Annotated in this window: 49 protein-coding genes and 1 pseudogene (1 of these 50 only partly in view); 16 read left to right on the top strand and 34 right to left on the bottom strand. The window is 65.4% G+C overall.

From position 1 onward, the window contains the following. Nucleotides 1-383: 383 nt before the first annotated feature. The 7 genes and pseudogenes from BN60_RS17235 to BN60_RS17205 all read right to left on the bottom strand — a co-directional run bounded on the left by BN60_RS17235 (nt 384) and on the right by BN60_RS17205 (nt 8,383). Nucleotides 384-1,584: pseudogene (locus BN60_RS17235) on the bottom strand (IS110 family RNA-guided transposase). 647 nt (nt 1,585-2,231) lie between these two features. After that, nucleotides 2,232-3,026 carry an ABC transporter permease gene (locus BN60_RS17225; protein WP_020697352.1) on the bottom strand — a complete coding sequence of 265 codons (795 nt, stop codon included), beginning with the start codon at nt 3,024-3,026 and terminating at the stop codon, nt 2,232-2,234. 39 nt (nt 3,027-3,065) lie between these two features. Beyond that, entirely contained in the window at nt 3,066-4,256 is a 1,191-nt protein-coding gene (locus BN60_RS29865; RefSeq protein WP_083856156.1) for an HAD-IIIA family hydrolase, read from the bottom strand. 76 nt (nt 4,257-4,332) lie between these two features. Next, nucleotides 4,333-5,424 carry a GHMP family kinase ATP-binding protein gene (locus tag BN60_RS17220; RefSeq protein WP_020697351.1) on the bottom strand — a complete coding sequence of 364 codons (1,092 nt, stop codon included), beginning with the start codon at nt 5,422-5,424 and terminating at the stop codon, nt 4,333-4,335. A gap of 56 nt (nt 5,425-5,480) precedes the next feature. Continuing rightward, nucleotides 5,481-6,059 carry a D-sedoheptulose-7-phosphate isomerase gene (locus tag BN60_RS17215; protein ID WP_020697350.1) on the bottom strand — a complete coding sequence of 193 codons (579 nt, stop codon included), beginning with the start codon at nt 6,057-6,059 and terminating at the stop codon, nt 5,481-5,483. A gap of 84 nt (nt 6,060-6,143) precedes the next feature. After that, nucleotides 6,144-7,556: a glycosyltransferase family 4 protein gene (locus tag BN60_RS17210; protein WP_020697349.1), complete on the bottom strand. Its 1,413-nt coding sequence runs from the start codon at nt 7,554-7,556 to the stop codon at nt 6,144-6,146. Continuing rightward, nucleotides 7,553-8,383 (bottom strand): FkbM family methyltransferase, encoded by an 831-nt coding sequence (locus BN60_RS17205; protein ID WP_020697348.1) that lies wholly within the window; start codon nt 8,381-8,383, stop codon nt 7,553-7,555. Before BN60_RS17205 ends, BN60_RS17210 begins: the two co-directional genes overlap by 4 nt. A gap of 569 nt (nt 8,384-8,952) precedes the next feature. Between BN60_RS17205 and BN60_RS17200 the strand changes: the two genes are divergently transcribed. Next, nucleotides 8,953-9,897: an OmpA family protein gene (locus tag BN60_RS17200; protein ID WP_020697347.1), complete on the top strand. Its 945-nt coding sequence runs from the start codon at nt 8,953-8,955 to the stop codon at nt 9,895-9,897. A gap of 201 nt (nt 9,898-10,098) precedes the next feature. On the opposite strand, the gene BN60_RS17195 is transcribed toward BN60_RS17200, so the two are convergent. Further along, on the bottom strand, nt 10,099-11,109 hold the full coding sequence (locus BN60_RS17195; protein ID WP_020697346.1) for a hypothetical protein: 1,011 nt from the start codon (nt 11,107-11,109) through the stop codon (nt 10,099-10,101). A 101-nt stretch (nt 11,110-11,210) separates the two neighbouring features. Here BN60_RS17195 and BN60_RS17190 point away from each other — a divergent pair, with 101 nt between their 5' ends. Then, complete coding sequence (locus tag BN60_RS17190) at nt 11,211-12,116, top strand: 2-hydroxyacid dehydrogenase (protein ID WP_020697345.1); 906 nt, start codon at nt 11,211-11,213, stop codon at nt 12,114-12,116. Here BN60_RS17190 and BN60_RS17185 read toward each other — a convergent pair. From BN60_RS17185 to BN60_RS17150, 8 genes are read right to left on the bottom strand one after another with little or no spacing between them, the layout of a single operon-like run. Then, nucleotides 12,113-13,732, bottom strand: a complete 1,620-nt coding sequence (locus BN60_RS17185) for a flavin-containing monooxygenase (RefSeq protein ID WP_020697344.1) — start codon at nt 13,730-13,732, stop codon at nt 12,113-12,115. The two genes, BN60_RS17190 and BN60_RS17185, sit on opposite strands and share 4 nt — an antisense overlap. A gap of 12 nt (nt 13,733-13,744) precedes the next feature. Next, nucleotides 13,745-14,716 carry an SDR family NAD(P)-dependent oxidoreductase gene (locus BN60_RS17180; RefSeq protein WP_043284028.1) on the bottom strand — a complete coding sequence of 324 codons (972 nt, stop codon included), beginning with the start codon at nt 14,714-14,716 and terminating at the stop codon, nt 13,745-13,747. 42 nt (nt 14,717-14,758) lie between these two features. Then, nucleotides 14,759-15,244 carry a hypothetical protein gene (locus BN60_RS17175; protein WP_020697342.1) on the bottom strand — a complete coding sequence of 162 codons (486 nt, stop codon included), beginning with the start codon at nt 15,242-15,244 and terminating at the stop codon, nt 14,759-14,761. A gap of 21 nt (nt 15,245-15,265) precedes the next feature. Then, nucleotides 15,266-16,183 carry a coiled-coil domain-containing protein gene (locus BN60_RS17170; RefSeq protein ID WP_148283443.1) on the bottom strand — a complete coding sequence of 306 codons (918 nt, stop codon included), beginning with the start codon at nt 16,181-16,183 and terminating at the stop codon, nt 15,266-15,268. Continuing rightward, nucleotides 16,180-17,178, bottom strand: a complete 999-nt coding sequence (locus BN60_RS17165; RefSeq protein ID WP_020697340.1) for an MlaD family protein — start codon at nt 17,176-17,178, stop codon at nt 16,180-16,182. Before BN60_RS17165 ends, BN60_RS17170 begins: the two co-directional genes overlap by 4 nt. After that, a complete protein-coding gene (locus BN60_RS17160) occupies nt 17,175-17,873 on the bottom strand; it encodes a hypothetical protein (RefSeq protein ID WP_020697339.1) in 699 nt (232 codons plus the stop codon). Before BN60_RS17160 ends, BN60_RS17165 begins: the two co-directional genes overlap by 4 nt. Nucleotide 17,874: 1 nt before the next feature. Continuing rightward, the gene (locus BN60_RS17155) at nt 17,875-18,696 is read right to left on the bottom strand and encodes an MlaE family ABC transporter permease (protein WP_020697338.1); all 822 of its coding nucleotides are present in this window, start codon (nt 18,694-18,696) and stop codon (nt 17,875-17,877) included. Further along, complete coding sequence (locus BN60_RS17150; protein ID WP_020697337.1) at nt 18,696-21,095, bottom strand: cache domain-containing protein; 2,400 nt, start codon at nt 21,093-21,095, stop codon at nt 18,696-18,698. The genes BN60_RS17155 and BN60_RS17150 overlap by 1 nt, the downstream gene beginning before the upstream one ends. 118 nt (nt 21,096-21,213) lie before the next feature. Between BN60_RS17150 and bla the strand changes: the two genes are divergently transcribed. Continuing rightward, the gene (gene bla / locus BN60_RS17145) at nt 21,214-22,083 is read left to right on the top strand and encodes a class A beta-lactamase (protein WP_020697336.1); all 870 of its coding nucleotides are present in this window, start codon (nt 21,214-21,216) and stop codon (nt 22,081-22,083) included. A gap of 9 nt (nt 22,084-22,092) precedes the next feature. On the opposite strand, the gene BN60_RS17140 is transcribed toward bla, so the two are convergent. Further along, a complete protein-coding gene (locus BN60_RS17140; protein ID WP_020697335.1) occupies nt 22,093-23,352 on the bottom strand; it encodes an MFS transporter in 1,260 nt (419 codons plus the stop codon). Nucleotides 23,353-23,606: 254 nt separating this feature from the next. Next, on the bottom strand, nt 23,607-24,461 hold the full coding sequence (locus BN60_RS17135; protein ID WP_020697334.1) for a hypothetical protein: 855 nt from the start codon (nt 24,459-24,461) through the stop codon (nt 23,607-23,609). Between BN60_RS17135 and BN60_RS31660 the strand changes: the two genes are divergently transcribed. The 4 genes from BN60_RS31660 to BN60_RS17115 all read left to right on the top strand — a co-directional run bounded on the left by BN60_RS31660 (nt 24,432) and on the right by BN60_RS17115 (nt 27,721). After that, nucleotides 24,432-24,965: a BON domain-containing protein gene (locus BN60_RS31660; RefSeq protein ID WP_083856154.1), complete on the top strand. Its 534-nt coding sequence runs from the start codon at nt 24,432-24,434 to the stop codon at nt 24,963-24,965. The genes BN60_RS17135 and BN60_RS31660 overlap by 30 nt on opposite strands. A gap of 70 nt (nt 24,966-25,035) precedes the next feature. Beyond that, entirely contained in the window at nt 25,036-26,463 is a 1,428-nt protein-coding gene (locus BN60_RS17125; protein WP_043284025.1) for an MFS transporter, read from the top strand. A 73-nt stretch (nt 26,464-26,536) separates the two neighbouring features. Then, nucleotides 26,537-26,842 carry a hypothetical protein gene (locus tag BN60_RS17120; RefSeq protein ID WP_020697331.1) on the top strand — a complete coding sequence of 102 codons (306 nt, stop codon included), beginning with the start codon at nt 26,537-26,539 and terminating at the stop codon, nt 26,840-26,842. Nucleotides 26,843-26,893: 51 nt separating this feature from the next. After that, nucleotides 26,894-27,721 (top strand): metallophosphoesterase family protein, encoded by an 828-nt coding sequence (locus BN60_RS17115; protein ID WP_020697330.1) that lies wholly within the window; start codon nt 26,894-26,896, stop codon nt 27,719-27,721. A gap of 8 nt (nt 27,722-27,729) precedes the next feature. Here BN60_RS17115 and BN60_RS17110 read toward each other — a convergent pair whose 3' ends face one another. Next, complete coding sequence (locus BN60_RS17110) at nt 27,730-28,455, bottom strand: glutathione S-transferase N-terminal domain-containing protein (protein ID WP_020697329.1); 726 nt, start codon at nt 28,453-28,455, stop codon at nt 27,730-27,732. Nucleotides 28,456-28,565: 110 nt separating this feature from the next. Between BN60_RS17110 and BN60_RS17105 the strand changes: the two genes are divergently transcribed. Further along, a complete protein-coding gene (locus BN60_RS17105; protein WP_020697328.1) occupies nt 28,566-29,639 on the top strand; it encodes an aromatic ring-hydroxylating dioxygenase subunit alpha in 1,074 nt (357 codons plus the stop codon). A 1-nt stretch (nt 29,640) separates the two neighbouring features. Then, the gene (locus BN60_RS17100; RefSeq protein WP_043284024.1) at nt 29,641-31,962 is read left to right on the top strand and encodes a xanthine dehydrogenase family protein molybdopterin-binding subunit; all 2,322 of its coding nucleotides are present in this window, start codon (nt 29,641-29,643) and stop codon (nt 31,960-31,962) included. 23 nt (nt 31,963-31,985) lie between these two features. On the opposite strand, the gene BN60_RS17095 is transcribed toward BN60_RS17100, so the two are convergent. Further along, nucleotides 31,986-32,792 (bottom strand): hypothetical protein, encoded by an 807-nt coding sequence (locus BN60_RS17095; RefSeq protein WP_020697326.1) that lies wholly within the window; start codon nt 32,790-32,792, stop codon nt 31,986-31,988. A gap of 87 nt (nt 32,793-32,879) precedes the next feature. On the opposite strand from BN60_RS17095, the gene BN60_RS17090 reads away from it, so the two are divergent. Next, entirely contained in the window at nt 32,880-33,260 is a 381-nt protein-coding gene (locus tag BN60_RS17090; RefSeq protein WP_020697325.1) for a SpoIIAA family protein, read from the top strand. A gap of 105 nt (nt 33,261-33,365) precedes the next feature. Continuing rightward, nucleotides 33,366-33,740, top strand: coding sequence for a hypothetical protein (locus BN60_RS17085; protein ID WP_020697324.1), 375 nt, complete (start codon nt 33,366-33,368; stop codon nt 33,738-33,740). Between the two features lie 10 nt (nt 33,741-33,750). Here BN60_RS17085 and BN60_RS17080 read toward each other — a convergent pair whose 3' ends face one another. The 11 genes from BN60_RS17080 to BN60_RS17030 form a co-directional block, all read right to left on the bottom strand. Further along, the gene (locus BN60_RS17080) at nt 33,751-34,116 is read right to left on the bottom strand and encodes a DUF4189 domain-containing protein (protein ID WP_020697323.1); all 366 of its coding nucleotides are present in this window, start codon (nt 34,114-34,116) and stop codon (nt 33,751-33,753) included. Further along, on the bottom strand, nt 34,113-34,859 hold the full coding sequence (locus BN60_RS17075) for an alpha/beta fold hydrolase (RefSeq protein WP_020697322.1): 747 nt from the start codon (nt 34,857-34,859) through the stop codon (nt 34,113-34,115). Before BN60_RS17075 ends, BN60_RS17080 begins: the two co-directional genes overlap by 4 nt. A 19-nt stretch (nt 34,860-34,878) precedes the next feature. After that, on the bottom strand, nt 34,879-35,871 hold the full coding sequence (locus BN60_RS17070; protein WP_020697321.1) for a tripartite tricarboxylate transporter substrate-binding protein: 993 nt from the start codon (nt 35,869-35,871) through the stop codon (nt 34,879-34,881). 12 nt (nt 35,872-35,883) lie between these two features. After that, nucleotides 35,884-36,939, bottom strand: coding sequence for a phosphotransferase (locus BN60_RS17065; protein ID WP_020697320.1), 1,056 nt, complete (start codon nt 36,937-36,939; stop codon nt 35,884-35,886). 112 nt (nt 36,940-37,051) lie between these two features. Then, nucleotides 37,052-37,306, bottom strand: coding sequence for a hypothetical protein (locus tag BN60_RS17060; protein ID WP_020697319.1), 255 nt, complete (start codon nt 37,304-37,306; stop codon nt 37,052-37,054). 43 nt (nt 37,307-37,349) lie between these two features. Continuing rightward, complete coding sequence (locus BN60_RS17055) at nt 37,350-37,682, bottom strand: hypothetical protein (protein WP_020697318.1); 333 nt, start codon at nt 37,680-37,682, stop codon at nt 37,350-37,352. Between the two features lie 90 nt (nt 37,683-37,772). Beyond that, on the bottom strand, nt 37,773-38,477 hold the full coding sequence (locus BN60_RS17050) for a glutaredoxin domain-containing protein (protein WP_083856153.1): 705 nt from the start codon (nt 38,475-38,477) through the stop codon (nt 37,773-37,775). A gap of 62 nt (nt 38,478-38,539) precedes the next feature. Next, on the bottom strand, nt 38,540-38,923 hold the full coding sequence (locus tag BN60_RS17045; RefSeq protein ID WP_020697316.1) for a VOC family protein: 384 nt from the start codon (nt 38,921-38,923) through the stop codon (nt 38,540-38,542). 29 nt (nt 38,924-38,952) lie between these two features. Beyond that, the gene (locus tag BN60_RS17040) at nt 38,953-39,885 is read right to left on the bottom strand and encodes a tripartite tricarboxylate transporter substrate-binding protein (protein ID WP_020697315.1); all 933 of its coding nucleotides are present in this window, start codon (nt 39,883-39,885) and stop codon (nt 38,953-38,955) included. A gap of 102 nt (nt 39,886-39,987) precedes the next feature. Continuing rightward, entirely contained in the window at nt 39,988-41,307 is a 1,320-nt protein-coding gene (locus BN60_RS17035) for an LLM class flavin-dependent oxidoreductase (protein ID WP_020697314.1), read from the bottom strand. Between the two features lie 4 nt (nt 41,308-41,311). Then, a complete protein-coding gene (locus tag BN60_RS17030) occupies nt 41,312-44,893 on the bottom strand; it encodes an ABC transporter ATP-binding protein (protein WP_020697313.1) in 3,582 nt (1,193 codons plus the stop codon). A 71-nt stretch (nt 44,894-44,964) separates the two neighbouring features. Between BN60_RS17030 and BN60_RS17025 the strand changes: the two genes are divergently transcribed. Together BN60_RS17025 and BN60_RS17020 are read left to right on the top strand one after the other, a co-directional pair. Then, nucleotides 44,965-45,864, top strand: coding sequence for a LysR family transcriptional regulator (locus BN60_RS17025; protein ID WP_020697312.1), 900 nt, complete (start codon nt 44,965-44,967; stop codon nt 45,862-45,864). A 133-nt stretch (nt 45,865-45,997) separates the two neighbouring features. Beyond that, nucleotides 45,998-47,221, top strand: a complete 1,224-nt coding sequence (locus tag BN60_RS17020; protein WP_083856402.1) for an ABC transporter substrate-binding protein — start codon at nt 45,998-46,000, stop codon at nt 47,219-47,221. A gap of 4 nt (nt 47,222-47,225) precedes the next feature. Here the strand turns inward: BN60_RS17020 and BN60_RS17015 are convergent, their stop codons facing one another. The 3 genes from BN60_RS17015 to BN60_RS17005 are packed head-to-tail and all read right to left on the bottom strand — an operon-like array spanning nt 47,226 to nt 49,696. Continuing rightward, the gene (locus BN60_RS17015; protein ID WP_020697310.1) at nt 47,226-48,071 is read right to left on the bottom strand and encodes a phosphotransferase family protein; all 846 of its coding nucleotides are present in this window, start codon (nt 48,069-48,071) and stop codon (nt 47,226-47,228) included. Between the two features lie 15 nt (nt 48,072-48,086). Next, nucleotides 48,087-49,172 (bottom strand): TauD/TfdA family dioxygenase, encoded by a 1,086-nt coding sequence (locus tag BN60_RS17010; RefSeq protein ID WP_020697309.1) that lies wholly within the window; start codon nt 49,170-49,172, stop codon nt 48,087-48,089. Between the two features lie 44 nt (nt 49,173-49,216). After that, nucleotides 49,217-49,696 carry a GNAT family N-acetyltransferase gene (locus BN60_RS17005; RefSeq protein ID WP_020697308.1) on the bottom strand — a complete coding sequence of 160 codons (480 nt, stop codon included), beginning with the start codon at nt 49,694-49,696 and terminating at the stop codon, nt 49,217-49,219. Nucleotides 49,697-49,744: 48 nt separating this feature from the next. Here BN60_RS17005 and BN60_RS17000 point away from each other — a divergent pair, with 48 nt between their 5' ends. The 3 genes from BN60_RS17000 to BN60_RS16990 form a co-directional block, all read left to right on the top strand. Continuing rightward, nucleotides 49,745-50,893, top strand: a complete 1,149-nt coding sequence (locus tag BN60_RS17000) for an iron-containing alcohol dehydrogenase (RefSeq protein ID WP_020697307.1) — start codon at nt 49,745-49,747, stop codon at nt 50,891-50,893. A gap of 11 nt (nt 50,894-50,904) precedes the next feature. Next, nucleotides 50,905-51,684 carry an SDR family oxidoreductase gene (locus BN60_RS16995; protein ID WP_020697306.1) on the top strand — a complete coding sequence of 260 codons (780 nt, stop codon included), beginning with the start codon at nt 50,905-50,907 and terminating at the stop codon, nt 51,682-51,684. Nucleotides 51,685-51,836: 152 nt separating this feature from the next. Next, on the top strand, nt 51,837-52,412 hold the 5' portion of the coding sequence (locus BN60_RS16990) for a sulfite exporter TauE/SafE family protein (protein WP_020697305.1). The gene runs 189 nt beyond the window's last position; 576 of the gene's 765 nt are visible here — the first part of the coding sequence; it begins with the start codon at nt 51,837-51,839; the stop codon falls past the right edge of the window.

Here is a 52,412-nt window from a genome sequence, read left to right as displayed (position 1 = left end):
GAATAGGGCACCCGCGTCCGCGAGCAACTACGCCGCGGTGCTCACCGAATGCGTACAATCAAGTAGCCGGCCGGGCATCTGATTTTGTCTCTCGGTTTAGGTTTTTGTTACTTTTGCTACGTCGCCGCCACTTGTGCAGCCAACGTAGCCGCGCACCGGCAGGGGAAGCCGTAGATGTTACTCGATCCGGAAGCCCTGCTCGGGATCAAGTCGGCTGTGCTTAAAGCCGCCGTCGCAGGCACATGCTGGGCGTCCTGTGGGGCCGGGAATTTACACTGGCTGAGGTGCTGTTGCCGGCCGCGGCAGGTCTCAGCTCGGCGATGTGGATCGCGCCGGCGCTGTGGTCGATGCGCAACTACGAAGCTCGAAGGGGGTTAAGGTCGTCACGCGGGTTTGAGTTGGTGTGGAAGGCAGTATCCGAGGTCGTGCTGCCTGCGGAGGAGGCGCTGGACGATCTTGTCAGTGTGCTGGTGATCGAAGTGAGAGGGGCCGAAGTCACGATAGGGAACGCCGTCGCGGAGCATGAAGTAGTCGGCGGTGAGCATGGAGGCGGCGACGGCCATGATGGCCTTCTTGGCGCCGCGGCGCGCCTTGAGACGCAGGAACAGGGCGCGCAGATAGCTGGCTTTGGTGCGGACGGCCGCCCAGGCGGCGGTGACCAGAGTGGTCTTGAGCCAGTTGGCGCCTTTGCGCAGGGGGTGGATCGGCTTGCCGGCGCTCTCGTCGCTTAGTGGGCACAGGCCGTACCACGAGATGAGATGGCCAAGGGTGGGGAAGCGCGCCATGTCGATGCCGATCTCCGCCACGGTGACCTCTGCCGAAGCCTCACCGACCCCTGGCATGGTCGGGGCGCGCTGGTGGATCGGCTCCAAGCATTTTCCCACGACGGCATCTAGTTCCCCGACGGTGTGCTCGAGAGTGACAATCAGATTGAGATGCATCGTGAGCAAGGTGCGGTGGTGGGGCCTGACGTGGCCGTGCAGCGCTTCGACCAGCTCGTCGTGCTTGCGCCGAGGGCTGTCGTGGGCGAGATCGGCCAGCCTGCGAGCGTCGCTCTCGCCCTCGATCATGGCCCTGCCGGACACCCCCAGCACCTCCGACAGCACGCTGCCGAGCTTGATGTTGGCATCTTCCAGCACCTTCTGGATGCGCAGCGAATGCTGGCTGATCTCGCGCACCAGCTGCTTGCGCGTGCGCGTCAGGTCGCGCAGCTCCTGGATCGGCTGGGGCGGCACGAAGCTGGAGCGGATCAGGCCATGCGCCAGCAGATCGGCAATCCACATCGCGTCGTTGACGTCGGTCTTGCGGCCCGGGACATTCTTGATGTGGTGAGCATTCGCCAGCACAAGCTCGGCCTGCCCTTCCAGCACATACCAGACCGGCCGAATAGATGCCGGTCGCCTCCATGGCGACATGGCTACAGGCGTGCTCGGTGATCCATTCGCCGAGCACCAGCAACCCACCCGTCGTGGTGGCAAAGCTGCGCGTCTCGTGATGCGCCGGCTCCGATACGCAGCGAACACAGGCCACCACAGTGTCCTTGTGGACATCCAACCCGGCGCATCGCGGGTAAAGCACTTGCATGGCTCGCCCTCCTCTTCTGCGACAGTGCTGCGCCAGGAGGAACCCTCGATATCGAAGTCTACTATGCGTGCTCCGGGGCGGACGACCGCCCGTGGCAACAGTTCGGGGTGCTCGCAGGGTCCCGGGTTCAACTCCTCAACGGGCTCTCTTTGCACCAAGCGAACGCCAACCTCGTTCCCGGCGCCACAACCATCCTACCTCCGCTCCGCAAAGCCGCGCCACAACTCGCATGGCTTCATCCTTCGGGCGCGGCAACGCCGATGGAGAACTCCTCAGGGTGCCTCCTGACGCCTCTCAAAAATGAGTGAAATCTCAATCTCGTTGTCCAGATGGCGGCGCATTTCCTGAATGCTGAAATGCTGAATCTCGACATCAATTCGATCCACAGGAAGCTTAACGAAGATTTTTACGAGCTCTCGCAAGTCGGGCTCGTTTTGTATGGTCGCTCTTGATTCGACCCGTATTCCGTCCATGAGTTCCTCCGATTGGTTGGGTTTTTGTAGGCATGACGTGGCAGGCGGAAATGCCCGCTCGGATTCAACTGACGGGCAATTCGCACTGGACTCTACCAGCATATGAACTTTCGGTCCCTGAGAATGCCTCTCGGGGCGCTACCTAAACTCGTTCCCGGCTGACGGCGAGTAGCGTCAGTTAAGGCGAATATGCTTGCGGACGCGTGCGGTCGCTCGGACGCCTAGAAACGTGAGTATGAAGGCTACAGAAACGAAGTACGGGATGTCGTAGTGGTAGACCATCTCATCACCGAAGTAGCCTTTCCTGAAGACTTCCCAGCAATGGACGAGTGGATGGTAGGTGATGATCTTCTGGCCCCAAGTGGGAAGCCAGTCGACAAAGAAGAATGCTCCCGAGATTGGGATGTTGAGGTATTGGATCGGTTGGATAAAGCGTTCGGCGACCTCATACCGCTCAGTAATCGCTGCGATTAACATGCCGCAGGCAGAGGCGATCCACGCCATCATGAACCAGCCGAGAAAGATCATGTCCAGGCGCTCAACCTCGTGGATCAAGCCGAAGGTCAAGATCGTCGTGTAAATGACTAGGAGTGCCGTCGTCGTCCCAATGATCTCCAGGGATTGTCTTGCGATCAGAAGATCAAATAGGCTGACCTGCCTATGAAACATCAGACCGGTACTCGACCTATAAATATTGACGAAATTGTTGGTCAAGTGCCGCCAAAGGGTGAGAGGCATATAGCCAGTCAAGACCAGTTCGACGACCTTAATGCCCTCCTTGTGAGCACCCATTGCGGACCAGATGACCATGACGCCGCAAGTCAGGATCATTGGCTCAAGGATGACCCAGGCGAAACCGATGTTCTCGCGCCCATAGCGCATCATCAGGTCCCGCACCATGAGCGCATGAATCGTGCGGCTCTGTATGCGCCAACCTTCCAGTAACTCGCCTGTCTGTGCCTTGCTCATAGCCCAAGCTCACCTATCTATGACGCGTGACACCACAACTCAGATAATCCGCTGTCGCCTAACAAACTCCAACAGATTTCCCCCTCTAAATAGATGGGGTGTTAGTCCAGCTCCGCTTCCTGCTTCAATGTCAGAAAGCTTATCGCCGACCAAATGGCTCCCCGATGTGCTTACGTTCCATGACTTGCAAAGGTCCAAGATCATGCCGCTAGCTGGCTTGCGCCAATCGGAAACTCGACGGTAGGCGGTTATCCTTCCTTCAGGATGGAAGGGGCAATAACGAATATCGTCAATATGGGCGCCGTGTTTGCGTAGTTCGATCTGCATCCAACTATGCAGTTCAGTGACAGAGGTCTCAGGATAGTAGCCATGCGCTACCCCTGCCTGATTGGTAACAACAAAAACAAGATAGCCTGCATCATTTAGCGCGCGCACGGTCTCGATCGCCCCATCGATCCATCTAAAACGATCAATTTGACCGACATAACCGTCATCATAATTTAGCACGCCATCCCGATCCAAGAATACAGCTGGCCGGTGCATCTGCTGGGGGATTCGCTCTTGCGCCATTTGAAAGGAGCTCGGAACGCCAATATCGATGAAGAAGCCGGAATGGATTGTCGCGGCCACTACATGTCTCTTGCAGAGAGATGGCATGACATCGGCTTCAAGCGAGCACCTTTCTGAAAGATAGGAAAGTATCTTCCGCCGGAAAACATATACTCCCGCGCTTATTAGTGTGCGATCTGCACCTGAGGGGCGCTCAGAGAATGAAACGATGCGGTCATCCTCTACGACAACTGTGCCGTAACGATCGGGATTTTCCAGGTGACGTAATGCTAGAGCGGCAATCGCGTCTGGCGACTTTTCGACCGCTGCTGCTCCTGCCAATAAATTCATGTCAATCCAAGAATCGCCATTCATCAGGAGAAAGGACTCAGAGGCAAGGTCACGTGCATTGTAAAGCCCACCTCCAGTACCCGCCGGTTCTTCTTCGACGACTACCTTGAGATTCAGGGCAAAGCGCTTCGCAATCGGATTGTCGCGGGCATACTCGATGACTTGGTCTGCCTGAAACGATGCCAGCAGGACGACATCCTTGAAGCCATGTCGACCCAATTCGAACAGTAGTACGTCGAGAAAGGGGCGAGAACCAACCAACAGCAAGGGCTTGGGTGTCCTAGCCGTCAAAGGCCCAAGTCGAGTGCCCAGGCCTCCACACAAAATCATCGCCTGTGTAAGTATCACGGCTCCGCCATGTCACTGTTTCAGAAAATTTACCAGCCGAGGCCGCGACGCACTTTGGCTAACCTTCACGCTTGGCCTGCCAAGTCTCGCAGCCAAGTGGTGTAAACTTCACTGGGCTTGCCTGCGCGCCGGCGCTATTAAGTGCAGTCACGAGACGATAGCGCTCCTCAGGTGGGACGATGAACATCATGTATCCACCTCCACCTGCACCGGAGACCTTACCGCCGAGTGCGCCCGCCTTGAGGCCAATCTCGTAAAGTGCATCGAGATGCGAGTTCGTCACTGCATTAGCGGTGGCTTTCTTGGAAATCCAGGAATGATTGAGGATAGTGGCCATGTCTTCGACATTCCCCTGCAACAGCGCACGTTTCATTTCCACAGCGTCCGCCTTCAACTGGTGAAGTGCATCGATCGTTCTTGTGGTTCCCGACTTCATCCCAGCGGTCTGATTGTCGATGATGATTGCCGATTCTCTAGATTGGCCTGAAAAGCATACAACGATCGAGGTCTCGATCTCGTTAAGGATCGTATCCGACATCCGCAGCGGATTTACGATCACTCGATCTCCCGCGAGGAACTCGATGAAGTTCACACCACCAAATGCCGCGGCATACTGATCTTGTTTTCCACCAGCAAAGCCGAGGTCGATGCGTTCAATGACAAAAGCCAAATGCGCGACGTCGTAGGGGCCAAGGGGCACATCCAAATAGGCACGCATAACATCTACGAGTGCGACGACCAGAGCAGAGGATGAACCTAATCCCGAGCCGGCCGGAGCATCGACATTCGTTGTGATGGTGGCGGCGAAGGGAGATCCTTGGCGGAACTCCTTCACAAAGTGCCGATAGACGCCAGCGTGAAGCGCAAGTTTGCTATGTTGAATGGCGTCAACGGGAAACGTCTCCTCGATACCAAGATCAACTGCACGGAAGACAACGTTGCCATCGTCGCGACCGGAGATGAAGGCATAGGCGTACTTGTCAATCGTGCAGTTCAACACGGCGCCGCCGTAGTCCTCGCAATAAGGAGAAAGATCAGTGCCGCCACCCGCCAGTCCCAGACGTAGCGGCGCCCGGGCGCGAACTGTAGTACGCAAGCCGTCGTGGCCGTTTAGTATTGCCATTGAGGACTTCTCCATCTCTTCGTCCATGGCGCCAGCAACCCGATTGACGGGACGACCTAGTTTCGACAGCGCCGGTAGTTAGCCTATTTCTTGAACAACTGTTCTTCGATCAGCATGCAAATCGTATGGCCAATGGCCTCGTGAACGAGCTGAATGTCAGGAGTCGAATCCGATGGTGCGTGGATGCAATGGTCGGCAAGGGCGGCAAGATCATTTCCCTTCGCGCCAGTAAACCCCACCGTTACAACCGATTTTGCTTTAGCTGCCTTAACGGCGGCCAGGATGTTAGGGGATTTGCCCGATGTCGAGATGGCGAGCAGAACGTCGCCCTTGTTGCCTAACGCTTGGACCTGACGTGCAAAGAGCTGCTCGTAGCCATAGTCGTTACCAATAGCCGTCAAGATCGATGTGTCCGTCGTGAGGGCAATTGCCGGCAGAGCCGGACGATCGAAGTAGAAGCGCGACACAAGCTCACCGGCCCAATGTTGCGCATCGGCGGCACTCCCGCCATTTCCACACAAGAGAATCTTGTTGCCATTGCGCAAGGCAGATACGGACACGTCGGCTACTGTAGCTACGGCCTCGATCAGTCTTGAATCGCTAGCGGCACCGCCAAGGAGAGATGCACCTCTGTTCAATTCCTGCTGGATGCTCGTCAACATTCTGAAACCTTTGGATGTAGAGCCTGCGCGCGACTTTGTGATTGGAAATCGACGCCGTCTCGTAATGAAATCGATGAGAAAGTTCTAGCGCAACCTGTCATAGAGGTGGCTGAGCCGCGTTTCATACGCATTCAATGAGAACTGCTGAGCTTGAACGCGACCGCGCTGCTGCAGTTCACTTCTAAGATCAGCATCCGCTTCAATGGCAATAATGCCGCGCATGATATCGTCGACCGAGTAGGGATCTACGATCAGCGCCGAATCTCCGGCCACCTCGGGCAGCGATGACGCATTCGAGGTGAGGACTGGCGTCCCAAGCGCCATTGCTTCTATCACCGGCAGACCGAAGCCCTCATAGATCGACGGAAACAGTAGCGCTCGTGCTCCCCTGATGAGCGTTACCAGTTGATCGTGCGGCAGAAACTCAAGCCGCCGCACCTGCCGCTCGCGGCGCACGACGTTGCCGTCGATGCGGAAGTTGGTGAAGCGCTCGTCGCGGATCTTGCGCAGGTCGGCGCGGTTCTGCCAGCCACTGCCGCCGGCAATAATCAGAGGGAGCTTGCTGCCGGAGCCTGCATAGGCATCGACCAGGCGCGAGACGTTCTTCTTGGGTTCGATGGCGCCGTAGAACAGAAAGTAGCCGCCGAAATCGAGGCCGAACAGCTTGGCGAGGTCGTCGGCCACTTCGCCGTCGGTGCGGTCCAGCAGATGGGCCGGAATGTCGACCGCTTGGTAGGTATTGGTCACGCGGCTTTCGTCGATGCCGAGGAACTCGACGATGTCGCGGCGGGAATGCTCCGACACGGTCACGATGTGGTCGGCGGTGCGCGCGAGCGAAGTCAGCAGGCGGTAGAAGTACTTCTTGTTGTCGAGCGTGGTGTAGGGCAGCCGCAGCGGCACCAGGTCGTGGATGGTGTAGATGTTGGGGCAGCCGCGCACGGCGAGCGGCACGGGGTGCGTCGCATGGAAGATCGACGGCTGGTCCGGCACCTTGATGCGCGCCGCCCGGCCATAAAGCTTGAAATGCATCATGCTGATGTCGATCAGTCGGGTCGAGGCGTAGGCACGCTTGAAGGGGCGCAGGGCATCGGCGATCGGTCCCGTCACCAGTCCGCTGCGCGGCAACTCGACCGGGCGCATGCCACCCAGGGCATTGAAGGGATAGTTGAGGGTGCGCCAGGCGGCCTGGAACGGCGAGAGCCATTCGTTGTCGTCGACGGCGTCGAAGGCCAGGATCTCGTTCAGCGCATCCTGGCCGCGCGACAGGCCGCGCTCGACGCCGAACAGGCCGTCGACCTGATAACCCAGGCGGCCGGCGGCCTGGGCCAGCGCGCGGGCATAGGTGGCGATTCCAGTGCCACCCTTGAAGGTGAGGTTGTGCGCCTCGTAGAGAATCGTGCCGCGCGCCGGACGGGCGGCAGCGGCAGCCGCGGCCTTGCCTTGAGCTTGGGTGACGGAAGCCGATTTAGCAGGGGAGCGGGCGAGCGCGTCGGTCATTCGAACACCAGCAGCCGATCCTCGTAGCTCGTCCGGTCGAGCACCGAAGCCCGGTCCAGCGGCACGATATCACCGGTCGGCCGCAGTTCAACGGTGCTGCCATAGTATGCAAGAAGTCCGTCCAGAAAGGCCGCCGGTTCGGCATATCGGGCGGCGTTGAACTCCAGCACGATCAACGGCCGGTCGCGGGCGATGAGCTGCTGCATGCCGGCCACGATTCCCTGTTCGCCGCCCTCGGCGTCGATCTTCACCAGGTCGACCTTGGGATAGTTCAGAGCCACCTCGTCCAGGGTGACGGTCGAGACTTCCAGGGTCGTGCCGCCCGGCAGATCGGGCTGACCGACCAGCGACGCGTTCTTGGGCTCGCCGTCGGGCGCATAGAGCCAGGCGCGGCCGGTGCTGGCGCCGAGTGCCTGAGGGACGATGCGGGTTCGCGCCAGGTGGCCACTCAGGCTGACCGACTCCTGCAGCAGCGAAGCCGCGTCCGGGTTCGGCTCCACGGCGACGACGCGGCCGGTCTCGCCGACCGCTTCACCCATGAGGAGCGTGTAGTACCCAAAATTGGCGCCGACATCGATCGCCGTCATGCCGGGCTTCAGTCGCTGGGCCAGGAACTGCGTCAGCCACATCTCCCAGTAGCCGTCGAGCATGACGTGACAGGCGAAGCCGCGGTCCGAGCTGCGCAGGAACATCTTGTGGTGGCCGAGGACTCGGGCGAGGACCACCCCGTTGCCGAGATAAGCGGTCTGGACACGTCGGCGGATGGCGGCCTCCAGGGTGGAGCGAGGCCAGGTGGCGAGATGATGAGTGTACAAATCCATGAGCATGCGAAGAAACGACCTGCGCCAGCCGCTGCGACCGGGCAGCGGGGCTACGCTTGAGAAGAAGAAGGGTCGGCTTGATTGTCCCTTGGCTGGTCACTCTCCTTCCGTGGGTCGCTGCCTGTATAGGCTGGCGAGTCGGCGAATGCCACTTTTCGCCGACGCTCGGACTGCCGATTGAGCGAGGCGGGATTCGATGACGAGATGGTCGTCGTCCGGTGCGATTGAAATCTTTGATACACTTTCCGGGGGAGCGTTTTTCCTCAGTCGAGGAGCCGAAAGCGCGAAAGGGGGGCCGATCGGCGCGCGCCCGGGCGACGCGTGCAGGCGGTCGGGTCGCCTTCGGAAACGTCGGTTTTACTGGCAAAATAAGGTCGCCCTCTTATGAGAGGACAATTCCCAGCCGAATTTGAGGGAAATGAGGCAGCTCTGTGTGGCCGCGATGCCACACAACCTTACAGAGATGAATTCCTGTGCAGCAAAGGGCTAAACAAAGGCACGAAAATCCTTATTATCGGTCCCGAGTTCAGCCGCTCCATTACGCCGTCCGTCAATCGGGAGATACAACCGTGAAAATGACCAAGGTTTTCCTGGCCGCCGCGTCGCTCGCCGCACTGCCCGTGGCAGCCCAGGCGCAGATCAACGCCCAGCCGGGCATCTACGTCGGCGCCGGTGGCGGCCTTGCTTGGGGCATCGGCTCCAATGCCAACGCCTCGACCTCGACCGGCTTCGCCTTCGGCGGCCAGATCGGCTACGACTTCGTCGGCCCGCGCGTCGAACTCGAAGTGGGCTACGGCCAGCTGCCGACCAACGTGAACATCCCCGGCACCGCGATCACCGGCAAGGTCGGTCAGCTGACCACCATGGCCAACGTGCTGTACGACTTCATGCCGACCTCCTCCATCACGCCGTTCGTCGGTGTCGGTGCCGGTGTCGCCTTCGTCGACAGCAACGCTTCGCTGGGCAGCACGCAGTTCGCCTACCAGGCGATCGTCGGCCTCGCCTACAACATCAACGAGTCGATGCGCTTCCAGGTTCAGGGCCGGTACATGGGCACCACGAACCCGAGCGTGAACACGCCGTTCGGCAACGTCAGCTACCAGAACCAGAACATCCTGGCCCTGGCCGGCGTGACCTGGAAGTTCGGCGTCACCCCGCCGCCGCCGCCGCCGGCTGCTGCTCCGGTTGCGCCGCCGTCGTACATGGTGTTCTTCGATTGGGACCGCTCGAACCTGTCGGCCCAGGCTCTGAACACGATCAAGCAGGCCGCTCAGGCCTACAAGACCAAGGGCAACGCGCGCATCACGGCGACGGGCCACACCGACACGTCGGGCTCGGAGCAGTACAACATGGCGCTGTCGCTGCGCCGTGCGAACGCTGTGAAGGACGCCCTGGTGCGTGAAGGCGTGCCGGCGACGGCCATCGCGGTTGTGGGCCGTGGCGAGCAGGGCCTGCTGGTTCAGACCGGCCCGAACGTCCGCGAGCCGCAGAACCGCCGCGTCGAGATCGTCATCCAGTAAGCTGCTGGTTGACCGAGACAAAGGAAGAGGCGGCCCTCACGGGCCGCCTTTTTCTTTGCTTGTGCCATGTTCGTGCGTGGAATGGGCAAGCGGCACATGCTGCGGTCTGGATCGGAGCTGCAGCGCGTCACCAAGGGCAGGACCGGCGTCTTTTATTGCATGTCGGATGTGGTTCGCGCGTCCTGCCGGGCTGGATCAACGTCACGGGCCAAAGGCCCGAAGCGCCGGCCAGCCATAGTCGTCGACGGACCAGGGCCGCTCCTGGGGGATCATCACCGTCCAGGTCCGGCAGTCGGCCAGCAGCCAGTCGCGACCCGGCGCCCCATAATCCTTCAAGGCAGGGCATCTGGCCGTCTGTGCCAGCGCGGTGGCCATTGCCGTGGCAGCCTGCCGGTCGCGCGTGACCTTGCCGTTGGCCCAGCGCTCCCAGCGCACCATGCCCAGGCCGCGGGCAAAGAAGAAACGCTCCAGATGGTCGGCGGACGGGATATCGCTGCCGCCATAGTGCTCCGAGACGACGACGTCGAGCCTATGGCGTTCGTCCCTGGTCCCGTTCGGCCCGGCGATGCGGAACGGGAACTCGATCTCGTCGCGGCGGTAGCGGGTATAGGCGTCGTTGAAGCGAAGCGGGCAGCTCGCGATGTTTGGCGCGATGTTCAGCCGGGCCATGCCGTCCTGCCAGGCACCGGCGACCGGCTCGCGGAAGATCAGCCAGGACAGGAAGCGCCGCTCCGGGCAGTCTTCGCCGACAAACCATTGTACGCCTCCGCCGCCATCCTCGGTCAGGACGAAGCTCGACCAGTCGCCCACGATCAGGGCCACCTGGCCGCCATCGCCCCGGCCGCCGTCGAAGGTTCCGAACGACCGGCCGTTGGTGCCGAAGTCGAAGGTCTGGACGATCAGGGTACGGCCGCCACGGTGCATCACCACCGAGTCGCTGGCCTGATAGCCGCGGGGAGTCGAGGGGTCTCCCAGCACGTTCGGCCAGTCGTGCTTGCGATAGGGGGCCGGATCGTCGGAACGCTGCAGCCGGCGCAGGGTGCAGCCCGGGTCGGTGGGCAGGGTCGCGGTCGGCTTGCCGGCGGCATCGAGACAGACGCTTTGCACTAGGAAGTCGAGCGGGCCGGCTTCCGTGGGCGCCTGCGCATGCCCCGCGGTCCCGGCGAGCAGCGGCAGGACAAGGGCGGTGAGCAAGAGGGTCGTCTTCTTCATGGGCGGACAGCCTGCATGGCAGATTTCTGGCGCCGCCGGCCGATATCCGCAAATCTGTGGCTTGCCGTTGCCTCTTTGCCCACACTCGCCTCCGATCCGACATGCCCAACACGCTTTTCATCGACTCGACCCCCGATATCGACCGCGTCTGGAAGCAGGTCCATGGGCCTGCCGACGTGCCGGTCGTGATCAACAGGGGGCCGGTGGCCGAGGCCGCCATTCCGGCCCTGGTTGCGGGCTACGACACCGTGATCAACGATGCCACCTACTTCACCGAGGCAACGCTGAAGCTCTGCCCAGGGCTCCGGCACATCGTCTTCCTCGGCACGGGGGCGGCAAGCTTCGTCGACCTCGCGGCGGCGGAGCGGCTCGGCATCAAGGTCTCGACCATCGGCGGCTACGGCGACACGACGGTGGCCGAGCACGCGATGGGCCTGGTCTTCGCGGCGGCGCGACACATCGCGACCATGCACGCCCTGGTGCGTGCCGGTGGCTGGCGGCCCATGCAGGGCATGGAGCTGCGCGGAAAAACCCTGGGCATCGTTGGCCTGGGCGGCATCGGCCGCGAGATGGCGCGGCTCGGCCAGGGCATCGGTCTGGAGGTGATCGCCTGGAACCGTTCGCCGCGTGCCGATGCGCCGGTACCCATCGTGGCGCTCGACGAGCTGCTTTCCCGAGCCCATGTCGTGAGCCTGCACTTGGCACTGAACGACGCGACCCGCGGCTTTCTTGACCGGGCGAAGCTCGAACGGATGAAACCGGGCGCGATCCTGGTCAATACAGCGCGGGCCGGCGTGGTCGAGGAGGCGGCGCTGGTCGAGCTGCTGCGGGCGGGCCGCCTCGGCCATTACGCGACCGACGTGTTCGCGCGCGAACCCGTGGCGCCGGAAGATCCGCTGCTGGCGCTGGAGAATGTCACGCTGACGGCCCATGCCGGCTACAACACGCCGGAAGCGGCGATGACCATGTATCGCCGCGCCATCGATCTCGCCGCGACGGGCGTCTAGCTCAACACCATCTCGCGATAGTTCGCCGCCGCGACCTCGTCGCAGCGGGCACGATAGGCCGGCGCGCTGCCGCTGTAGCGTGCAATGCGCCGAGTCTGCTTGCCGTCGACATTGGTGTTGATGCCGGTGAACCACGAGTTCACCTCGTTGGAGAGCAGTCCGACCGACGCCTCATGCACCGTCTTCATCCAGGCCTCGACGCCTTCCGGCGTGGCGTCGATGCGCGTCAGCCCGTGCTCGCGCATGAAACGCAGCAGGTCGGTCACCCATTCGACGCTGTATTCGATGCTGCGCGGGATATTGCCCAGCGCGGTATGCGGCCCCAGCAGCATCAGCAGGTTGGGGAAGCCCTCGACCGACATGCCCACGAAGGTCTCCGCACCCCCGGCCCATTTCTCTTTCAGCCGCTGGCCGCCGACGCCGCGAAAGTCGATGCGGTCGAAGGCGCCGGTCAAGGCATCGAAGCCGGTCGCATAGACGATCATGTCGAACTCGAAATCGCGGGCGCTGGTCGCGATGCCGGTGGGCGTGATGCGCTGGATCGGCGTCTCTGTGATGTCGATCAGCTCGACGTTGGGCTGGTTGTAGACCTCGTAGTAGCGCGTTTCGAGCGGCACGCGGCGGGTGCCGAAGCCGTGGTTCCTGGGGATCAGCTTTTCCGCCACCGCCGGATCCTTGACGCGGCTCCTGATCTTGCGTGCCACGAAGTCGGAGATCAGCGCGTTGGCCTTGGGGTCGGTCAGGATGTCGTTGAAGTTGCCCACCCAGATGCCGAAGCCGCGTTCACCGTAGAGCTTCTCGAAAAAAGCTTCGCGTTCCTCGGGTGTCACGTCGAAGGTGCTGCGCGGGTCGGCCGTGTGCAGGAAGCAGGCGAAGGTCTCCTGGCAGCGCCGGAAGATGTCGGGATAGCTCGCGCGGATCGCCGCCATCTCCGCCTTGTCGATCTTGCCGTTGTGCAGGGGCGCACACCAGTTGGGCGTGCGCTGGAACACCGTCAGGCTCTTGGCCGTCTTGGCGACTTCCTGAATCGTCTGCACGCCGGTGGCGCCGGTACCGATGACGGCGATACGCTTGCCCTCGAAGCTCACCGGCTCGTGCGGCCAGCGTGCCGTGTGACAGGATTGGCCCTTGAAGCTCTCGACGCCCTCGATGCGCGGCATCGTGGGTGCGGAGAGGGGGCCGATCGCCGTGATCAGAAAGCGCGCGGTCGCCTTGCTGCCGTCCTCCAACGTCACGCGCCAGCTTCGCGTCTCCTCCTGCCAGTGGGCCGCGGCGACGCGGCTCCTGAATTGGATGTCGCGGCGCAGGTCGAACTTGTCGGCGACATGGTTCAGGTAGCGCAGCGTCTCGGGCTGGGGCGCGAAATGCTCGGTCCAGTCCCATTCCTCCAGCAGTTCCTTCGAGAAGGAATAGCCGTAGGAATAGCTTTCCGAATCGAAGCGCGCGCCGGGATAGCGGTTCCAGTACCAGGTCCCGCCGACGCCGGTGCCGGCCTCGAAGATGCGCACCTTCATGCCCAACCCGCGCAGGCGGTGGAGCTGGAAGAGGCCCGACATGCCCGCGCCGATGATGAGGGCGTCGAAGTCGGGCGCCGCTGTGCCGTGCTGGGCAGTCATGACCTGTCCCTCCTAGCGGCCGACGGTCCAGCCGGCCTTGGCGGCGAAGTCGGCGAAGAACTCGGGTTCGTAGGCCTTTTCCGGCGTCTTTCGCACCAGCTCGTCGATCAGCTCGGCGTCGCGGCCGACCAGGATGCGCCAGCGCTCGTTGCGCACGCCGTCCAGGATGATGGTCGCGGCCTGGGCCGCCGTGGTGGGAGCATTTTCGAGGAAGTGCCGCGCCCGTTCGAGGATCATCTTGCGGATCTCCTCGTCGGACTCCTTGTCGATATCCGGATTGCGCGCGGCGAGGCGCTTGCGGGCCAGCTCGATCTCGCGGGCGGTAATCTCCTCGCCCTGGTTGCCGGTCTGCACCTTGAGCGAGTTGGAGGCGATCGACGTGCCGATATGTCCCGGCATCACCACCGAGCATTTGATGTGCGGCGCATTGAGGCGCAGGTCGGTGATCAGCGCCTCGGTGAAGCCCTTCACCGCGAACTTGGCGGCGGCATAGGCGGTCTGCGGGATGTCGGGCGCGATGAAGGCCCAGAAGCCGTTGACGCTCGACGTGTTCACGATGTGGCCGGCGTCGGCGCGGCGCATCATCGGCAGGAAGGCGCGCGTGCAGCGATAGACGCCGCCCCAGCAGATGTCGAAGGTACGCTCCCATTCGTCGCGGCCGTTGACCAGGAAGCTGCCGCCGCCGCCGATGCCGGCATTGTTGAACAGCAGGTGGATGCGGTCGGACTCCTGGTCCCGTTCGACCTCGTCGCGAAAGCGCACGACGTCGGCTTCCTTCGAGACGTCGGCGATATGCGTGGTGATCCGCTGGCCCTGGCTCATGCCGCCGGCTTCGCAAAGCCGCTTCGTCTCGGCCATGGCGCCGCCGGAGACATCGCACATGGCGATGTTGCAGCCTTCGGCGGCCAGCTGACGGGCCAGTTCGCGGCCCATGCCCGTGCCGCCCCCGGTGATGACGGCAATCCTCCCTGCGAAATCTCTCATCGGTCCCTCCGGTCGAAGCAAGCACCGGATCGCGGCGCGAGTCTAGGCGGGTCGAAAGCGCCGGATCAGGAGGACGCCCAGGGCAATGAATCCCAGCAGCACGATGCCCTGAACCACCGCGAACGGCGGCTCCGAGCCGGTCGGCGCCAGCGCATGCAGGAAGCCGATCTTGCCGAAGGCCTGCACGACCGCCACGAAGACGTTCAAGTAGAAAGCGAACACGGCGCTGCAGATGTAGATCCAGCGCCACTTGCCGGCGAGACGGCCGCCATAGAGCGCCACCAGTGCAATGGCGAGAGCGACCGAGGAGACGATGCCGGTGCCGATGGCCGGCGTGAAACCGTTGAAGGGAAAGAGAAAGCCGGTGACGCTGGTGAGGATCGTCGTCCACAGGAATACTGTGTTCCAGCCGTCGAGCCGTCGGCCTTCCCACATGCGCGCGCAGGCGACGGCGCCCGTGGCAATCGCGATCAGACTGATGACGACGTGGACGATCGTGAAGGTCGCCACCGACATGCCCAGAACCATGACCCGCTCTCCCCCGAAAGACTAAGTCCTGACCGGCGCCTTCTCGGCGGCCGCTTTACGCAGGCGCGCGATCTCCTCGACGATGCCGGCCTGCGACGTCTGCCGCGCCAGCTCCTCCGCCCGCTTGAGTTGCGGTGTCGCGGCTGCGGTATCCCCCTGCAACAGGCTGCTGCGGCCGGCGCGCAGGTAGAAGACCGCCGCCTCCGACGGCTTCCCGAGCTTAAGCGACGCCTCGCCGGCAAGAGCCAGTGCACGCGCCATGCCACGATAGTCGATGGCCTGCTGGCGGTTCGCGGCCGCCTGCTCGAAGGCGGCGAGGGCGGCACCTGCATTGCCGTCGAGCAGGGCGGCACGGCCTGTCAGCTCCTGCCGGTCGGCCTGGATATCGGCCTGCTTGCCGGGGCCAATGGCGGCGATGGCCTGCGCCAGGGTGGCGCCGTCGCCGCGCTCCGCCGCGACCAGGCCGCGGATGAACCAGGCACGTGGCGCTGTGTCCGCATCGCGCGCCTTGAGTTCCAGCGCCTGCTGCGCCGCGGCTGCGGCGGTGGCGCTATCGCCCGCACGATAGGCGGCGGCGGCCTGGACCAGCATCAGCTCGGCCGGCACGGCGACCTGCCGCCGCTGCAGTTCGGCCTGCGTCGTGCGCGTCGTCTGCAGGGCGGCCTTGGGATCGCCGGCGCGGATCTCAGCCAGCGCCAGATTGTAGGCGGTATCGGCAATGGCCTCAGCGTCGTCGCGTTCGTAGGCGCGGGCGAGGGCGAGCCTGTACTGGCGTACCGCCTGCGCCGGCATGCCGAGCGACAGGGCCTGCGCACCGGCGCGGTTGGCGGTGTCGAGCTTGGTGTCGGGCGGGGGGCCAGGATCGGCCGGCGTGCCGCCGCCGCACGCGCCCAGCGTCAGAACCGCCGCGAGGGGCGCAATGATCCGCAACGTCCTCACGGCCGCACCTCGATCGCCGGCGCGCGGCGTGTGGGCGCGGGCGTTGCGTTGCTGCTGCCGCCGCCGAACAGCCAATGATGGCGCAGCTGGCCGAGCAGGAGTTCGAGTTCGCGGGCGGCAAGCTGGGCCTGCAGCAGAGTCGTCGGAAGCGCGTCGGTCGTGTCGGTGACGTTGCGGGTGATCTGCGGGGTCGTTGCCGCGAGGTTGCGGGTCGTGGTCTGCAGCGAGGCCAGCACCGAATCGGTCTTCTGCACGATCTGGCCGATGCGCGGATCCTTGGAGGTGCGTTCGAGCTGGCTGGCAAGCTCGCGCACGCTCACCAGGGTGGTTTCGAGATCGGCCGCCATCTTGTCGTTGGCGACCAGCCGGCCGACGACGCCTTCGCCGCTTTCGACGCGCCGCGCGATGCCGGCCGCCGAGGACAGTGTCTGCTCCAGCGGTCCGGCCGGATCGCCGGCGCGCTGGGCGACGGCCGTGATGGCGGTCACGGCCTTCTGCACGTCGTCCAGGATGGGCAGGACCTTGGCGCGCACCTCGTCGATCATCTGGCCCAGCGTATCGGTTGCCGCACGTTCGCTCTGGGCCGTGATGACGGCATAGGACCAGTCGAGTTCGGGTCCGCTGCCGCGCGAGATGTCGATATAGGCCGCACCCGCGACGCCGAACTGCCGGCGGATCGAGACCTGCGAGTCGCGGCGGATGAAGGGCCGCATCTGGTCCTCGACGCGGGCCACGGCATGCATGCGCTGGCTGGGGTCGATGACGATGCGGCGGATCTCGCCGGCACGGGTGCCCAGCACCTGAACCTCCGCCCCCGGCGCCAGGCCCGAGACGCCCTGGTCGGGCAGCAGGATGCGCAAGGTGAAAGACGGCTGGAACCAGTCCTTCAGCAGGCCGGCATTGATCAGGACGGCGACGAACACGCCGACGCAGGCCAGGACCACGGCGCCGACGAGCTCGTCGAACTGATAGACGCCGAAGATCGAGCGCTTCATCGTCTCCTCACCTGCACCAGGCCTTGGTCGCCGAGCCGGAACACCTGATCGGCAGCCACGAAGCGCGCCGCTTCCGCCGCCAGGCTCTCCACGATCCACAGCACCGTCGCGCCGCGATCCAGGGCCTCGGCGATCGCCTGCGCCATTGGCACGGCAAGGTCGGCCGTGGCTTCGAGCGCCTGATCCTGCACCACTATGAGATCGGGCGCACCGAGAAAGCCGCGCACGCAGGCGGCGCGAACGAGGGCACGGTGCGGTGTCGTCTCGCGCCGGCCGACCGGCAGGCCGGGCAGGCCGAACAGGCGGGCCAGCGCCGTCGCCTCGGCGATCACCTCGTCGCGCGGCCGGTCGGAGTGATAGAGGCGCGCCACCAGCACGGCGTCCAGGATGCTCATATGCGCCGGCCAGACATGGGTCTGCACCACCGTGCCGATGCGGCGCCGGCGCATCAGCCGCTCGCGCGCGCCGCGCGCCTGCCAGTCGACGCCGAGGAAGCGCACATGCCCGTCGGTCGGCATGGCGAGGCCGATGCAGAGATCGACCAGCGCCACCGCATCGATCTCGTCGTCGACCTGCACCAGCGTGGCGCCGCCGCGCGGCAGTTCGAGATCGATGCGCGTGGTCGTGGTGGAAAGCTGGCGTTCGCCCAGCGTCGCCGCCTGCAGGGAGAGGATCGATCGCGCGGCCTGCGCCATCTCAGCCCACCAGATCGAAGACGCCGTTGATCACCAGGATCGCCAGCGCCGAACGCACGAAGCCGCGCGGCACAATGCGCTGCAGCTCGTCGCCTTCGTCGCGGCGGCCGAGTCCGGTCGCGCAGCAGACCAGCGCCACGAAGAAGCCGATGAAGATGCATTTCAGCGGCGGCACGATGAAGTCGCGCACCGTCATGGCGCGCTGCACCATGTCGGAGAAGTCCCAGATCGAATAGGCGATCAGACCGAGCCCGTGCGCGATCAGGTAGCCGGTGAGCAGGGTCGACAGCAACAGCACCGTCGCCATGCAGAAGGCGCCCAGCGCGAAGGCCAGCGCCCGCGGCACGACCAGCAGGATCATCGGGTCGAGGCCCTGGATCTCGAACTGTCGCAGCCAGCCGCCGGTATGCGCCTCGCCCAGCTCGATCAGGGTGGCCGTGCCGTTGCGGCCGAAGATCAGCAGCCCGACCAGGATCGGCGTGAGCTCGCGGATCAGCAGGATCACGATCACCTGGCCGACCAGCCCGGTCTGGCCGGTCGCGGCCAGCCAGTAGACGGCCTGCGACACCAGGGCGATGCCGATCAGCAGGCCGGTCGCGACGGTGGTCGACAGCGACCGCACGGCGACGGCGTTCAGCATGCGTATGAACTCGGCCCAGACCGGCCCGCGCCACGTCGAGCGACGGCTGGCCACGACGAGCACCGTCGCACTGAGCGAGACGAAGAGCAGCAGGTTGCCGGTGCCCTGGCGTACGGTCGAGCCCAGCCCGCCCAGCGCACGACGGAACCGGCCCCGATCGAAGCTGAAGGTCGTCGAGGCCATCAGGTGCGACCGACCATCACGAAGGTCCGCATCGTGCCGGTCTCGGGCAGGAAATAGCTGCCGCGCGGCCGGAAGAGGAAGTCGCCCGAGAGCACTTCGTAGGCCGTCTCGGAGGCCGCGACGCTGCGCCGTCCCGCTGTCGCGGCCAGCACCTTGGCAACGCCCAGGGCGCCGCCCCACAGGCTGCGGGTCGGCGGCTCGGTGCCGACGGTCGAGATCATCACCGTGCCGATATCGATGGCGAGGCGGAAGTCGAGGCTGGTGCCCCACTGGTCCTCGAACTCGATCAGCCGGTCGCGCAGCGCCAGCATCGCCGTCGCCACGCATCGGGCGTTCTCGCCGACGCTGTCGGCTTCCGGCGAAAAGGCGGCCACGACAATCTGGTCGTCGAGCATCGCGGCATAGGTGGCGCCGCTCTGCTCGATCGACAGGCGCAGTTCGTGGACGATCTCGTCCATCGCCGTGCGCTGGCCGCCATTGGACGGCCGCTGCGTCACGCTCGTCCAGGTCGGCAGCTTGATCACGCCGACGGCGGCGCGGTCGACCGACGCCTCGCGCACATCCTCGAGCGCGGCGCCCTGCTGCAGCAAGGTGCGTTCGAGTCGCGCCTGACGCTGCAGGAAACTGTCCGGCGGCCTTTCCTCGGCAGGCGGGGCCATCGCGGCCGCGGCGAGCGCCGGCGCGGCTGCCGGCGCGCCCGGGGTCGCGGCGGTAAAACGCAGCGCCAGCAGGATCGACAGCGCATCGCAGAAGGCCGCCAGTCCGGCAGCCCGATCGCCCTGCCGCGGATCTTCGACGCTCAGCAGGCCGATCGGCTGTCCGGCCGCCACGATGGGGGCGAGGTAGGCCCGCGAGATGCCCAGCGGTTTCAGGTAGCTCGCGAACAGCTCGGACGTCCGCCGGTCGCGGCTGGCATCGCTCGCGTTGATCGGCATGCCCTTGTCGAGCGCGGCGAAGAGATGAGGCATCTCATCGCGGTGGAGTTCGAGGCCGGCGGTATGGTCCTCGACCGTTCGGTCGAAACAGTCCTCGCAGGTGAGCGTGCGCCGGTCGGCCGTGAGCCGCCAGATCGCCACCCGCTTGGCGTCGCATGCCGTGGCGGCGCTTTCGGTCGCGCTTTGCAGATTCCCGCCGGCAAGACCATCGGCCGTTGCCGCGCCCTGGGCGAGATCGACGAAGGCCTGTGTGCGTAGCTCCAGGGCCTGCTGGCGCGTCGCGGCGGCGCTGGCACGCCGGTCGGCCAGCATGCTGCGCCAGGCCATCAGGCCGGTCAGTCCCGCCACGAGCAGCACCACGACCAGCGACATGAGAAGGGCAGCCCAGCCGCTGTCGACGACGAAACCCACGAAGTCGGTCTCGGGCACGACGATCAACACTACCCAGTCGTGACCGCTCAGCATCCGGACGGGTTCCGACGAAACGATGATGCGGCGCTCGTCGATGTCGAGGACCTGGCGGCCATATCCTTCGACCCGCAGACGGTTGTAGACGCGCGTCAGCACCGGATCGCCGAGCTCGTCGAGCATGGGGGACGTCACGTCGGGGCGGTCGGCGGGCAGCCAGTCGTCGCTGGGATAGGCCACGACGCGGCCCTGCTTGTCGATGATGAGCGCCTTGCCGCTGACGCCGATGTCGAGCTGTTTCAGGAAAGTGCAGAGCGTGGCGAGCTCGATATCGACGCCGAGCACGTTCGCGAGCTTGCCATCGGCGTCGTAGCTTGGAACGGCAAGCGAGATGCCCGGCTTCTTGACGGTGAAGAACAGGTAGGTCGGCGTCCAGAAGGGCTTCTTGCTCTGCTCCGCGCCCTGGTACCAGGGCCGCGTCCGGGGATCGAACGTGTCGGTCGGATCGGTTTCGGTCGCCGTCACCTTGCCGGCGGCATCGCGGCGAACCCAGGTAACCCGGCGGGCGCCGTTGCGGACGTCGATCGTCTTGGTGTCGTAGCCGCCCTGCTCGTTGCGGACGATGAACTGAAAATTCCCTTCGGGATCGGCATAGCTGAAGCCGGTGACCGGCCCGACTGTAGGCAGGGCACTCAGGGCAAACCGCTCGGCCTCGGGGCCGCCCGCGGCGACATCGCGACCCTGTGCCGCCGCCCCTGCCAGCTCGAGGAACTGCTGCGCCGGCGAGAGATAGGCGTGCATCTGGACTTCGACGCGCCGGTCGATGGCGGTGATCAGGTCGTTGGACAGGACGACCGCGCCGCGGCGGTTGCTTTCATAGACATAGAAGGCAATGAGCGAGATCAGCAGGACGACGGCTACGACTCCCATCACCGGCAGACTGCGGCGCAGCCATGTCCACCAGGAGGCCTCGTTGCGGCCCGACCGGCCGGTGCCCGTGAGGACGGCCATGACGTTGGTCATGGTGCGTGCGGCAGGTTTGGGCGGGCGTGCCATGCAACGCCAACCTTACCATCGATCCGCCAGCGCAGGCATAGCGCGTGGGCCTGCATGCCCATCCCGCGCCATATTCGCAGCCCAGGAGTCTTCCTCCCCCTCGATCGAAGGAGAAGACATGGCCGTACAGCCGACCCGCCGCGCCGTTCTCGCAGCTCCGCTCCTGACCGTTCCCCTGCTTGTAAGACCCGCCTTCGCCAACGATGCGACGCCCAGATTTGCCGACCTGGAGCGCCGCAATGGCGGCCGCTTGGGCGTCGCGGCCTTCGATTCGGCGAGCGGACGGCGCATCGGTCACCGCAGCGAAGAACGTTTCCCGATGTGCAGTACCTTCAAGTTCCTGGCGGCGGCTTTCGTGCTGGCGCGTGTCGATCGCGGCGAGGAACGGCTCGACCGACGCATCGTCTACTCGACCCAGGATCTCGTGACCTATTCGCCGGTCACCAAGGATCATGTCGGCCCGGCGGGCCTCTCGGTGGCGGAGCTGTGCGATGCCACGATGACGCTGAGCGACAACACGGCGGGCAATCTGCTGCTGGCGAGCTTCGGCGGGCCGGCCGGACTCACGGCCTATGCACGCAGCCTGGGCGATCAGACAACCCGGCTCGACCGTATCGAGACTGCGCTCAACGAAGGCCTGCCCGGCGATCCGCGCGACACCACGTCCCCCGTCGCCATGCTGGGCACCATGCATCGGCTTCTTCTTGGAGATGCGCTGTCGGCTGCGTCGCGCGAGCGCCTCACCGGCTGGCTGGTCGCCAACAAGACCGGCGACAAGCGCCTGCGGGCCGGGATGCCGGGATGGAAGGTGGGCGACAAGACCGGCACGGGCGGCAATGGCAGCGCCAACGACATCGCTATCGTCTGGCCGACGGGCCGCGCGCCGCTGCTGGTGACGGTCTACTACACCGGCTCGACGATATCGGACGAGGCGCGCAACGAGGTGATCGCCGAGGCCGGCCGCATCGTGGCCGCCAGCCTCAAGTGATCGCTGCAGCTATCTGGTAAGGCTGGGCTGGCGCGGCAGGAACGCCGTGAGCAGGCCCAGCAGCAACAGGAACGGCGTCACCTTATAGACGGCCTCGATGCCGGCATGGTCCGCGATCTCGCCGAGGGCGGCCGCGCCGAGGCCGCCCAGGCCGAAGGAAACGCCGAAGAACATGCCGGCCACCAGACCGACGCGGCCGGGCAGCAGATCCTGCGCATAGACCAGGATGGCCGAGAAGGCCGAGGCCATGATGATGGCGACGGTGACGGCCAGCACGCCGGTCCAGAAGAGGTTGGCATGGGGCAGCATCAGCGCGAAGGGCAGGGCGCCCAGGATCGAGAACCACATGACCGGAATGCGGCCGACCTTGTCGCCGACCAGACCACCCAGGATGGTGCCGACCACGATGCCGACCAGGAAGGCGAAGAGGTAGAGCTGCGCGTCCTGCACATCCACGCCGAATTTGTGGATGAGGTAGAAGGTGAAGTAGGAGCCGAGGCTGGCGCTGTAGACGTTCTTGGAGAAGAGCAGCGCCACCAGGATCGCCACGGCAATGCCGACGCGGCGGCGCGACAGCGAAACGATACCGGCACCGGGGCCGGTGGCAGCCTTGCGCGCCACGGGCTTCGATACGGTGCGCCGCGCCTTGTACCAGCTGCCGACCTGAAACAGCACGATCATGGCCACGAGAGCTGCCGCCGAGAACCAGACGATGCTCTGCTGGCCTTGCGGAACGACGATGAAGGCCGCCAGCAGCGGGCCCGCGGCCGAGCCCATGTTGCCGCCGACCTGGAACAGCGACTGGGCCAGACCATACCGGCCGCCCGCCGCCATGCGCGCGACGCGCGAAGCTTCGGGGTGGAAGACCGAGGAGCCCATGCCGATCAGTGCGGCGGCCAGCAGGATCACGGGATAGGAGCTGGCCTGGGACATCAACAGAAGCCCGACCAGGGTGAAGCCCATGCCGACCATCAGCGAGTAGGGCTGGGGCTTCTTGTCGGTGTACATGCCGACGACCGGCTGCAGCATCGACGCGGTGCACTGGAAGGCCAGGGTGATGAACCCGATCTGGCCGAATGTCAGTGCGTATGAATCCTTGAGGATAGGGTACAGCGCCGGCACCAGCGACTGCATCATGTCGTTGAGCAGGTGGCAGAAGCTGAGCGACAGGATGACGGCGAAGGTGGTGGTGTCGGGGGAGGCCGCCGCCGTCGGGGATGGTTGCGCCGCCGCAGGCGCCGACCCTGCGGCCATCGTATTGTCGCTCATAACGATACTCTAGGCGGGACCCCGTCGTCTCACCAGCGCATCGCTGCAAACCAGCGATGCAGGGGGCGTGCTCACTTCGATGCCGAAGACTGCGACCAGTCCGACCCTCGCTTGGCCGGACTGGTCGCCGAACAATGTTGCTTAGCGCCAGAACAGAGCGAGCAGGATGATGACCGGAATGGGAACACCGAGCAGCCAGAGCAGGATGGAACGACCCATGATGACCTCCTTTGAAAAAAGCGATTGCCGTGTGATCAGGAACGCCCGTCGCGGGCGGCGCCGCCTTCGGCGGCGGTAAGGCCCGCTGCGACCGCCCCCATGAGGAGCGACGCAACGAGCCAGAACGACAGATGCGCGGCCGCTTGCCGAGCGGCGTCGAGCTTGGCCTTCATGTCGGCTTCGACGGCAGCGACTCTCTGCTCGGCGGCGCCCGGCTCGAGCCCGGTGCGCGCTGCGACCATCTGCGCGAGATATTGTCGATCCTCTCCGGCCAGCTCGGTGCGGCTGCGTTGATCGAAGTTGAGCAGCATGCGCCGAGCGACTTCGCGGTCGTTCGCAAGGTCCCGACCGCCGGCGAAGACGCCCGCGGCCCGCTGCCCGGTCCCACCGAGCAGCGCGCCATAGTCCGGCCGGAACAGCCGGTCGAGGACAGCGGCCGTGGGGTCCGCCGTCGCTTGACCCGCGCTCGGGTCGGTGCGGCTTGCGGCGCCTCCGCTCACGATGGTAGCGGCCGACGCCAGCAAGGCTGCGCCCATGACGGTCGCGAAGGCCCAGCACACCACGCCATGGGCGGTATCGCGAAAATGGACTTCGTCGAGAGGGGCTTGCGCCCAGCCGCTCCGCAGCCGCCCGGTAATGTAGCCGCCGACTGCCGACGACATCACGGCCGTCACCGCCATGTAGACGCCGCCTACGGTCGCCGCGGCGGTCGTGCTGATGTCGGGCGGGCCCGACCATGGCGAAACGACGCTGAAGCCCAGGCCGGCGCCCAGCGCCAGAAGCATCAAGGTGAGGGCGGCGGCCACGACGCCCCCGGCGACGATCGCCGGCCACGACACTGTCGATCTCGTGGGGACGGGATGAGTCTCGACCACGACCGCGTCCACCATCTGCATCTCCTCATCTCGCCGTCGGCTTGGGCCTTTCCAACGGGCGCCCGCTGCCGGAGTTCCGCCGGTTGTGGCGAAGACGAGGCGGCCGGCCCTTTCCCTGCTTTCTTCCTTGCAGCGGCAACCAACTTGCGATTCGCTCGTTGCTCGTCTGGGAGAAATTCGTCGGAGGCCGGCGTGGTGAACAAATCTGGTAACTATGGCGGCACGTCGTCTCGAGGGGGCGAACGCACCAACGCCTTTTCCTACGATCGAGCTGGAAGGCCCGCGAAGGCCTATGTGCGCCCGGATAGCTCCATCCGAGAGGACGTTTGCGAATGCATGGCGGGCGATCCGCTGCTGGATTCCTCCGCGATCGACGTCCAGGTCGAGGACGGCGACGTCACTTTGACGGGGACCGTCGCGGAACAGTCGGAACTACATCGCGCCGGGAGCGTGGCGGAACAAGTCCATGGCGTGAAGAGCGTCCGCAACCAGCTCGAGATCAAGACGCGCGAAATGTAGCCTCGAAGGCAAGGTTCCTCGAAGGCAAGGTTCCCGGCATATCTACAAATATTGAACTATTCAGCCGCTGATGCGTTGCACCCCGGTGCAAACCGACGTTCCCGCTCGCCTCGATCGCCTTCCCTGGAGCCGTTTTCACCGTCTGGTGGTGGTCGCGCTCGGCATTACCTGGATCCTCGATGGACTCGAGGTCACCTTGGCCGGCTCGGTCGCGGCGGCGCTGCAGACCAGCCCGCGGCTTCAGCTCACCGCCGAGCAGATCGGACTGACCGGCAGTGCCTATCTCGCAGGCGCCGTGCTGGGGGCGCTGTTCTTCGGGCATCTTACGGACCGGCTGGGGCGGAAGAGGCTGTTCAATGTCACTTTGGGCGTCTATCTCGTCGCGACGGCGGCGACGGCCTTCTCCTGGGATTTCGCGAGCTTCATGCTGTTCCGCTTCCTCACCGGCGCCGGCATCGGCGGTGAGTATGCGGCCATCAACTCGGCGATCCAGGAACTGATCCCCGCGCGTCTGCGCGGCCGCATCGATCTCGCCATCAACGGCAGCTTCTGGGTCGGCGCCGCGATGGGCGCGTTGCTCTCGGTGTGGCTGCTCGATCCCGAAGTGCTGAGTCCCGACATGGGCTGGCGGGTCGCCTTCGGCAGCGGCGCCGTGCTGGGGCTGGTCATTCTCTATTTGCGGCGATTCCTGCCCGAAAGTCCGCGCTGGCTGATGCTGCACGGCCGCCCGCGCGAAGCGGAGAAAGTGATCGAAGAGATCGAGGCGAGGATCGTCGCCGACGGCAAGGTCGTCCTCGAGCCGGTGAAGGCGACGTTGCTGCTGGGAGAGACCCACAAGACGACCATGCTCTCCGTCGCCCGGACGCTGCTGCGCGCCTATCCCGGCCGGACGACCCTCGGCATCGTGCTGATGGCGGCGCAGGCCTTCGTCTACAACGCGATCTTCTTCACCTATGCGCTGATCCTGTCGCGCTTCTACGGCGTGCCGGCCGACAAGGTCGGGCTCTACATCCTGCCCTTTGCGGTCGGCAACTTCCTGGGCCCTCTGTTGCTCGGGCCGCTCTTCGACAGTTGGGGCCGGCGGCAGATGATCGTGACGACCTATGCGCTGTCCGGCATCCTGCTGGGACTGACCGGCTGGATGTTCCATGCCGGCCATCTCGATGCCACGACGCAGACGGCGATGTGGAGCGTGGTGTTCTTCTTCGCCTCGGCTGCGGCGAGTTCGGCTTACCTCACGGTCGGCGAGTGCTTTCCCCTCGAGATGCGCGCCCTCACCATCGCGCTCTTCTATGCCTTCGGCACGCTGATCGGCGGCGTCGGCGGGCCGTGGCTGTTCGGCGTGCTGATCGAAGGCGGCAGCTCGGGCGAGATCCTGTGGGGCTATCTCCTGGGCGCGGCGCTGATGATCGCCGCCGCGCTGGTCACCTTGAAGCTCGGCGTCGCGGCGGAGCGCAAGCCGCTGGAAGAGATCGCGCCGCCGCTTTCCAGTCGCTAGCGCGTGCGCCTGCACGCAGGTTGCGCGGAGAATCGGGCTGTCGGCAGCCGGGAGGAAGGAGTAGCGTTCTGCGATGACCATGACGGCTATCGACACCTTCCGAAGCAGCCTGTCGGCAGCGGCGCCGCCATCCGATGCCGGGCCGGCCGTGCAAGCGCTCTGGTGGCTGGCTCGTGGCAATTGGGAGCGGGCGCACGAGTGCGTGCAAAGCCACGAGGGCGAGCCGGACTGCGATCGGGTGCACGCGCATCTGCATCGCCAGGAAGGCGACCTGAGCAATGCAGGCTGGTGGTATCGCCGTGTCGGCCGGTCCGTTCCCGATCAGACGCTGGAGGAGGAGTGGACGGCCCTGGCGACGGAACTGCTGGCCCGTCGATAGGCGGGAAGCGAGAGTTCCCGGAGCTGCAACAAAGTTCAGCTAGGGTAGGGCATGGTTTTCCGCATCGCCCAGATCTCTGACACGCACCTCAGCGAACAGAAGCCGTTCTTCGTCGAGAACTTCCGCCGGATCGGCGCGGCTCTGCGCGCGGACCGGCCGGATCTCGTGCTCAACTCGGGCGACATCTCGCTCGATGGCGCGGCTGGCGAGGCCGACCTTGCCGCTGCGCGCGCTCTGCACGACGCGCTCGACCTGCCGCTTCGTTACGTGCCGGGCAATCACGATCTCGGCGACTGCCAGGACGCGCCCGCCCATGGCGAGGGTGCGATCGATACGGTGCGCCGCGATCGCTATCTCCGGCATTTCGGTGCGGACTTCTGGTCGTTCGACGTTCCCGGTTGGCGGGTGCTGGGGATCAATGCCCAGCTTCTCGGCAGCGATCTCGACGCCGCCGCCGAGCAGGAGAGCGTGATCGCCGAAGCGGCCGCGACGGTGGGCGAGCGCGCGCTGGCGCTGTTCCTGCACAAGCCGTTGTTCGATCGCGACCGCGACGAGACGGCGATCACCGGGCGGTTCGTCAATCCCGCGCTGCGGCACCGTCTGCTGGCCTTGCTGGCAGAGACGCCGCCGGCGCTCGTGGCCTGCGGCCATGTTCACCAGTATCGCGAGACGCGAGCCGATGGCGCGTCACACGTCTGGGGCACGTCGACGGCGTTCGTTCTTCCCGACGCACGCCAGCCGCGTTACGGGCTCAAGGAAGTGGGCTATGTCGAGCACCGCCTCCATCCGGACGGAAGCGCCGAGAGCCGGCTCGTCCAGGTGCCCGGTGTGCCGACCCTGAACATCGCCGACTTCCCCGGCGCCTACGGCCCGCTTTAGCGGACTTCCTAGGCCGGGACCGGCCGGGCGCGCTGATTATAGAGCAGCTTGCGGATGCGGGCCTGTTCCTCAGGCGGCAGCTTGGTGTTGTCGACCGAGAGATCGGCGCCGACGGCCATGCCTTTCTGGACGGCGGGCCGCGCGCCCAGCTCGTCGAACCAGCGCTTGAAGTGCTTGAACTCCTCGATGTCCTGGCCCTGGAATTTCCAGTTGATGGTCCACGGGTAACAGATCATGTCGGCGATCGTGTACTGGTCGCCCGCCAGGTACTTGTGCTTGTAGAGGCGGTTGTTCAGCACGCCGTAGAGCCGGTTCACCTCGTCGGTGAAGCGGGTGATGGCATAGGTCTGGTCGCCTTCCTTGGCCTGATCGACCCTGCGGAAATGACCGCACTCGCCGCTCTTCGGTCCCTGGTTGGCCATCTGCCAGATCAGCCACTGGTTGACCTCGTAGCGCGTCCGCAGATCCTGCGGATAGAACTTCCCGGCCTTCTCGGCGATGTACATCATGATCGCGCCGGACTCGAAGATGGTGATCGGCGCGCCGCCATCCTTGGGCGCATGGTCCACCATCACCGGCATGCGATGGTTGGGGTTCATCTCCAGAAACGTATCGGTGAACTGGTCGCCGCGTCCGATGTTCACCGGCACGATCTTGTAGGGCAGGCCGCACTCTTCCAGCAGGATGGTCACCTTCTTGCCGTTGGGCGTGGGCCAGTAATGCAGATCGATCATGACGTGCTCCGATTGACTGAATTGCGTCGAGTTGGCGGAGCGTCCGCCCGTCGCTGCGGTCCGTCAATGGTGTATGCTCGCGGCAACGACAGGTCCGGGAGGGCCGCGCCATGGATGGAAAGTGGGTTCGCAACGCCTGGTACGTCGCCGGCTGGTCGCACGATCTGGCACCGGGCCGCATCGAGGCGCGCACGATCATCGAGCAGCCGCTGGCGCTCTATCGCAAGGGCGACGGCACTGTCGTCGTGCTGGAGGATCGCTGCTGCCACCGCTTCGCGCCGCTGTCGATGGGCAGGCTGGAGCAGGACGATCTGCGCTGCATGTATCACGGCCTGAAGTTCGCGCCCGATGGACGCTGCATCGAGATCCCCGGCCAGAAGCTGATCCCGCAGTCGGCCTGCGTGCGACGCTATCCTGCCGAGGAGCGCGGTGGCTGGATCTGGGTCTGGATGGGAGACGCTGCCGAGGCCGATCCGGCGTCGATCCCCGACTCGGTGCGGCTCGACGATCCGGCCTACTGCATGCGCAGCGGGCAGATGGACTATGCCGCGCACTATCTCCTGATCGACGACAATCTGCTCGACCTCTCACATCTCACCTTCGCGCACGAGAAGACGCTGGGCCTCGACATGCCGCAATGGGCCGACGAGCGGCCGCGCATTCAGCCGCTGGAGCGCGGCCTGCGCGTGCAACGCTGGCTGCGCAACCAGCCGTCGCGCGGCTTCATGCGCCGCTGGGGCGAGGTGCTCGACCTTTGGAACAGCTACGATTTCCTGTTCCCGGGGATCTTCCTGTTGCGCACCGCCTTCTATCCGATCGGCACCGCCGACCGCTTGAATCGCAAGGAACCCGACGAGGCGCCGCTCTTCCTGCGCTACGACGACCAGGCAGTGACGCCGGTCGGCGACCGCATGGCGCGATACTTCTATGCCGCCGGTGCACGCAGCGCCGATATCGACGCCGAACGGGTGGGACGTCTGTTCGCCATCGTCGAGGCGGCGTTCGGCGAGGACAAGGCGATCATCGAGGCACAGCAGAAGCTGATCGATCTCGATCCGTCGCGCCGTATGCTGCCGACCAGTCTCGATGCCGGGCCGACCCAATTCCGCAAACTCGTACAGGTCCTGCTCGACCGAGACGGACAACCGGGCCCGATGGCCGACAGACAGGTGAAAGCTTCCTGAGATGCCAGACACGAATATGGATGTGCGGTCGATCCGCCGCCTCGAAGATGCGCGCTTCCTGCTGGGCCGCGGGCGTTACCTCGAGGACATCGCCGTGCCGACGGCGCTGGCCGGACATGTGCTGCGCTCGCCGCATGCCCATGCCCTGATCCACCGGATCGACACCGTTCAAGCCGCCGCGCTGCCCGGCGTGCACTTGATTGCAACGGCGGCCGACCTTGCGGCCGACGGCCTCGGGCACCTGCCCTGCATGGCGGCCGTGAAGCCCCTGATCGTGCCGCCGCGGCCGGCGCTGGCCGAGGGACGCGTACGCCATGTCGGTGATCCGGTGGCCTTCATCGTCGCCGACAATGCCGACATCGCCCGCGAAGCCGCGGAGTTGATCGAGGTCGACTACGAGCCGCTGCCGTCCGTCGTCGATGGCAGCGCGGCCCTCGCGGCCGGCGCGCCCGCACTGTGGGAGGAGGCGCCGGGCAATCTCGCCTATCATGTGCAGCGCGGCGACCACGACGCCGTGCAGCGTGCTCTCGAGGGGGCCGCGCATATCGTCGAGGTCGAGGTGATGAACAACCGCGTCGTGGTGGTGCCGCTGGAGCCGCGTGCCGGCATTGCCCGCTACGACGCCGCCAGCGACGTCATGGACCTCGAACTCACGGGGCAGGGGGTGCATGGCATCCGCCGTCAGCTCGCCGAATTCGTGTTCAAGGTGCCGCTGGATCGTATTCACCTCCACGCGCCGGACGTCGGCGGCGGCTTCGGGATGAAGAACTTCCTCTATCCCGAGTGGGTGTTGCTGCTCTGGGCGGCGCGTCGCCTGGGCCGGCCGGTGCGCTGGGTGGCCGACCGTGCCGAGGAGTTCGTGACGGGCGCGCAAGGCCGCGACATCGCAGCTCGCGCGAAGCTCGCGCTGGACGCAGCCGGCCGGTTCCTCGCGCTGGACGTGGCGATGGTGGCCAATCTCGGCGCCTATCTCTCGGGTAACGGGCCCGGCGCCTCCGTCGTCGCGGCCTCGACGGCGCAGGGCGGCGTCTACGATATCCCGGCCATCGCCGTCGACATCCGCGGCGCGCTCACCAACACCGTGCCGGTTGACGCCTATCGCGGCGCCGGCAAGCCCGAAGCCAACTACATCGTCGAGCGCGCCATCGAGGCGGCGGCGCGTGCACTCGGACGCGATCCTGCCGACCTGCGACGGCAGAACCTGATCGCCGCCTTCCCGCATCGCACGGCCATGGGCATGGCCATCGATTCCGGAGGCTTTGCCGACAATCTCGACGCCGCCATCCGGCGCGCGGATGCGGCAGGCTTCGAGGCGCGGCGACAGGCATCGAAGGAGAAAGGTCTCCTGCGCGGCATTGGGGTCGCCTGCTTCCTCGAAACATCGCGCGGCGCGCCCAACGAGGGTGCGGAGGTGCGCTTTGCAAGCGATGGCACGGTGACGATCGCAGTCGGCACCGAATCGAACGGACAGGGGCACGAGACGGCCTTCGCCCAGATCGCCGCCCGGCATCTCGGGCTGCCGATCGCGGCGTTCCGCTACGTGCAGGCCGATACGCGGGCGGTGCGCAGCGGCGCCGGCCATGGCGGCGCGCGGTCGATGCATATGGGCGGCGCGGCGCTGGTCAAGGCGATGGAAGCAGCCCTCGCGAAAGCCCGCCAGCTCGCCGCGCATCTATTGCAGGCGACGACCGGCGAGCTCGACTACAAGGAGGGACGCTTCACCGTCCGCGGCAGCGACCGCGCGATCGATCTCGCCGCACTGGCGCAGAGTGCCGGCGATCCGGCCAACCTGCCGGACGGGATGGTTCCGGGAAGCGGCCTCGGCGAGCATGTGCTGAACATCACTGACGTCTTCACCTTTCCCAGCGGTTGCCACGTCGCGGAGGTCGAAGTCGATCCCGAGACCGGCACCATCCGGCTGGTCGACTATACGGCGATCGACGATTACGGCCGGCTTATCAATCCGATGCTGACCGAAGGCCAGGTGCAGGGCGGGGTGGCGCAGGGCATCGGCCAGGCCCTGCTGGAACACACGGTCTACGACCCGCAGTCCGGCCAGCTGCTGAGCGGCTCGTTGATGGATTATGCCCTACCGCGCGCCGACGACCTGCCGTCGTTCGACATCGCCCTGATCGAGCGGCCGACCGCTGCCAATCCGCTGGGCGTGAAAGGCTCGGGCCAGGCAGGATGCATCGGCGCGCCGCAGACAGTGATGGCGGCTGTCCTCGATGCGTTGCGTCCGGCTGGCGTGCAGAGCCTCGATATGCCGGCGACGCCGTCGCGAGTCTGGCAGGCACTGCAGGCGGCGAAAGCCGGTCCGTAGCCGTCGAAGTAACCCCGTTACGGTTACTGCGCGGCGGCCAGGTAGCGCGCCAGCGAGCCTGCCTTATCGGCCGGCAGCTTGCCCGGCGCCTCGTTGAGCTTGATGCCAAGATCGCACGCCTCCTCGTTGGAGAGGCGTTGCAGGGTGCGCAGCTTCTCGAAGTCGGCCGGCGTCAGTCCGGCCTCGCCGAGCACGGCGGTGACATCGGCATCGCCGAGGGCCGGCGGCGGGGTAGTGCTCGCCTTGAGTGCGGCACGGCCGGCACGATAGGCCTTCTCCATGGCCGTGAGCATGTCGCGCATCAGCTTCTGCGCGGTGGCGTCGAGCTTCTCGCCGCGCTGGATGCCGATCAGGACAAGTTCTCGGCAGGTGGTCGGGTCGACGCTCTTGAGGTGGCTCATCAGCGCCAGCCGCGCCGTCAGGACGGCCTGGGCATCGGCGGCATCGGTGGCCTTGAGCGCGGGAACGATCTGGGTGGCGCGCAGTTCGGTCATCAAGGCTAGCGGCCGCGGTGGCCCCTGGGTCGTCGGGCTGCGCAGCTCCTCGCTCAACGACTTGCGCAGCCGGGCCTCGGCACCCGGCACGTCGTCCAGCACCAGTCCGACCAGCGGCAGGGCGCGGGCCTCGCTGACTGCCTGGTCGACCAGCTCGGTATCGCTGCCGGTCAGGTACTCCAGACCATAGACGGTTACACTGCCGGCGATGGCCGCTGCGATGGCCGCAATCGTGGTGCGCTTGAGTTGTTGCGCTGCCGGCCGGGCGCGACCGAACAAATGGACGATGAGGGCCACCGCGAGGGTGATGACGACGACGATGGCGACCTTTTCCACTGACAATCTCCAGGTTCACGCGGTCCGACGGCGACCAATCCTTGCGCAGGGCTGCGGTAGAATGTAGGCAGACGAACGAACGCCCCTATGCCTATCCACATCGATTTCTTCCACCCCGCCCGCCTGGCTATCATTGTGGTCCGTGGCGAGGTTACCGGCGAGGATATCTCCGAGGCGATAGGCCAGATGTTGACGAGCGGTGCAATGCACTACCGCAAGCTCATCGACATTTCCTCACCGTCGTCGCCGATGAGCGACGAAGATGTCGAAAGAACCGCCGTTTTCATGCGATCCCAGCCCAACGCGGCATCGCGAGGTCCGGTTGCCTTCTTGGTCGGCCCCGGGAGAGCGGCCGACAACGCCGTGAAGTTCGCCGCGCTGACGGAAGGCGAGCGGCCCGTGAAGGTATTCCACAGCCTGCACGAGGCGCGGAAGTGGCTGGAGCAGCAATCGGTGGGAGCTCTCTAGGGCGACCTAATTGCGCCGGTACTGCAACGGTAAGTCGTCGCACGATCCAGCAGCGCCGATGTAGCGTAGGGATCGAGATCCTTCGCTGGCATCAAGTTGCGGGTCATGCCGTTCAAGCTCGACATATTTGCGCCCGATCGGATCGTCGTGGGGGTCGCACGCGGCGATATCTCCGCCACCGACCTCGTGGGCTTCGTGCAGGAGATGATTTCTGCCGGTGTCCTGCATTACCGCAAGATCATCGACATCACCTCGGCGACGTCAAGCATCGGGAAGGACGAGTTGTCGGCGATTGCCGAACGGCTTCGCACGACGCCGGTCCTGAGGCCGCGCGGGCCGCTCGCCATTGTCGCCGATCACAAGCGCGGCGAGCTGGCGCGACTCTTCATGTCGATGACCTCCGACGAACGGCCGGTCGAGGTCTTCCGCAGCATCCACGAGGCCCGCAGGTGGTTGCTGGAATCGAAGTTGCCGCTCTAGCGAACAGGCGTCAGTCGAAGCAGCGACCGCTGCGAATGGTGCAGGAATCGGCGACCACGCGGGCGTTGCATTCGTTCCAGGCGGACTGCTCCGCCGCTTCCTTGGTCGGTCCGGCCCCGTAGCCCGAGGCCTCGCCGTTGCCGCTGTGGGCGTACGACACGCAGCGGGCAGGCGCGGCGAGACGGATGGCGCAGGTCGGACCGCCGCCGCATTCGGCACGGGCCGAGATCTCGGCGGCCTCGCGTGTCGCCATGCCGACCGCGACGCCGAAATTTCTCTGGCCGTCGCTGGCGACGGCGCCCCACACTTCCTGAGCCTCGGCGGCCGCGCTCATCGCGAGCAGGGACGCCACGAGGACCGCTACCTTCCTGATCATGGCGTGTTCCTCTCCAGGAAGGAGCGAACCCGATGGATCGACTTCTGCAGATAGGTCGGCCCGCGCCAGTCCTTCTGCACCTCGATGTTGGGAGCCAGTGCGGCGATCTCGTCGCTGGTCTTGGCCGGATGCGGCTTGTCGGTGCCGGGTTGAAGCAGGAGGGGCGTCTTGCAGTTCTTCACGAAGTCGCGCGTGACGGAGAAGACGAAGTCGCCGCCGAACATGTTGTGGCCGAAGGAGTCGAGGGTGGCCTGGGAAATGCCGGGATCGCGCGCCCGCACCGTCTCGCCATAGCCCTTCACGGCGGCGTCCCAGGTGTCGCGGTTCTCGTGCAGGCCGATGGGATTCTGCAACACGGCCGCCGCCACGCGATCGGGCGCCTGCTCGATCGCCTCGAAGCAGTAGCTGCCGCCGATGCAGCCGCCCATGACATGGAACTTCCCGAAACCGAGATGGTCCATCAGCGCAATATGGTCGGCGGCGAAGGTGTGCCAGCCATGGTCGGCTTTCACGTCGGCCACGGACTTTCCGGCATTGCGCTGGTCCATGCCGATCACGGTGAAGCGGTCGGAGAGCGCCTGCATGGGATTCATCCAGGCAGCCGGCTGGCCGGGATTTGCCGGGCTCTCCTTCCAGAGGCCGAGCTGAGACTTCAGCCCGCCCGGAGCGTAGAGCAGCAGCGGGAAGCCCGTGCCGTGGACCTCGTAATAGATCTCGGCATCGGGCCTCTTCAGTATCGGCATCCAACTCTCCCCTTGGGGGTCAACCCTGTGGCTTGTAGCCGATCGAGTCGACGGTCCTCTTCCAGTCGCCGAGGTCCTTCACCAGGCGCGCGGTGAATTCTGCCGGAGTTGCCGGTTCCACGTCGAGGCCCAGTTCGACGAGCTTCTTCTGTACTTCGGGCTGGGCCAGCACTGCGTTCAGCTCCTTGCCCCAGGCATCGAGCAACGGCTTGGGCGTCTTGGCGGGAGCAAAGAAAACGTACCAGCCGAGCGATGCGAGCTGCGGATAGCCGAGCTGGCTGATGGTGGGGATGTCCGGCGCCGACGTCGTGGGCTTCACGCCTGAAGTGAAGATCACCTTCACCTTGCCGGCACGGTGATGCTCCAGGAAGTCGGTGATGCCGCCGCAGCCGGCCGCGATATGGCCACCCTGCAGATCGGCAACCAGCGGCGCCGCGCCGCGATAGGGCACCGGCTCGAGCGGGATGCCGATTTCCCTGCCCGCCATTACGCCGAAGAAATGCGTCGAAGAACCCAGTGCCGTCGTGCCGAAACTGTGCCGGTCGGGGTTCTTCTTCAGCCAGGCGATATACTCCTTGAGATTGTTTGCGCCGATGGTCGGCGAGACACAGAACGCCGTCTGCACCGTGCCCGCCTGGGCGACCGGCGCGAGGTCGGTCACGGGATCCCAGGTAACGCCCGGCATGGTGATCTTCTGGATGATCGTGGCGCTCGGCACATAGGCGATCGTCGTGCCGTCGGGTGGAGAGTTCTTCAGAGTCTCGATGGCGATCGTGCCGGAAGCTCCCGCCTTGTTTTCGATCAGGACATTGCGGCCGGTACGCTGCTTCAGGGGCTCGGCCAGGAAGCGCGCCATCACGTCGGTGCCGCCGCCGGCCGGAAAGCCGACCAGGATCTTGAGCGGCTTGTCGGGCAGGCCGGTTTGCTGTGCACGCACCGAGGCGAGCGGGGCTGCTGCGGCGGCGCCGGCCAGCCACAGCGAAGTGCGGCGGGTAATCAGTCTCTTGGTCATGTGCGTTTACTCCTAGGACACGAGGCTCCAGGCGAGTTCGGCACGCTCGCGTGCCGCCTTGCCCATCTTGATCGATTCGGGATTTGCGGCATTGCCGCCCAGCCCGCGGCGGTAGACGCCCTGGGCAATCGCTGCGAGCCGAAACAGCGAGAAAGCGAGGTAGTAGTTCCAGTGCGGGATCGAGGCGCGGCCCGTGCGCCGGCAATAGGCGGCGACGTACTCTTCTTCCGTCGGCAGGCCGAGCTTGGCGAAATCAACCGTGGCGTAGCCGTGCGGCGGCTCCTTCAGGTGATAGCCGAGACAGTTGTAGGCGATGTCGCAAAGCGGGTGGCCGAGCGTCGACAGCTCCCAGTCGAGCACGGCGACGATGCGCGGCTCGGCGGGATGGACGATGAGATTGCCCAGCCGATAGTCGCCATGGACGATGCCGGTGGGGTCGCCGTCGTCGGGAATGTTCTCGGGCAACCAGGCCGAGAGCTTGTCCATCGCCGGGATATCCTCGGTCTTGAGCTCGGCGTACTGCTTGCTCCAGCGTCCGACCTGGCGGGCGATGTACTGGCCGCTGCGACCATAATCGCCGAGGCCGACCTTCGCCGGATCGACCTTGTGCAGGCGGGCGAGCACGTCGTTCATCGAGTCGAAGATGGCTGCGCGGTCGGCGGGAGTCTGGCCGGGCATCGAGGGATCGATGAGGATGCGGCCTTCGACGGCATCCATGACGTAGAACATCTGACCGATGACTGAGTCGTCGGTGCAGAGCAGCCGGGCGCGCGCCACCGGGACGTCGGTACCGGCAAGCGCCGAGATCACGCGATATTCGCGATCGACCTGGTGCGCCGAGGCTACGAGCTTGCCCGGCGGTTTCTTGCGCAGCACGAAGTCCTGCCGCTTGCCCGTCGATATCTCGGCCGAGACGAAGAAGGTCGGATTGGAATGGCCTGAGTCGAACTGCCGGACGTCCAGACCGCCGCGATAGCCGTCGAGATGAGCCGTGAAATAGCGATCGAGCGAAGCGATATCGAAGCGATGGCGCTCCATGACGGGAACGGTATTGGCGTAGGTCGACATGCGCCGAACCTAGGGGCGGCGACGCGGTTTCGGCAAACGTCCGGTCCCGCAGGGAGGAATGGATTTTCGGAAAGGACGTGTTCCGCCAGGATGCGTGTCGATTGGCGGAGTTTCAACGACGCAGGGTGATGAAACCGGCAGCGGCCGCCACGCCCCACACGCCGCCGACGATGGCCAGCGCGCTCGCGGCATCGAGATGGCGTTCGAGCACGACGTAGGCCGCGAACGTGAAGCAGGCGCTACTCACCGCCAGCGCCGCGCCGATGCCCAGCGCCAGCAGCACGCGGTTGATCGCCTGGTCGGCAGCCGCACGCAGAGAGCGGGCCGCAGAGAAAGTGGCCGCGGCCCGCAGAAGAGCGTTGATCATGGAAGGTTGCGCGGAGGGTTGTCCCTTACTTCCGGCCGCCTTCCTAGGAGCGACGACAAAGATAACCTGCCAGGAAGCCGATGCCGATGATCGCTGCGACGGTCGTCAGCGGACGGGTTTCGGTCTGCTCGATCAGGGTATCGGTCGCCTTGTTCTTCAGGTTGATCGTATCCTGGGCGACGGCCTTGGCCGTGTCGCCATACTTGGCGATCAGGGCGCGCGCCGACTTGAGCGTTTCCTCGATCGCTTCTTCGCCGCGGGCCGCAATCGACTGGCCGGTACCGCTCATCGATTCCGTCAGCTCCTCGAGCTGCGTCTTCAGCAGGGCGATTTCCTTGGCGAGGTCCTTGCCGTTGTGATGGCTGGCTGCACGCATAATGGGTCCTCCGAGGCTGCAGGGCGGGTTGGGCATCTCGGTGACAAAACGCTTTGCAGGGGCGTAGGTTGCAGTCGCAGGGCGGACCGTTCAGCCGTCCCAGACGTTGGCCGGCATTGGCAGACGGGCGAAATCGGCATCGCCGAGCGGGCGCTGGAACGACACGCCCTCGCGCTCCAGCAACATCATCCATTGCCGAACGTGCTGGCCCGAGTGCCAGGTCGTCCGTTCGAGCAATTCATGCAGGCTTTGCGCGCCATAGTAGGTGGCAAGCGATCGGGACGGATCGGTGTCGCCATCCGCACGCCAGGCGCGGAAGCGACCTCGTATGGACGCGCCGTAGTCGACGAGCGCCCCGTGCCCGGCATCGGGTGCCGGCTCCTCCCGGAACATCGCCTGGACCAGTGTGATGCCTTGCTCGGCGTCGAGGAAGGCATCGACCACCTTGAACAGATGGAAGGCCAGCGCGCGGTAGCTGCGCGGCCGGCCGGGCACATGGATGTGCAGGCGCTCCGCCGGCATCAGCGGCAACAGCGCGAGGGCCGCGCTCATGAACTTGTCGAGGCGCCGGCTGAGTTCGTCCGCCGAGAGGGCGGGGCCTGCCTTCTCGGCAAGCCCGAGGAAGGCCACGATCTGCGGCAGGCTCTGGCCGAACACGAAGTCCTTGCCGCGCGACAGCACCGGCACGGATCGCACGCCGAGCGCCTGCAGCTCAGCCAGGCCGGCCGGATCCTCGAGTACATTTACTGAAACGAAGTCGATCCCACGGACCGATAGAAACTCCTTGAGTCTCAGACAGCTCGTTCAACCGGGCTGCCAGAAGACCTTCAGTGGCTCCGTCATGCTTGCTCTCCTGCTCAGGGTTTCTTGTGGCAGACGACGCAGATCTTGTTGCCGTCGAGGTCGCGCACATAGGCGCCATAGTAGTCGGGATGATAGTGCGGCCGCAGACCCGGCGCGCCTTCGTCTTTCGCCCCGGCGTTCATGGCGGCCTTGTAGGCCGCGTCTACGCTGCCACGGTTGTCGGCTTCAAGACCGATGGTGACGCCATTGCCGACCGTGGCCGCCTTCTCGTCGAGCGGGTTCAGCACCCAGAGCTGCGGCCGGCCACCGGGACGGCCATACCCGACCGCCGTCGGGAACTCGAGATGACGCACCAGGCCGAGCGGCTTCAGCAGCTCGTCGTAGAAAGATTTCGCCTTCGCGAGATCGTTGCTGCCGATGGTGACGTGGCTGAACATCCCTGATTCCCCTTCCGGCATCTATGCGCTTACAGCGTCGGCCTCAGACCGAGCCCCTGCAAGGTCGCCTGCCACTTCTTCATATGGGCGGCGAGCCGCTCGCCGCAGGCGGCCGGCGTGGAGGTCTCCACCTCGAGGCCCAACTGGGAGAGCCGCTCGATGACTTCCTTGTCCTTCAGCACGGCGGTGAGGGCCTGATTCCAGGCATCGACCAGAGGCGGCGGCGTGTTGGCGGCGGCGAAGAAGCCATACCACTCCTCCATCGTCAGACCCGGATAGCCGGCCTCCGCCGCGGTCGGCAGGTCGGGCGCCACCGAAACTCTCTTGGAACCGGAGGTGGCAAGGATGCGCAGGCGGTTGCCGCGATGCGCGACGAGGAAGGAGGTGAGTCCGGCGACACCTGCTGGCACCTTGCCGGCCTCCATGTCGGCTACCAGCGGCGCGGTTCCGCGAAAGGCCTGGCCTTCCATCGGCACGCCGAACTCGCGGCTGAGCAGGCGCGTGTAGTACTGCAACATGGCATCGGTTGCCGTGGTGCCGACCTTGTTGCGTCCCGGCTCGCCGGCCTTCAGCCATTCGACATATTCCGCCACGGTCGAAACGTCGACCTTGGGCGAGACGGCGAAGGCTTCGACGAAAGTGCCGGCGATCGTGATCGGCGCCAGGTCGGTTAGCGGATCGATTGGATAAGTCGGCACGAAGAGCTTCGCGATCAGCGAAGGGCTCGGCATGAAGGCGACCATGCTGCCGTCGGTACCGCCAATCTTCAGCGCTTCGCCGGCGGCAGCCCCCGTACCTCCCGGACGATTCTCGACGGTGATCCTGCGTCCGACGCGCCGCTCGAGTGCGGCGGCGATGAGACGGGCCATGACGTCTGAGCCACCGCCTGCCGCGAAGCCGATGATGATGCGCAGCGCTCGATCGGGCAGGCCCGTCTGCGCGTGAACGAGTGCCGGAGCCACAAGTGCCGCGCCAAGTATCGATCGGCGGCGAAGAGATTTCGTCGATGTCACCACGATCCGAGGATGCCGCAGGTCATGTGTCCGCGGCAAGACATAGACGCTTCAACGACATGTGCCGGGGCGCGGCAAACCGAAATGATCGCGTAACGTCTTGCCTTCATAGGCGCTGCGGAAAAGTCCGCGCTTCTGTAGAAGCGGCACGACTTCGGTGACGAAGACGTCCAGCATCGAGGGCAGCAAGGGCGGCATCAGATTGAAGCCGTCGGCAGCGCCGTCGTTGAACCAGTCCTCGATCAGGTCGGCGATCTGCTCGGGTGTGCCCGCCGTGGTGAAGTGGCCGCGCGCGCCGGCGAGATAAGCGAGAAGCTGGCGTAGCGTATATTTCTCGCGACGGACCAGACCCACGATCACTTCGGTTCGGCTGCGCGCCGCCTGCACGGCGCTGGGATCGGGAAAGTCCTCGGCCGTCAGCGGCCGGTCGAGCGGAAGGTGCGAGAAATCATGGCCGCCGAAGCGGCCGCTCAGCCGCTTGCGTCCGACCTCGGGGTCGGTGAGTTCGTTGAGATCGCGTGCCAGGCGCTGGGCTTCGGCCTCGGTCGAGGCGATGACAGGGCTGAGACCCGGCAGGATCAACACGTGCTCGGGCTTGCGTCCCTCGGCAGCGGCAAGCGCCTTCAGGTCGGCGTAGAAATCCTGCGCCGTCTTCTTCTCCATCTGCGCCGTGAAGACGGCCTCGGCATGGCGGGCCGCGAAGCGGCGCCCGGTATCGGAGGAACCCGCCTGCACGAACACCGGACGGCCCTGCGGGCCGCGGGGCATGTTGAGTGGCCCGGCGACGCGATAGTATTTGCCCTCATGATTGATCGGCCGGATGCGATCGGCATGGGCATACTGACCGCTCGCCCGATCGTCGAGCACGGCATCGTCGGCCCAGCTGTCCCACAGCGCCTTCACGACCTGGACGAATTCCTCGCCGCGCTCGTAGCGTTCGTCGTGGCTGACGAGGCTCTCGCCGCCATAGTTGCGCGCCGCGGCGGCCAGCCAGGACGTCACGATGTTCCAGCCGACCCGACCGCCGCTGATATGGTCGAGCGAGCCGAACTGGCGGGCGAGGTTGAAAGGCTCTGAATAGGTCGTCGACGCCGTCGCGATCAGGCCGATATGGCTGGTCGAGCCGGCGATGGCGCCGAGCGTCGTGATCGGTTCGAGCCAGGTGCTGGCGGCGTGCGCCACCGTGTCCATCAACGCCAGGGTGTCGGCGAGGAAGATCGAGTCGAACAGACCGGCTTCGGCGCGACGCGCGAGATCGCGAAAATACTCGACGTCGGTCAACGCCAGCGGCGAAGAGTCGGGATGACGCCACGAGGCTTCGTGATGGCCGCGGCTCTGGATGAACAGATTGAGGTGGAGCTGTCGCTTCATCCCCTCACTGTGCCGCGGGCGCGTAGACGGCGGCAAGCTGGCGGGACACCAGGCGAGCGTAGAGTCCGCCACGCGAGAGAAGCGAAGCGTGTGTTCCGCTTTCCGCTACGCGGCCTTCGTCCAGCACCACGATCAGATCGGCGTCGCGCACGGTCGAAAGGCGGTGGGCGATCACGATGGTGGTGCGATCGGCCTTGAGCACGTCGAGGGCGCGCCGCACGGCCTGTTCGTTCACCGCATCGAGATGCGACGTCGCCTCGTCGAGGATGAGGATCGGTGCATCCTTGAGGAAAGCGCGGGCGATGGCGACTCTCTGGCGCTGGCCGCCGCTGAGGCTGGTGCCGCGCTCGCCGACCGGCGAGTCGAGACCTTCGGGCAGGGCGGCGACGAGTTCGCCGAGCGAGGCATGTTCGATGGCGGCCTGCAGCTCGGAATCCGTGGCCTCGGGCCGGGCGATCAGGATGTTGGCGCGCAACGTGTCGTTGAACAGGTAGGTATCCTGCGCGACGAGGGCCACGAGGGCGCGCAGGGCGTCGAGCTTGTAGTCCTTGAGATCGGCGCCGTTCAGCAGGATGCGGCCGGAGTCGGGATCCCAGAAGCGCATCAGCAGTTGCGCCGTCGTCGTCTTGCCGGCGCCGGACGTCCCGACCAGGGCCACGGTCTTGCCGGCGGGAATGTCGAAGCTGACATCGCTCAGCGCGCGGCGCGTCTGGCCCGGATAGGTGAAGGTCACTTTCTCGAGCGAAAGCGCGGCGGCCCCGCGCGCGACGGGCACGCCCGGGCCGTCGCGCACCGGGATCGGCTCGTTGGCCAACGCATAGACGCGGCGTGTCGCGCCCAGCGTGTCGGCAAGCTGGCGGCCGATCTGCGCGATCTCGGACACCGGCAGGAAGGCCGCCATCGCCAGGATGGTCATCAGCGGCAGCAGGCCAGGATCGAGCGCACCCTGCGCCGACAGGACAGCACCGACCACGACGACCGCCAGGCCGCCAAGGCCGGTCAGCACTTCGAGGATCGCGTGCTGGAGCGTGAGTTCGCTGAAGAAGGGCAGGCGCAGCGAGATATGGCGCTGCGAAAGCTGGTCGAGCTTGTCGCCACGCGGCTTCTCCTGCTGGAAGGCCACGATCTCGCCCAGACCTTGCACCGAGTCCACGGCAAAGGCGCCCAGTTCGCCGGCAGCCTCGCGCGCCTCGCTGCCGAGCCTGTCGACACGCTTGCGCATCAGGAAGGGGCTGAGGCCCACCGCCAGCAGGAACGGCACCAGGGCGACCGCCAGCCAGCCATTGGCCGTGGCAAGGGCTGCGACCACGACGGCCGGCACCAGGATCGCGACGAAGGCCGGCGCCACGGTGTGGGCGAAGAAGTATTCGACCAGCTCGATATCGTGGGTGGCCAGCGCCATCAGGTCGCCGGTGCGGCGGCGCGTGAGATAGGCCGGCGCCAGCGCATCGAGCTTGCGGAAGGCGTCGATGCGCATTTCGGCCAGCAGGCGGAAGGCCATGTCGTGCGCCAGCCAGGATTCCAGCCAGTGCAGCAGGCCGGAGAGCGGCGCCAGGATTGCGAGTGCAATGGCGAGCCCGCCATAGGGCTCGTGGTTCTTGAGCGCGAGCACGATCAGCGCCGACAGCACGCCGATGCCGATGAAGGCCACGACCCTCAGCACGCCCAGGATGAAGGTGGCGGTGAGCTTGCCCTTCCACGGCATGATCACCTTCATCAGCGCCGCGACCACCTGATACCAGGTGAGGCCCTCGGCCTTGATGATGCCTTCGGTCACCGGCTTCACCGCGCCGCCCGGCGTATTGGCGACGGTCTCGGCGCGGGCCGGGGCGTCGATCATGTCGGCGGCCGCACCGACCTGCTGCTCGCGCGCCTGCTCGGCCATCAACCGGGCATAGACGCCGCCCTGGTTCATCAGCGGCCCATGCTTGCCTTCCTCGGCGACATGGCCGCGGTCGAGCACCAGGATGCGGTCGCAATCGATGACGCTCGACAGCCGGTGCGCCAGGATGATCGTCGTGCGGCCCTGCATCAGCCGGTCCAGCGCTTCCTGGATCACGGCCTCGTTCTCCGCGTCGACGGCGGAGAGCGCTTCGTCGAGCACCAGGATCGGCGTGTCGCGCAAGAGAGCACGGGCGATCGCCAGACGCTGGCGCTGGCCGCCCGAGAGCTTGATGCCTTTCTCGCCAATCACGGTCTGGTAGCCCTGCGGCAGGCTCAGGACGAATTCGTGGATGTTGGCGGCGCGTGCCGCGTCCTCCATTTCCGCCTGCGATGCGGCCGGCTTGCCGAGCCGGATGTTCTCCTCGACCGTGCCGTGGAACAGGAACGTGTCCTGGTTCACCACCGAGATCAGGGAACGGATCTGTGCGAAGGAAAGCGAACGCAGGTCGTGCCCGCCCAGCAGGATGCGTCCCTCGTCGGGATCGTAGAAGCGCAGCAGCAGGCGCACGATCGACGATTTGCCGCCGCCCGAAGAGCCGACCAGACCCAGCCGCTCGCCGGCCGCCGCGGTGAAGGTGAGGTTGTCGTGCACGGTGCGGCGTGTGCCGGGATAGGCGAAGCGCACGTTCTCGAAGGCGATGGTGGGGGCCAGCACCGAGCTGAGCGCCGCAGGCGGCGCATCGGCCACGGAAGCCTGGTCGTCGAGAATGCGATAGATGCCTTGCGCCGCGGAGAGGCCGACCATGCCCTGGTGCAGCACGGAGCGCAGCTCGCGCATCGGCCGGAAGATTTCTACGCCCAGCATCAGGATGACCAGCAGGGCGGTGAGCGACATGGCGCCGGCTTCCACGCGCGAGGCGCCGTAGATCAGCGCTGCAGCTGCGCCGCCCGCTATCGACGTATCGGTAATGCCGCGCGCCAGCGAGTTGGTGCCCAGCACCCACATGGTGCGGCGGAAGAGATCGCGCGCCTCGACTTCGAGCTTGTCGGCGCGCGCCTTGCCCTGGCCGAAGGCCTTGAGCGTCGCGAGGCCCTGGATGGAGTCGAGGAATTCGGCGGCGAAGGACTTGTACGCCGTCATGCGCGCGATCGAGGCGCGCACGTCCCATTTGTGCCAGAGCGCGGGGGCGAACAGGGCCAGCAGCGCAAAGCCCAGCATCACCGCCGCGACCGGCAGGTCGATGAAGGCGACGACGACGAAGATCAGCAAAGGCGACAGCAATGCGATCATGAACTGCGGCAGGAACTGGCCGAAATAGGTTTCGAGCTGTTCGACGCCGTCGATCATGGAAAGCGTGAGTCCGCCGGACCGCTGGCGACCGACCGTGCCGGGTCCGAGCGAGGCCACCTTGTCGTAGAGCGTCCGGCGCAGCGTCTTCTGAACCCTCGCCGCCGTTTCGTGCGCCATCACGGCGCGCCAGTGCTCGGCCGCACCGCGCAGCACCATGACGATGGCGATCAGCACCACCGGCAGCACCAGCTCCTGCAGGGGCTTGCCGGCGAAGACCTGGCCGATCAGCCAGCCCAGCAGGGCGAGGCGGGCAATGCCCAGGCCGACGCCCAGCAGGCCGACGGCGACGGTTGCCGCGATGCGGGCGCGGACGCCCCGGGTGAACACGAGCAGGCGCGGTTCGATATGCATGGTGGAATGCTAGGTCGAACATCCTTATTCGTCAGTCCACAATTCGGAAAAGTCCCTGTACAATTTTGTACATGACTCCCAACTGGGACGATCTCCGCATTTTCCTGGCTCTGGCGCGCGAAGGCACGCTCACCACGGCGGCCCGGACGCTGGGCGTCAGCCATCCCACCGTGTCGCGCCGGGTGGCCGTGCTCGAAAGGCAGATCGGTGCCCGCCTGTTCGAGCGGCTGCCCGATCGCTTCGTGCCGACCAGCGCCGGCGAGGAGCTGCTGGCCGATACCAAGGCGATGGAAAAGGCCGCCCAATCGATCCATCGTCGCAGCGCGGGTCTCAGCGATACCGTGAGCGGCACGGTGCGGCTCTCGGCCGGCGAGGCGATGGCGGCTTTCATCGCCCGTCACCTCGCCGAGCTGCGTGAAAAGTTGGAGCAGATCGAATTCGAGGTGGCGGCGAGCCATACGCTCGCCAACCTGTCGCGCCGCGAAGCCGATCTCTTGATTCGCGAGCAGGTGCCGGAGGTCGGCGACATCGTGGCGCGCAAGCTGGGCCGCGTCGCCTATGCGATCTACGCGGCCCGCGATTTCCCGGTAGGTCGCCCCGCCAGGGTCGATCCGGTGGCAGCCCTCGTCGACCATCCGTGGCTGGGCTTCGACGACGACCATGGCTATATGCCGGGCCAGCAATGGCTGCTCGAGCGGCTGGCCGGTCGACGGCTGGCGGTGCGCGGCAACAACTGGCTTGTGCTGCACGAGGCGACGCGCGCCGGCGCCGGCCTTGCCGTACTGCCGTGCTTTCTCGGCGAACCGGACCCGGCCCTGAAACGCGTGGGCGACATTATCGCCGATGTCTTCGCCGACCAGTGGCTCCTCGTGCACCGCGATCTGCGCGCGCTGCCGCGGGTGCGCGCCGTCATGGACGCCGTGATCGACCTTTTCCATCGCGAACGGCCGCTGCTCGAAGGCAAGGCTTAGTACACGCACCGCAGCGCGAGCCTGGCTCGACGCACCTGCTCGTATCGTGGAAGGCGGCGCGCGATCGACCTTCATTCCGCAGCGGATACCCGACAAGCTTTCGGACGATCTCAACAATAGGAGTGAAACGTCCGTGAGTATAAACAGGCGTCGTTTCGTAGGCGGTGCGTCGGCGTTGGCGGGATTTGCCGGCACCAGGGCAGCCCTCGCGCAGAAGAAGTATTCCGACGGTGTCACCGACACCGAGATCAAGCTCGGCCATACCGGACCCTATAGCGGTCCGGCTTCGGCCTACGGCACCATCGGCAAGGGCATCGAAGCCTACTGGAAGATGGTCAACGATCAGGGCGGCATCAACGGCCGCAGGATCAACTTCATCACCTACGACGATGGCTTCTCGCCGCCCAAGACGGTCGAGATGGTGCGTAGGCTCGTGGAGAACGACAAGGTTTTCGCGACCTTCCAGACGCTCGGCACGGCGTGCAACACCGCCATCCACAAATTCATGAACCAGAAGAAGGTGCCGCAGCTCTTCGTCAGCACCGGCGCGTCGAAGTGGGGTAATCCCAAGCAGTATCCCTGGACCATCGGCTGGCAGCCCGACTATGTCACCGAAAGCGCTATCTATGCCAAGCACATCCTTGACCAGCACAAGGGCGAGAAGATTGGCATCCTCTGGCTCAACGACGATTCGGGCAAGGATTACGTCTCGGGCTTCATGAAGGGTCTCGGCAAGGAGAACGAGAAGCTGGTCGTCGCCAACGTGAGCTACGAGGTGACGGATCCCACGGTCGAAAGCCAGATCATTCAGCTTAAGAGTTCCGGCGCCACGGTCTTTTTCTGTCATGCCACGCCCAAGCATGCGTCGCAGGCGATTCGCAAAGCAGCGGACATCGGCTGGAAGCCGGCCTTCTATCTCGTCAACGTTTCGATCTCGGTCGATTCGGTGCTGAAGCCTGCGGGCTTCGAGAACTGCCAGGGCATCATCACGGCGGCCTACTACAAGGATCCGACGGACCCGCAGTGGGCCAAGACGCCGGACTTCGTGCAATGGAAGGCCTTCATGGACAAGTACATGCCGGGCGCCAACCAGAGCGATGCCTTCTACACCTATGCCTATGCCGTCGCGGCAACGATGCAGGAAGTGCTGAAGCGCTGCGGCAACGAGCTGACGCGCGAGAACCTGATGAAGCAGGTCGCCAGCATGAAGGACGTCGAGATCCCGCTGTTGCTGCCGGGCATCAAGCTCAACACCAGCGCGACGGACTTCTATCCCATCCAGTCGATGCAGTTGCAGCGCTTCGAGGGCGATACCTGGAAGCTGTTCGGCAACGTGATCACCAGCGACGCCGGCTGAGCGATCATCCCCGGGCACACGCCGCGACGGCTTCGAGCGCCGCCGCGGCGTGAACGGGATCGTGGGCAAGCTCGGCCAGTTCCGACAGCCGCCAGACATTGTTGAGCAAGGCCACACGCTCGCGATCAAGGGGGCGGCCGGTGAGGGCTTCGTACGCGGTCACGATCCGGGTCGTGAGGTCGCCTGCAATCAGGTTGGAATAGATGAACTCCTGATGGAGCGGGCCGAAGCCCGAATCGCCGAAATCGTAGAGGCCATTCAGGCGCCGGTGCACATGGTCGAACGCCATGTTCCAACCATGGCCGTCGAAGAAGCCGTAGATCGTACCATGGGGGTCGACGGGCAGGTCTTGCCAGGCAGCGACGGTTCGCTTGGCGTAGACGCGAAGCTCACCAACAAGCACCGGCCAGGTTCGTTGCAATATCTCATCAGGCGGCAGCCAGGCCTTGATGGATGTGGCGCCGGCCGACGCCATGTCATTCACCGGCAGCCGGTGCAGCTCGGCATAGAAGAGAGCGAGGTCGCAGGCCAGGCGCTGGCGATCTCCCTCGGGTAACTTCTCGTACTGCACCGTTGGGAGGTGCTCGCCCGCGATCTTGTCGTGGCGCGAGAACAGCGTCGACGACATGCCATGCAGGGTGAGGTGGGGAACGGGCAGTGAGACGGCCGAGCGCACGATGTCGAGTACGCTCGCCTCGACGACCAGGCGTCGGCGCGCCTCCTCATGACGCGGGAACTTGAAGATCAGGCGGTCGTCGACATCGACGGCGACACTGTCCCAACCTTGCGTCAGGAGCCTGAACGACGCGGATTCGTGCTCGGGAAACGCGCCGACGATCGCGGCGCGCATCTCCTCCAGAGTCACCTAGCCGGCGACTTGCCGGATGCCGCCGCGCGGGTGGCCGGCTTCGATCTCCTGCCACAGGACTTCGTGGCCCTTGGGCAGGGGGCGGTTGTTGCGCATGGTCAGCCAGAGCCGCATCAGCATCCGGTCCTTGCCGCTCGCCGCATTGTCCTCGAACGGCGTGCGACCGTGATAGGTGACGTGGCTGTTGATCAGCTGCAGGTCGCCCGGTTCCAGGGTCATCTCGAAGCAGAGCTCCTCGGCCGTCTGCATCAGCATATCGATCGCCTCGCGCTGGGCGTCGGTGAGCTTCGGCACGTTGGGCGCCAGCTGCGCGGCTTCGATGAAGGTCAACGAATAGTGCGAGGTGAACTTGCCGTCGCGCAGGCCGAAGATCGGCAGCGGGTAGGCCGTTTCCTTGGTCGTCCCTTCGCCATCCTTGGTCGTGCCTTCTTCGCCGAAGCGGCTGCGCCAGTAATCCTGGAACAGCACGTCGAGCAGGTCCGGTCGGCGTTCGAGGATGGCGTTATGAATGGCTGGCGTGCTGGCGAGCTTGCTGACGCCGCCGGCAAGGGCCTGGCGGACGCAGAGCAGGCCGACCACGTCGGTGCGGTCGGTATGGAAGCGCAGGCCGCCATTGGTCAGGGTGCGGGCGTAGGAAGAGAGGAAGGTCGAGCCCTTCTCGTCCTTGGTCTCGCCGTAGGTCCGGCCGACATGGGCGCCCTCGTCGCGGATGAGGCGCATCAGCTCGCCGGAACGGTTCTGGAAGACGGGCGTGCCGATATGCGTGCCGACGGCGAAGTAGAGGCGACGCAGATCTTCTTCGCTGTAGCGGTCGACCGGGAAGCCCTTCAGCTTGACGATACCGCATCCATTCTCAAGTTCGTCGGCGATGTCGTCCCACAGCTCACCGAGCGTCGGCAGCCAGACGTCTTCGGCCCTGATCTCCGACCATTCCATGCCGCGCAGCCCCTTGAGCGCGGCGTCGAGTTCCTCGACGGCATCGGCGGTCAGCTCGCGGATCCAACGCTTGGAGTCCTTGATGTCCTTGCCGTGCCAGACGGAGGGACCAGTGAGGGGCGCGCGATGGCTAGCGGGGGTGGTCATGGGGGCGATTTTATCCTCCCCGAGCCGGGCCTCGCGCAAGAGGTCTAGACCAGAGATTTGCGCATGTTGATGGAAGTTGGATAGTCGAAGCCGGGATGCGCCTCGCGCGAGATTTCCCCGTAGCCGAGCGACCGGAAGAGGCGTTGATTGTCGGTGAGAACGACGCGCACGCCGAGGCGCACACCGGACAGGCCGCGTCGCCGGGCTTCGGCTTCCACGGCGTCGATCAGCCGTCGCGCGAGTCCCGTGCCGCGCGCCTCTGGCAGCACGGCGAGCCGGCCAAAGTAAAGGTCGCTCTCCATCTCGTGGATCATCACGCAACCCACCATCTCGCCGTTTCGCTCCGCGACGATGGCGCCGGCGCCGCTGGCCAGCTCCGCCGCAATCGCTTCGGCGGTTTCCCCGAACGCGCCCGACTCCGGAACGAGCCTGCCGCGATACTGTTCGAAGGCCGCGGCGATGGTGGCCGCGATCTTTGCCGCATCGGCAAGGGTTGCCGCGCGCAGGACAAGAGTATCGCTCATCCGCTTCTTCTCGCGTAGGCTCGCGGCAAAATCGAGAGGGAATGACGGATGGCCTTGATCACCTACCTGACACGCATTCAATTCGACTTCGGCGCGCTGAAGCTGCTGGACGCCGAATTGCAGCTCCTCGGCATCCGCCGGCCGCTGGTCGTCACCGACAAGGGCGTCATCTCGGCGGGGCTGTGGGCCAAGGTGAAGGACCAGCTTCCGGGCAACATGCCGCTCACCCTCTACGACGGCACGCCGGAAAACCCAACCGAAGCGGCGATGCGCGATGCGCTCAAGATCTACAAGGACGAAGGCTGCGACGGCATCATCGCCATCGGCGGCGGTTCGCCGATGGATCTCGCCAAGGCGGTCGCCCTGATGGCGACCCATCCCGGCACTTCGCTGCAGCCCTATTCCTTCGTCGAAGGCGGGGCAGGCAAGATCACCGCGGCCGTGGCGCCGATCGTGGCCATTCCCACGACTTCGGGCACCGGCAGCGAGGTGAGTCGTGGCGGCGTCATCATCATGGACTCCGGCCGCAAGCTCGCCATCGGCAGCCCTTATCTCATTCCGAGGCTGGCGCTGATCGACCCGGAACTCACCTTGAGCCTGCCGCCGCATCTCACGGCGGGCACGGGCATGGACGCCTTCACGCACAACATCGAATGCTTCCTGGCCAACGTCTTCAATCCGCCGGCCGATTCGATCGCGCTCGATGGTCTGGAGAAGGCGTGGAAGTACGTCGAGCGTGCGACCAAGGACGGGCAGGACCGCGAGGCGCGTTACAACATGGCGATGGCCGCGATGGAAGGCGCCATGGTTTTCCAGAAGGGGCTGGGCGCCGTGCACGCGCTCAGCCATCCGACCGGCGGCCTCAAGGGCTACCGGCTGCACCACGGCACCTTGAACGCGATCTACCTGCCGGCCGTGCTGCGCTTCAACGAGCCCGCGGTCGGCGAGAAGTTCAAGAAGGTGGCGCAGGTCATGGGGCTGCCCGAAAGCGAGGGCAACGCCGAGGGCGTGGCGAACGCAGTCGCCGGCCTCAACGAACGACTCGGCATTCCCAAGGGACTGGGCGCCATGGGGCTGGCGCAGGGCGAGGTCGAGAAGATCGCCGACGGCGCGATGGGCGATCACTGCCATCTCTCGACGCCGCGCCAGCCGACCAAGGCGCAGTATGTCGAGCTGATCGAGCAGAGCTGGGGCTAGCGGGGACGGACATGAAAATCAAATGCAAGGTCTGCGTCGTTACCGGCGCTGCGGGTGGCATCGGCGAGGCGATCGCGCGGCGGTTTGCCCAGGAGGGCGCCAAGGGCGTCGTCGTGGCCGACATGGACGCCGGCCGCCTCGATAAGGTCGCGAAGGATATCGGCGCGCTGGCGGTGGCGGGCGATATCGGCAAGGAAGCCGAGGTGAAGCGTTTGATCGCCGAAGCCGAGAAGACGTTCGGCGAGGTCGATGTCTTCTTCTCCAATGCCGGCATCGGCCGCGGCGGTCACGAGGATGCGACGGACAAGGACTGGGCCGATTCGTGGGCGATCCACGTCATGGCGCACGTCTATGCCGCGCGGGCGCTGGTGCCGCAGATGCTGAAGCGCGGCGAAGGCTACCTGCTCAATACCGCGAGTGCCGCCGGCTTGCTGGCCTCGATGGGCTCCGCGCCCTACGGCGTCACCAAGCATGCCGGCGTGGCGCTGGCCGAGCATCTTTCCATTCAGTACGGCGATCGCGGCATCCGCGTCTCGGTCCTGTGCCCGCAGGCCGTCGACACCAACATGCTGCGCATGGCCGGCGCCACGGCTGCGTCGGTCGACGGCGTGCTCAATACCGAAGCTGTCTCGCAGAGCGTGATCGAAGCGATGGACGAGGAACGCTTCCTGATCCTGCCGCACGCTGAGGTGAAGGATTACATGGCACGCAAGCTCGACCGCGACCGCTGGCTGCGCGGCATGCGCCGCCTGCGCGACAAGACTGGAGAAGGGCAAGGCAAGCGGGCGTGATGCGTCAATGTCATTGACCGCGAGCGGCAGATCGTCGAAGGTCCACGCTGCATGAAACGACTGGCGACGCTTCGACTTACGTGCTGACCCGCCGCTCCTGACGAGCCGCGGGCCGCTGTCGTTCGTCCGCCTCCTGCTCGAAGTCGTTCCTCATGCTCCCCTATATCCAGTCATTGTTTGCCGAGACCGGCCTGTGGACCGCGATCGGCGTCACCCTCGTTGCCGGCCTGATGCGTGGCTTTGCCGGTTTCGGCTCGGCCATGCTGATGGCGCCGATCTTCGCGATCCTGTTCGGCTCGGCCGAGATGGTCGTGACCGTGGTCGCCATCGAACTCGTGGTCTCGCTGCAGCTCTTTCCGCAGGTCCGCAGGCATGCCGACTGGAAGGTGCTGACGCCCATGAGCATCGCGGCCTGTGCCGCCATGCCGCTTGGTGTCTGGCTGCTGGCGAGCGTCGACAAGAACACGATCGTGACGGCGGTCTCGGCGGTCATCGTGGCCTTCGTCGTCCTGATGTGGACGGGGTGGAAATATCACGGCAAGCGCTCGACCGTGGCGACGGTGATCGTGGGCTCGCTGTCGGGCGCGATGATGGCCACGACCAGCGTCGGCGGGCCGCCGGTGCTGCTCTATCTGCTCTCCGGCAAGGATCCGCCCGAGGTCAATCGCGCCAATATCGTCACCTACTATTTCCTCACGCAGTTCCTGCTGATCGTCATCGTACTGGCG

It is taken from the genome of Reyranella massiliensis 521 (genome assembly GCF_000312425.1).
Classification (GTDB): domain Bacteria; phylum Pseudomonadota; class Alphaproteobacteria; order Reyranellales; family Reyranellaceae; genus Reyranella; species Reyranella massiliensis.
Note: the sequence above shows the minus strand (reverse complement) of the source record. Positions and strands in the feature narration are given on the sequence as shown.

Coding starts and splice junctions, on each gene's coding strand:
- BN60_RS17125 (WP_043284025.1), top strand. CDS start 25,036: ATGCGTTGCACCCCGGTGCAAACCGACGTTCCCGCTCGCCTCGATCGC.
- BN60_RS17010 (WP_020697309.1), bottom strand. CDS start 49,172: ATGACCACCCCCGCTAGCCATCGCGCGCCCCTCACTGGTCCCTCCGTC.
- BN60_RS17015 (WP_020697310.1), bottom strand. CDS start 48,071: ATGCGCGCCGCGATCGTCGGCGCGTTTCCCGAGCACGAATCCGCGTCG.
- BN60_RS17060 (WP_020697319.1), bottom strand. CDS start 37,306: ATGATCAACGCTCTTCTGCGGGCCGCGGCCACTTTCTCTGCGGCCCGC.
- BN60_RS17120 (WP_020697331.1), top strand. CDS start 26,537: ATGACCATGACGGCTATCGACACCTTCCGAAGCAGCCTGTCGGCAGCG.
- BN60_RS17115 (WP_020697330.1), top strand. CDS start 26,894: ATGGTTTTCCGCATCGCCCAGATCTCTGACACGCACCTCAGCGAACAG.
- BN60_RS17025 (WP_020697312.1), top strand. CDS start 44,965: ATGACTCCCAACTGGGACGATCTCCGCATTTTCCTGGCTCTGGCGCGC.
- BN60_RS17110 (WP_020697329.1), bottom strand. CDS start 28,455: ATGATCGATCTGCATTACTGGCCCACGCCCAACGGCAAGAAGGTGACC.
- BN60_RS17080 (WP_020697323.1), bottom strand. CDS start 34,116: ATGATCAGGAAGGTAGCGGTCCTCGTGGCGTCCCTGCTCGCGATGAGC.
- BN60_RS17055 (WP_020697318.1), bottom strand. CDS start 37,682: ATGCGTGCAGCCAGCCATCACAACGGCAAGGACCTCGCCAAGGAAATC.
- BN60_RS17200 (WP_020697347.1), top strand. CDS start 8,953: ATGACCAAGGTTTTCCTGGCCGCCGCGTCGCTCGCCGCACTGCCCGTG.
- BN60_RS17220 (WP_020697351.1), bottom strand. CDS start 5,424: ATGGACGAAGAGATGGAGAAGTCCTCAATGGCAATACTAAACGGCCAC.
- BN60_RS17140 (WP_020697335.1), bottom strand. CDS start 23,352: ATGAGCGACAATACGATGGCCGCAGGGTCGGCGCCTGCGGCGGCGCAA.
- BN60_RS17065 (WP_020697320.1), bottom strand. CDS start 36,939: ATGTCGACCTACGCCAATACCGTTCCCGTCATGGAGCGCCATCGCTTC.
- BN60_RS17035 (WP_020697314.1), bottom strand. CDS start 41,307: ATGAAGCGACAGCTCCACCTCAATCTGTTCATCCAGAGCCGCGGCCAT.
- BN60_RS17165 (WP_020697340.1), bottom strand. CDS start 17,178: ATGAAGCGCTCGATCTTCGGCGTCTATCAGTTCGACGAGCTCGTCGGC.
- BN60_RS17085 (WP_020697324.1), top strand. CDS start 33,366: ATGCCGTTCAAGCTCGACATATTTGCGCCCGATCGGATCGTCGTGGGG.
- BN60_RS16995 (WP_020697306.1), top strand. CDS start 50,905: ATGAAAATCAAATGCAAGGTCTGCGTCGTTACCGGCGCTGCGGGTGGC.
- BN60_RS17105 (WP_020697328.1), top strand. CDS start 28,566: ATGGATGGAAAGTGGGTTCGCAACGCCTGGTACGTCGCCGGCTGGTCG.
- BN60_RS17215 (WP_020697350.1), bottom strand. CDS start 6,059: ATGTTGACGAGCATCCAGCAGGAATTGAACAGAGGTGCATCTCTCCTT.
- BN60_RS17155 (WP_020697338.1), bottom strand. CDS start 18,696: ATGGCCTCGACGACCTTCAGCTTCGATCGGGGCCGGTTCCGTCGTGCG.
- BN60_RS17150 (WP_020697337.1), bottom strand. CDS start 21,095: ATGGCACGCCCGCCCAAACCTGCCGCACGCACCATGACCAACGTCATG.
- BN60_RS17075 (WP_020697322.1), bottom strand. CDS start 34,859: ATGCCGATACTGAAGAGGCCCGATGCCGAGATCTATTACGAGGTCCAC.
- BN60_RS29865 (WP_083856156.1), bottom strand. CDS start 4,256: ATGATTTTGTGTGGAGGCCTGGGCACTCGACTTGGGCCTTTGACGGCT.
- BN60_RS17185 (WP_020697344.1), bottom strand. CDS start 13,732: ATGACTGCCCAGCACGGCACAGCGGCGCCCGACTTCGACGCCCTCATC.
- BN60_RS17175 (WP_020697342.1), bottom strand. CDS start 15,244: ATGGTTCTGGGCATGTCGGTGGCGACCTTCACGATCGTCCACGTCGTC.
- BN60_RS17030 (WP_020697313.1), bottom strand. CDS start 44,893: ATGCATATCGAACCGCGCCTGCTCGTGTTCACCCGGGGCGTCCGCGCC.
- BN60_RS17195 (WP_020697346.1), bottom strand. CDS start 11,109: ATGAAGAAGACGACCCTCTTGCTCACCGCCCTTGTCCTGCCGCTGCTC.
- BN60_RS17070 (WP_020697321.1), bottom strand. CDS start 35,871: ATGACCAAGAGACTGATTACCCGCCGCACTTCGCTGTGGCTGGCCGGC.
- BN60_RS17180 (WP_043284028.1), bottom strand. CDS start 14,716: ATGAGAGATTTCGCAGGGAGGATTGCCGTCATCACCGGGGGCGGCACG.
- BN60_RS17135 (WP_020697334.1), bottom strand. CDS start 24,461: ATGGTGGACGCGGTCGTGGTCGAGACTCATCCCGTCCCCACGAGATCG.
- BN60_RS17190 (WP_020697345.1), top strand. CDS start 11,211: ATGCCCAACACGCTTTTCATCGACTCGACCCCCGATATCGACCGCGTC.
- BN60_RS17160 (WP_020697339.1), bottom strand. CDS start 17,873: ATGGCGCAGGCCGCGCGATCGATCCTCTCCCTGCAGGCGGCGACGCTG.
- BN60_RS17205 (WP_020697348.1), bottom strand. CDS start 8,383: ATGCTCATGGATTTGTACACTCATCATCTCGCCACCTGGCCTCGCTCC.
- BN60_RS17000 (WP_020697307.1), top strand. CDS start 49,745: ATGGCCTTGATCACCTACCTGACACGCATTCAATTCGACTTCGGCGCG.
- bla (WP_020697336.1), top strand. CDS start 21,214: ATGGCCGTACAGCCGACCCGCCGCGCCGTTCTCGCAGCTCCGCTCCTG.
- BN60_RS17100 (WP_043284024.1), top strand. CDS start 29,641: ATGCCAGACACGAATATGGATGTGCGGTCGATCCGCCGCCTCGAAGAT.
- BN60_RS17225 (WP_020697352.1), bottom strand. CDS start 3,026: ATGAGCAAGGCACAGACAGGCGAGTTACTGGAAGGTTGGCGCATACAG.
- BN60_RS31660 (WP_083856154.1), top strand. CDS start 24,432: ATGAGTCTCGACCACGACCGCGTCCACCATCTGCATCTCCTCATCTCG.
- BN60_RS17210 (WP_020697349.1), bottom strand. CDS start 7,556: ATGACCGACGCGCTCGCCCGCTCCCCTGCTAAATCGGCTTCCGTCACC.
- BN60_RS17090 (WP_020697325.1), top strand. CDS start 32,880: ATGCCTATCCACATCGATTTCTTCCACCCCGCCCGCCTGGCTATCATT.
- BN60_RS17045 (WP_020697316.1), bottom strand. CDS start 38,923: ATGTTCAGCCACGTCACCATCGGCAGCAACGATCTCGCGAAGGCGAAA.
- BN60_RS17005 (WP_020697308.1), bottom strand. CDS start 49,696: ATGAGCGATACTCTTGTCCTGCGCGCGGCAACCCTTGCCGATGCGGCA.